Annotated in this window: 52 protein-coding genes, 2 tRNA genes and 1 other RNA gene (1 of these 55 running past the window's edge); 31 read left to right on the top strand and 24 right to left on the bottom strand. The window is 73.0% G+C overall.

The genetic code is table 11. From position 1 onward, the window contains the following. From ACFU5F_RS23330 to ACFU5F_RS23320, 3 genes are all read left to right on the top strand, one after another. On the top strand, window positions 1-2077 hold the 3' portion of the coding sequence (locus ACFU5F_RS23330) for an ArnT family glycosyltransferase (protein WP_383890436.1). It extends 182 nt beyond the left edge of the window; 2077 of the gene's 2259 nt are visible here — the last part of the coding sequence; its start codon lies beyond the left edge, outside the window; it ends in the stop codon at window positions 2075-2077. Between the two features lie 171 nt (window positions 2078-2248). Beyond that, on the top strand, window positions 2249-3775 hold the full coding sequence (locus tag ACFU5F_RS23325; protein WP_383890434.1) for an MFS transporter: 1527 nt from the start codon (window positions 2249-2251) through the stop codon (window positions 3773-3775). Between the two features lie 72 nt (window positions 3776-3847). Further along, window positions 3848-4609 carry a TetR/AcrR family transcriptional regulator gene (locus ACFU5F_RS23320; RefSeq protein WP_383890431.1) on the top strand — a complete coding sequence of 254 codons (762 nt, stop codon included), beginning with the start codon at window positions 3848-3850 and terminating at the stop codon, window positions 4607-4609. Window positions 4610-4698: 89 nt separating this feature from the next. Here the strand turns inward: ACFU5F_RS23320 and ACFU5F_RS23315 are convergent, their stop codons facing one another. The 4 genes from ACFU5F_RS23315 to ACFU5F_RS23300 form a co-directional block, all read right to left on the bottom strand. Beyond that, window positions 4699-5178: a PPOX class F420-dependent oxidoreductase gene (locus ACFU5F_RS23315; RefSeq protein ID WP_383890429.1), complete on the bottom strand. Its 480-nt coding sequence runs from the start codon at window positions 5176-5178 to the stop codon at window positions 4699-4701. Window positions 5179-5260: 82 nt separating this feature from the next. Continuing rightward, window positions 5261-6106 (bottom strand): YceI family protein, encoded by an 846-nt coding sequence (locus ACFU5F_RS23310; RefSeq protein WP_383890427.1) that lies wholly within the window; start codon window positions 6104-6106, stop codon window positions 5261-5263. A gap of 78 nt (window positions 6107-6184) precedes the next feature. Further along, window positions 6185-8692, bottom strand: a complete 2508-nt coding sequence (locus ACFU5F_RS23305) for an MFS transporter (protein WP_383890424.1) — start codon at window positions 8690-8692, stop codon at window positions 6185-6187. A gap of 127 nt (window positions 8693-8819) precedes the next feature. Next, window positions 8820-9266: a MarR family winged helix-turn-helix transcriptional regulator gene (locus ACFU5F_RS23300; RefSeq protein WP_383890422.1), complete on the bottom strand. Its 447-nt coding sequence runs from the start codon at window positions 9264-9266 to the stop codon at window positions 8820-8822. Window positions 9267-9437: 171 nt separating this feature from the next. Here ACFU5F_RS23300 and ACFU5F_RS23295 point away from each other — a divergent pair, with 171 nt between their 5' ends. Beyond that, window positions 9438-9650 carry a hypothetical protein gene (locus ACFU5F_RS23295; protein WP_383890420.1) on the top strand — a complete coding sequence of 71 codons (213 nt, stop codon included), beginning with the start codon at window positions 9438-9440 and terminating at the stop codon, window positions 9648-9650. A gap of 173 nt (window positions 9651-9823) precedes the next feature. Here ACFU5F_RS23295 and ACFU5F_RS23290 read toward each other — a convergent pair whose 3' ends face one another. From ACFU5F_RS23290 to ACFU5F_RS23250, 9 genes are all read right to left on the bottom strand, one after another. Beyond that, window positions 9824-10744, bottom strand: a complete 921-nt coding sequence (locus tag ACFU5F_RS23290; RefSeq protein ID WP_013002373.1) for an RNA polymerase sigma factor SigF — start codon at window positions 10742-10744, stop codon at window positions 9824-9826. Between the two features lie 477 nt (window positions 10745-11221). Further along, window positions 11222-12109, bottom strand: a complete 888-nt coding sequence (locus tag ACFU5F_RS23285) for an RNA polymerase sigma factor SigF (protein WP_383890419.1) — start codon at window positions 12107-12109, stop codon at window positions 11222-11224. Between the two features lie 203 nt (window positions 12110-12312). After that, on the bottom strand, window positions 12313-12606 hold the full coding sequence (locus ACFU5F_RS23280) for a Dabb family protein (protein ID WP_013002375.1): 294 nt from the start codon (window positions 12604-12606) through the stop codon (window positions 12313-12315). Window positions 12607-12664: 58 nt separating this feature from the next. Next, the gene (locus tag ACFU5F_RS23275; RefSeq protein WP_275457479.1) at window positions 12665-12841 is read right to left on the bottom strand and encodes a hypothetical protein; all 177 of its coding nucleotides are present in this window, start codon (window positions 12839-12841) and stop codon (window positions 12665-12667) included. A gap of 199 nt (window positions 12842-13040) precedes the next feature. Continuing rightward, entirely contained in the window at window positions 13041-13523 is a 483-nt protein-coding gene (locus ACFU5F_RS23270; RefSeq protein ID WP_383890416.1) for a hypothetical protein, read from the bottom strand. Between the two features lie 247 nt (window positions 13524-13770). Further along, window positions 13771-13855, bottom strand: a tRNA-Ser gene (locus ACFU5F_RS23265). A 55-nt stretch (window positions 13856-13910) separates the two neighbouring features. Continuing rightward, window positions 13911-14462: a tRNA adenosine(34) deaminase TadA gene (gene tadA / locus ACFU5F_RS23260; protein WP_383890414.1), complete on the bottom strand. Its 552-nt coding sequence runs from the start codon at window positions 14460-14462 to the stop codon at window positions 13911-13913. 22 nt (window positions 14463-14484) lie between these two features. Beyond that, on the bottom strand, window positions 14485-15009 hold the full coding sequence (locus tag ACFU5F_RS23255; RefSeq protein WP_013002378.1) for a hypothetical protein: 525 nt from the start codon (window positions 15007-15009) through the stop codon (window positions 14485-14487). 341 nt (window positions 15010-15350) lie between these two features. Next, window positions 15351-15530, bottom strand: a complete 180-nt coding sequence (locus ACFU5F_RS23250) for a hypothetical protein (RefSeq protein ID WP_059083869.1) — start codon at window positions 15528-15530, stop codon at window positions 15351-15353. 613 nt (window positions 15531-16143) lie between these two features. Here ACFU5F_RS23250 and upp point away from each other — a divergent pair. Next, entirely contained in the window at window positions 16144-16779 is a 636-nt protein-coding gene (upp, locus tag ACFU5F_RS23245; RefSeq protein ID WP_383890409.1) for a uracil phosphoribosyltransferase, read from the top strand. Between the two features lie 17 nt (window positions 16780-16796). On the opposite strand, the gene ACFU5F_RS23240 is transcribed toward upp, so the two are convergent. The 6 genes from ACFU5F_RS23240 to ACFU5F_RS23215 all read right to left on the bottom strand — a co-directional run bounded on the left by ACFU5F_RS23240 (window position 16797) and on the right by ACFU5F_RS23215 (window position 20421). Next, complete coding sequence (locus ACFU5F_RS23240; protein ID WP_383890460.1) at window positions 16797-17441, bottom strand: LytR C-terminal domain-containing protein; 645 nt, start codon at window positions 17439-17441, stop codon at window positions 16797-16799. A 218-nt stretch (window positions 17442-17659) separates the two neighbouring features. Beyond that, window positions 17660-17956 carry a type II toxin-antitoxin system VapB family antitoxin gene (locus ACFU5F_RS23235; RefSeq protein WP_030420160.1) on the bottom strand — a complete coding sequence of 99 codons (297 nt, stop codon included), beginning with the start codon at window positions 17954-17956 and terminating at the stop codon, window positions 17660-17662. 224 nt (window positions 17957-18180) lie between these two features. Continuing rightward, window positions 18181-18339: a hypothetical protein gene (locus tag ACFU5F_RS23230; RefSeq protein WP_383890406.1), complete on the bottom strand. Its 159-nt coding sequence runs from the start codon at window positions 18337-18339 to the stop codon at window positions 18181-18183. A 74-nt stretch (window positions 18340-18413) separates the two neighbouring features. After that, window positions 18414-18770 (bottom strand): hypothetical protein, encoded by a 357-nt coding sequence (locus tag ACFU5F_RS23225; RefSeq protein ID WP_383890403.1) that lies wholly within the window; start codon window positions 18768-18770, stop codon window positions 18414-18416. Window positions 18771-19012: 242 nt separating this feature from the next. Then, on the bottom strand, window positions 19013-19606 hold the full coding sequence (locus ACFU5F_RS23220; RefSeq protein ID WP_383890400.1) for an HhH-GPD-type base excision DNA repair protein: 594 nt from the start codon (window positions 19604-19606) through the stop codon (window positions 19013-19015). A 68-nt stretch (window positions 19607-19674) separates the two neighbouring features. After that, complete coding sequence (locus ACFU5F_RS23215; RefSeq protein ID WP_383890397.1) at window positions 19675-20421, bottom strand: siderophore-interacting protein; 747 nt, start codon at window positions 20419-20421, stop codon at window positions 19675-19677. Between the two features lie 94 nt (window positions 20422-20515). On the opposite strand from ACFU5F_RS23215, the gene ACFU5F_RS23210 reads away from it, so the two are divergent. From ACFU5F_RS23210 to ACFU5F_RS23195, 4 genes are all read left to right on the top strand, one after another. Then, entirely contained in the window at window positions 20516-23089 is a 2574-nt protein-coding gene (locus ACFU5F_RS23210; protein ID WP_383890394.1) for a penicillin acylase family protein, read from the top strand. Beyond that, the gene (locus ACFU5F_RS23205) at window positions 23079-23690 is read left to right on the top strand and encodes a GNAT family N-acetyltransferase (protein WP_383890391.1); all 612 of its coding nucleotides are present in this window, start codon (window positions 23079-23081) and stop codon (window positions 23688-23690) included. The genes ACFU5F_RS23210 and ACFU5F_RS23205 overlap by 11 nt, the downstream gene beginning before the upstream one ends. Window positions 23691-23841: 151 nt before the next feature. After that, complete coding sequence (locus tag ACFU5F_RS23200; RefSeq protein WP_383890388.1) at window positions 23842-24339, top strand: cupin domain-containing protein; 498 nt, start codon at window positions 23842-23844, stop codon at window positions 24337-24339. 125 nt (window positions 24340-24464) lie between these two features. Further along, window positions 24465-26747, top strand: coding sequence for a copper resistance CopC/CopD family protein (locus tag ACFU5F_RS23195; protein ID WP_383890385.1), 2283 nt, complete (start codon window positions 24465-24467; stop codon window positions 26745-26747). Window positions 26748-26766: 19 nt separating this feature from the next. Here the strand turns inward: ACFU5F_RS23195 and ACFU5F_RS23190 are convergent, their stop codons facing one another. Both ACFU5F_RS23190 and ACFU5F_RS23185 read right to left on the bottom strand, forming a co-directional pair. Beyond that, window positions 26767-27633, bottom strand: a complete 867-nt coding sequence (locus ACFU5F_RS23190) for a DUF72 domain-containing protein (protein WP_383890382.1) — start codon at window positions 27631-27633, stop codon at window positions 26767-26769. 98 nt (window positions 27634-27731) lie between these two features. Then, window positions 27732-28772 carry a TauD/TfdA family dioxygenase gene (locus tag ACFU5F_RS23185; RefSeq protein ID WP_383890379.1) on the bottom strand — a complete coding sequence of 347 codons (1041 nt, stop codon included), beginning with the start codon at window positions 28770-28772 and terminating at the stop codon, window positions 27732-27734. A gap of 218 nt (window positions 28773-28990) precedes the next feature. Here ACFU5F_RS23185 and ACFU5F_RS23180 point away from each other — a divergent pair, with 218 nt between their 5' ends. Then, window positions 28991-29947, top strand: coding sequence for an NAD(P)-dependent oxidoreductase (locus ACFU5F_RS23180; RefSeq protein WP_383890376.1), 957 nt, complete (start codon window positions 28991-28993; stop codon window positions 29945-29947). A 44-nt stretch (window positions 29948-29991) separates the two neighbouring features. On the opposite strand, the gene ACFU5F_RS23175 is transcribed toward ACFU5F_RS23180, so the two are convergent. Further along, window positions 29992-30477, bottom strand: a complete 486-nt coding sequence (locus tag ACFU5F_RS23175) for a cation:proton antiporter regulatory subunit (RefSeq protein ID WP_383890374.1) — start codon at window positions 30475-30477, stop codon at window positions 29992-29994. 400 nt (window positions 30478-30877) lie between these two features. On the opposite strand from ACFU5F_RS23175, the gene ACFU5F_RS23170 reads away from it, so the two are divergent. Beyond that, the gene (locus ACFU5F_RS23170) at window positions 30878-31324 is read left to right on the top strand and encodes a hypothetical protein (protein WP_383890371.1); all 447 of its coding nucleotides are present in this window, start codon (window positions 30878-30880) and stop codon (window positions 31322-31324) included. Window positions 31325-31471: 147 nt separating this feature from the next. After that, the gene (locus ACFU5F_RS23165) at window positions 31472-31807 is read left to right on the top strand and encodes a hypothetical protein (protein ID WP_383890369.1); all 336 of its coding nucleotides are present in this window, start codon (window positions 31472-31474) and stop codon (window positions 31805-31807) included. Window positions 31808-31939: 132 nt separating this feature from the next. Here the strand turns inward: ACFU5F_RS23165 and ACFU5F_RS23160 are convergent, their stop codons facing one another. Further along, complete coding sequence (locus ACFU5F_RS23160) at window positions 31940-32959, bottom strand: helix-turn-helix transcriptional regulator (RefSeq protein WP_383890366.1); 1020 nt, start codon at window positions 32957-32959, stop codon at window positions 31940-31942. A gap of 243 nt (window positions 32960-33202) precedes the next feature. On the opposite strand from ACFU5F_RS23160, the gene ACFU5F_RS23155 reads away from it, so the two are divergent. The 13 genes from ACFU5F_RS23155 to ACFU5F_RS23095 all read left to right on the top strand — a co-directional run bounded on the left by ACFU5F_RS23155 (window position 33203) and on the right by ACFU5F_RS23095 (window position 46119). After that, window positions 33203-34213 (top strand): LLM class flavin-dependent oxidoreductase, encoded by a 1011-nt coding sequence (locus ACFU5F_RS23155; protein ID WP_383890363.1) that lies wholly within the window; start codon window positions 33203-33205, stop codon window positions 34211-34213. A 20-nt stretch (window positions 34214-34233) separates the two neighbouring features. Further along, window positions 34234-35289, top strand: coding sequence for a daptide biosynthesis RiPP recognition protein (mpaB, locus tag ACFU5F_RS23150; RefSeq protein WP_383890360.1), 1056 nt, complete (start codon window positions 34234-34236; stop codon window positions 35287-35289). Between the two features lie 20 nt (window positions 35290-35309). After that, window positions 35310-36197, top strand: a complete 888-nt coding sequence (gene mpaM, locus ACFU5F_RS23145; RefSeq protein WP_383890357.1) for a daptide-type RiPP biosynthesis methyltransferase — start codon at window positions 35310-35312, stop codon at window positions 36195-36197. Next, window positions 36194-37480, top strand: a complete 1287-nt coding sequence (gene mpaD / locus ACFU5F_RS23140) for a daptide-type RiPP biosynthesis aminotransferase (RefSeq protein WP_383890354.1) — start codon at window positions 36194-36196, stop codon at window positions 37478-37480. The genes mpaM and mpaD overlap by 4 nt, the downstream gene beginning before the upstream one ends. Beyond that, on the top strand, window positions 37477-38874 hold the full coding sequence (gene mpaC / locus ACFU5F_RS23135; RefSeq protein ID WP_383890351.1) for a daptide-type RiPP biosynthesis dehydogenase: 1398 nt from the start codon (window positions 37477-37479) through the stop codon (window positions 38872-38874). The genes mpaD and mpaC overlap by 4 nt, the downstream gene beginning before the upstream one ends. A gap of 79 nt (window positions 38875-38953) precedes the next feature. Then, window positions 38954-39127, top strand: coding sequence for a daptide-type RiPP (locus tag ACFU5F_RS23130; protein WP_383890348.1), 174 nt, complete (start codon window positions 38954-38956; stop codon window positions 39125-39127). A 76-nt stretch (window positions 39128-39203) separates the two neighbouring features. Then, entirely contained in the window at window positions 39204-39359 is a 156-nt protein-coding gene (locus ACFU5F_RS23125) for a daptide-type RiPP (RefSeq protein ID WP_383890346.1), read from the top strand. A 177-nt stretch (window positions 39360-39536) separates the two neighbouring features. After that, a complete protein-coding gene (locus tag ACFU5F_RS23120) occupies window positions 39537-39734 on the top strand; it encodes a hypothetical protein (RefSeq protein WP_383890343.1) in 198 nt (65 codons plus the stop codon). Beyond that, a complete protein-coding gene (locus ACFU5F_RS23115; protein WP_383890340.1) occupies window positions 39731-40525 on the top strand; it encodes an ABC transporter ATP-binding protein in 795 nt (264 codons plus the stop codon). Before ACFU5F_RS23120 ends, ACFU5F_RS23115 begins: the two co-directional genes overlap by 4 nt. Further along, window positions 40518-41261 (top strand): ABC transporter permease, encoded by a 744-nt coding sequence (locus ACFU5F_RS23110; RefSeq protein ID WP_383890337.1) that lies wholly within the window; start codon window positions 40518-40520, stop codon window positions 41259-41261. The genes ACFU5F_RS23115 and ACFU5F_RS23110 overlap by 8 nt, the downstream gene beginning before the upstream one ends. 268 nt (window positions 41262-41529) lie before the next feature. After that, entirely contained in the window at window positions 41530-43197 is a 1668-nt protein-coding gene (gene mpaP / locus ACFU5F_RS23105; protein WP_383890334.1) for a daptide biosynthesis intramembrane metalloprotease, read from the top strand. A gap of 64 nt (window positions 43198-43261) precedes the next feature. Next, the gene (gene lanKC / locus ACFU5F_RS23100) at window positions 43262-45859 is read left to right on the top strand and encodes a class III lanthionine synthetase LanKC (RefSeq protein WP_383890331.1); all 2598 of its coding nucleotides are present in this window, start codon (window positions 43262-43264) and stop codon (window positions 45857-45859) included. Further along, complete coding sequence (locus ACFU5F_RS23095; RefSeq protein WP_383890328.1) at window positions 45856-46119, top strand: hypothetical protein; 264 nt, start codon at window positions 45856-45858, stop codon at window positions 46117-46119. Before lanKC ends, ACFU5F_RS23095 begins: the two co-directional genes overlap by 4 nt. A 283-nt stretch (window positions 46120-46402) precedes the next feature. On the opposite strand, the gene ACFU5F_RS23090 is transcribed toward ACFU5F_RS23095, so the two are convergent. Further along, a tRNA-Ser gene (locus ACFU5F_RS23090) sits at window positions 46403-46490 on the bottom strand. A 118-nt stretch (window positions 46491-46608) separates the two neighbouring features. Between ACFU5F_RS23090 and ffs the strand changes: the two genes are divergently transcribed. The 6 genes from ffs to ACFU5F_RS23060 all read left to right on the top strand — a co-directional run bounded on the left by ffs (window position 46609) and on the right by ACFU5F_RS23060 (window position 56180). Continuing rightward, window positions 46609-46705, top strand: an RNA gene (gene ffs, locus ACFU5F_RS23085) — signal recognition particle sRNA small type. Window positions 46706-46840: 135 nt separating this feature from the next. Beyond that, window positions 46841-49213 (top strand): DNA polymerase III subunit gamma and tau, encoded by a 2373-nt coding sequence (locus tag ACFU5F_RS23080; protein ID WP_383890325.1) that lies wholly within the window; start codon window positions 46841-46843, stop codon window positions 49211-49213. Between the two features lie 250 nt (window positions 49214-49463). Continuing rightward, complete coding sequence (gene purD / locus ACFU5F_RS23075; RefSeq protein ID WP_383890322.1) at window positions 49464-50717, top strand: phosphoribosylamine--glycine ligase; 1254 nt, start codon at window positions 49464-49466, stop codon at window positions 50715-50717. 462 nt (window positions 50718-51179) lie between these two features. After that, window positions 51180-53456: a hypothetical protein gene (locus tag ACFU5F_RS23070; protein WP_383890458.1), complete on the top strand. Its 2277-nt coding sequence runs from the start codon at window positions 51180-51182 to the stop codon at window positions 53454-53456. 227 nt (window positions 53457-53683) lie between these two features. Beyond that, window positions 53684-55195 carry a N,N-dimethylformamidase beta subunit family domain-containing protein gene (locus ACFU5F_RS23065; RefSeq protein WP_383890320.1) on the top strand — a complete coding sequence of 504 codons (1512 nt, stop codon included), beginning with the start codon at window positions 53684-53686 and terminating at the stop codon, window positions 55193-55195. 85 nt (window positions 55196-55280) lie between these two features. Then, on the top strand, window positions 55281-56180 hold the full coding sequence (locus ACFU5F_RS23060; protein ID WP_383890317.1) for a phosphoribosylaminoimidazolesuccinocarboxamide synthase: 900 nt from the start codon (window positions 55281-55283) through the stop codon (window positions 56178-56180). Window positions 56181-56312 lie beyond the last annotated feature (132 nt).

Genomic DNA, 56312 nt, shown 5'->3' with positions numbered 1-56312 from the left:
CAACCCCTGGATCCGCCCCGGTTTCCTGCTCGCGCTGCTGCTGATCGGCGGCCTCTACACCTGGAACCTCACGGCCTCCGGCTACGCCAACTCCTTCTACTCGGCGGCCGTGCAGGCGGGCAGCCAGTCCTGGAAGGCGTTCTTCTTCGGCTCGCTGGACTCCGGCAACGCCATCACCGTCGACAAGCCCCCCGCCTCGCTCTGGCCGATGGCACTGTCGGTACGGCTGTTCGGCCTGAACTCCTTCGCGATCCTGTTCCCGCAGGTCCTGATGGCCGTAGCCACCGCCGGAGTGCTGTGGGCGGCCGTACGCCGTCGCTTCGGCGCCACGGCCGGCTTCCTCACCATGGCGGTGTTCGCGCTCACGCCGGTCGCCGCGCTGATGTTCCGCTTCAACAACCCGGACGCCGCCCTCGCCCTGCTGATGGCCGCCGCGGTCTACTGCACCCAGCGAGCCATGGAGCAGGCGCGGACGAAGTGGCTGGTCTGGGCAGGCGTCGCCATCGGTCTCGCCTTCCTGGTCAAGACGCTGCAGGCCTTCCTGATCCTGCCGCCCCTGGCGATCGTGTACGTCGTGTTCGCGCCCGCCCCGCTGCGGAAGCGGATCGGCCAGGTGCTGCTCGCCGGGCTCGCGATGGTCGTCGCCGGTGGCTGGTGGGTCGCGATCGTGGAGCTGTGGCCCGCGTCCTCCCGCCCGTACATCGGCGGCTCGCAGAACAACTCCTTCCTCGAACTCACCTTCGGCTACAACGGTCTGGGCCGGCTCAACGGCGAGGAGACCGGCAGCGTCGGCGGTGGTGGCGGCGGTGGTGGCGGCAACTGGGGTGAGACCGGCTGGGACCGGATGTTCGGCTCCTCCATCGGCGGCCAGATCTCCTGGCTGATCCCGGCCGCGCTGATCCTGTTCGGCGCCGCGATCTGGGCCACCCGGAAGCTGAAGCGCACCGACACCACCCGCGCGGCCTTCCTCCTCTGGGGCGGCGCGCTGCTGATCACCATGGTGGTCTTCAGCTTCATGCAGGGAATCTTCCACGAGTACTACACCGTGGCCCTCGCCCCCTACATCGCGCCGCTGACCGGCATGGGCGCGGCACTGCTCTGGGGCCGGCGGGCGGAACTCTGGGCGTCGCTCACGATGGCGGCGGCCATGACGGCCACCGCGGCCTGGGGTTACGTCCTGCTCGACCGCTCCTCCGACTACCTGCCCTGGCTCAAGTGGGTCGTGCTCGTCGGCGGTCTGGCCGCCGCGCTCGGCCTGGTCTTCGCGGCCAGGCTCGGCCGGCAGCTGGCGCTGGCGGTCGTGGGTCTGAGCTTCGTCACCGCGGTGGCGGGGCCGACGGCGTACACGCTCACCACGCTGGGCGAGGGCCACACCGGCTCGATCGTCACGGCCGGGCCGGCCGTCCAGGGCGGCCGGGGCGGCCCCGGCGGCATGGGCGGCGGTCCTGGCGGAGGTATGGGCGGCGGCATGCCGGGCCAGAACAACCAGCAGGGCAACCAGAACCAGCAGGGCGGCCAGAACCAGCAGGGCCAGGGCCAACAAGGCGGCCAGGACGGCAACGGTCAGATGGGCCAGCCCCCGACCGGCGGCGTCGGCGGCGGCCAGAACAACCAGCAGGGTCAGGGCAACGGCCAGCAGCAGGGCCAGGGCAACGGCCGGACCCAGAACGGCGACGGCGGCCGTACGGGCGGTGGCGGTGGCGGTATGGGCGGCCTGCTCAACGGCGCCTCCGTCAGCGACGAGGCCAAGGAGCTGCTGGAGAAGAACGTGGGTGACTACACCTGGGCCGCCGCGGCCATCGGCGCCCAGAACGCGGCGAGTTACCAGCTCTCCACAGGAGACCCGGTCATGGCGATCGGCGGCTTCAACGGCACCGACCCGTCCCCGACCCTCGCGGAGTTCAAGAAGTACGTGGAGGACGGCAGGATCCACTACTTCATCGCCGGCGGCTCCGGCGGCGGTATGGGCGGCGGCAGCGACGGCACCTCCTCTCAGATCAGCTCCTGGGTCCAGGAGAACTTCGAGGCGGTGACGGTCGACGGCACGACGTTCTACGACCTGACGCGGGCGAAGTGACCGTCCGGAAGGTCGGCGTGAGGAGAGAGGCGACGTGAGCGAGGGCGGTGGCCCGGGGGTGCGGATGAACTCCCGGGCCACCGCCCTTCCGTACGCCGCCGGTCGCGTGTCGGCGTCGTACGGGAAACCGCGCGTTGTACGCCGTATAGGAACTGCTCTACGGTGTATGGCATGGCAACCGACGCCCCCGCCCCCACCTCCGCCCCCACGGCCTCCGAAGCCCGGGGCCATCCCCGGCGCTGGCTGATCCTCGGTGTCATCTGTCTCGCTCAGCTCACCGTGCTGCTGGACAACACCGTGCTGAACGTGGCGATCCCCTCCCTCACCGAGGAGCTGGACGCGGCCACCTCGGACATCCAGTGGATGATCAACGCGTACTCGCTGGTGCAGTCGGGACTGCTGCTCACCGCGGGCAGTGCGGCCGACCGCTACGGCCGTAAGAAGATGCTGGTCACCGGGCTGGTGCTGTTCGGCATCGGGTCGCTGGCTGCCGGACTCGCCCAGTCCGCCGGGCAGTTGATCGCCGCGCGGGCCGGGATGGGCGTCGGCGGCGCGCTGCTGCTCACCACGACCCTCGCCGTCGCGATGCAGATCTTCGCCCCGGAGGAGCAGCCCCGGGCGATCGGCGTCTGGGCCGCGGTCAACGCACTCGGCTTCGCCGCCGGGCCCCTCCTGGGCGGCTCGGTGCTCGCCCACTTCTGGTGGGGCGCCATCTTCCTGATCAACCTGCCGGTCGTCGCGCTGGGTGTCGGGGCCGTGATCGCCCTGGTCCCGGAGTCGAGGAACCCGCTGGGGGACCGTCCGGACGTCCTGGGCGCCGTACTGTCGACGGTCGGGACGACCGCTCTCGTCTACGCGATCATCTCGGGTCCCGAGCACGGCTGGACGTCGGCCCTCGTGCTCACCACGGCCGCCGTCGCCGTCCTCGTCCTCGCGGCCTTCGCGTACTGGGAGAGCCGAGTCCCGTACCCCATGCTCGATCCGCACTTCTTCCGCGACCGACGCTTCACGGGTGCCGTCGCCGGGGCGGTCCTGATCACGTTCGGCATGGGCGGCGCGCTCTTCCTCCTCACCCAGCACCTGCAGTTCGTGCTCGGCTACGACGCGTGGGAGGCGGGGCTGCGCACCGCGCCCCTCGCCCTGGTCGTGGTCGCGCTGAACTTCTCCGGACTGTCCGCGAAGTGGACGGCGAAGCTCGGCACGCCGGTGTCGATCCTGCTCGGCATGGTGCTGATGTCCGGCGGACTGGTCTCCATCGCGACGACGGCGTCCGGCGGTTACGCCGGGACTCTGCTCGGGCTGCTGCTGATCGGGGCGGGCTGCGCCGTCGCCAACCCCGCGATGGCGCACGCGATCATGAGCGCGATCCCGCCGGCCAAGGCGGGAGTCGGGGCCGGGATCAACGGCACGCTCGCGGAGTTCGGTACGGGGCTGGGGGTGGCGGTGCTGGGGGCGGTGCTCAACTCCCGGTTCGCGGCGCTCGTCCCGGTGGCGGCGGTGTCACTGCCGACGGCGCTGGGAGCGGCGGACACGGCGGCGGAGCGGGCCCGGGTGATGTCCGCGTTCTCCTCCGGGCTGGAGACGAGTCTGCTGGTGGGCGCGGTGGCCGTGCTGCTCGGGGGGCTGGTGGCGGCGGGATTGCTGCGCCGGGCGGAGAAGGGGGAGGCGGGGGAGGAGGGGCCGGTGGGCGCCTCGTAGGGCCCCCGGGGCGCCGCCCGCCTAGCATCGTCGTCGGTGGGCAAGTGAAAGCCACGTCTCGAAGGGTGCTTCATGGTGAGGGCGGACGGTCGGGCCGAGGGTTCCGCGCGGGCCAGTGTCTGGCTGGAGGGTAGGGCGAGGGCCCGCCGGGGCGGGCAGCCGTCGGGGCTGGACCGTCAACGGATCACCGCGGCGTCCGTACGGCTGCTGGACGCGGAGGGGCTGGGCGGGTTCTCGATGCGCAGGCTGGCCGCCGAGCTGAACGTGACGGCCATGTCGGTCTACTGGTACGTGGACACCAAGGACGATCTGCTCGAACTGGCGCTGGACCAGGCGTTCGGCGAGATGCGACTGCCCCCGGAGGACTCCGACGAGGACTGGCGGGGCCAACTGCGCACGCTGGCCGGGGAGTACCGGGCGGTCCTGGTCCGCCACCCCTGGGCGTCACCCCTCGCCGGCACCTTCCTCAACATCGGCCCGCGCGCACTCGACTTCTCGCTCGCCGTGCAGCGCGTGATCAGCCGTACCGGGCTGCCCCACCGCGGCCAGGCCGGCGCCATCGCCGCGGTCTTCCAGTTCGTCTACGGCTTCGGCACCATCGAGGGCCACTTCGTGCAGCGCTGCGCCGCCGCCGGGCTGACCCAGGAGGAGTACTTCCGCCAGGCCATGAGCGCGGTGTCCGACTCCCCCTCCCCGCACGAGGTCATCCGGCACTCCGCGGACCTCATGGAGGCCCGCGGCGGCGACACCGTCGAGGAGATGCGCGAACGGGACTTCGGCTACGCGCTGGAGACCCTCGTCGCCGGCATCGAGGTGATGGCCGAACGGGGCTGACCGTGCCCCCGGACTACCCGGACGGCCCCGACTACCGGACGGCCCCGACTACCGGACGGCCCCGACTACCCCTCCAACCCGGACTGTTCCTACTGTCCGGACTCCCCGGCCACCAGCCGCGCCGGGAAGCCTCCGGTGGCCACCGGCCCCCACTTCACCGGGGTGACCCGGATGATCGACTTGCCCTGCTTGACCATCGCCTCCCGGTACTCGTCCCAGTCGGGGTGCTCGCCCGAGATGTTGCGGAAGTACTCCACCAGGGGCTCGACCGAGTCCGGCGAGTCCAGGACCTCCGCCGTGCCGTCGATCTGGACCCAGGGGCCGTCCCAGTCGTCGCTCAGCACGACGACGCTCACGCGCTCGTCCCGCTTGGCGTTGCGCGTCTTGGCCCGCTCGGGGTACGTGGAGACCACGATCCGGCCCGAGTCGTCGACGCCACAGGTCAGCGGGGAGGCCTGAGGGCTGCCGTCGGCCCGCCGGGTGAGCAGGAGCGCCCGGTGCCGGGGGCGGACGAAGTCGAGCAGTTCTTCGCGGGAGACCGAGGTGTTGGTCGCGATGTTCCTTGCCATGGCGCCCAGCGTAGGCCGCACCCGCCTCACGAGCCTGTCCCTGGCGTGCGTACCCACGCGCCCGGCCCAGCACCCGCGCCCCTCATCCCCGCGGACGCGTCTCGCCCTGTACGGCCTGGATGTCCAGCTCGACCTTGAGCGTCGTACCGATCGCCGCGATCCCCGCCTGGACCACCTGGTTGTAGTTCATGGCGAAGTCCGCGCGGCGGAGTTCGGTGGTGGCGCGGAAGGCGGCGCGGGTGCCGCCCCACGGGTCCGCGCCCGTGCCCAGGTACGCCAGGTCCAGGTCCACCGGCCGCAGGACCCCGCGCATGCCCAGCTCCCCGTGGACCGTCCAGCGGTCCGGGCCGGCCGGGGCCAGTCCCGTCGAGACGTAGGTGATCTCGGGGTGCCGTTCGGCGTCCAGGAAGTCCGGCGAGCGCAGATGCTGGTCCCGCGTCGCGTTGCCGGTGTCGATCGAGGCGGCCCGGATCACGGCTTCCACCCGGGACTTGGTGCCCTCGTCCGGTGCCGGGGCGACCTCGATCGAGGCCGAGAAGTCGGTGAAGCGGCCGTGGACGCTGGAGATGCCGAGATGCCGGGCCAGGGCGGCGACGGAGGAGTGGGCGGGGTCGACGCTCCAGGGGCCGGGCGGCGGCAGTTCCGCGCCGCCGAGCCGGGCGAGGGTGACCGTGCCGACCTCCGCGCGGCCGCTCGCGGTCACCAGGGCGCCGGCGGCGAAGGGGCTGTAGCCGACCGCCGTGACGATCACCGTGTACGCGCCGGGCGCGAGGGCCGTCGGGTCGTGCACGCGCCCTTCGGCGTCCGCCCCGGCCCGCAGCACCTGCGTGCCGGTCATGTCGGTCACCGTGACGACCGCGTGCGACACGGCCCATCCGTCCCGGGTGCGGATCCTCGCGGTCAGTCCGGTCAGTCCGGTCGGTCCCATGTCCGTCCCACTCCTCAGCAATGCGGCCGGCCGGTGGAGCGGGGGTGGCTCCACCGGCCGGTGGTCCAACTTCTCGAACTACTCGCCGGGGTGGGCGAGTTCGATGTCGTGGCCGTCGACGCCGGGTCCGGCGACCGTCAGGGCCGTGGCCACGGGCGGGTAGCCGGTCGCGATGACCGTGTACTCGCCGCTGTCCAGATCGGTGAAGGCGTACGTCCCGTCCGTGCCGGTGGTGGCCGTGCCGGCCACGTTGCCGGCCGCGTCGACGAGGGTCACGCGGGCGTCGGCCAGCGCTCCGCCCGCCGCCCGGACGACCCCCTGGAGCCGGGCCCCGGTCTCCAGGTCGATCTCGATCCGGGTGACCCCGGTGCCGCCGACCTCGACGGGCAGGGCGCGCGGCCGGAACCCGGGGGCGTTCACCGCGACGGTCACCCCGCCCGGCACCAGCTCGCCGAATCCGAACTCGCCCTGCTCATTGGTGACTCCGCCGGCCAGCACATCGCCGCGCACATCGGTCACCACGACCATGGCGTCCTGGACGGCCGCCCCGGCCCCGGCGGCCCGCACCACACCGCTCAGCCCGCTCGTGCCGCTCAGCAGGATGTCGTACGCGACCGGCTCGCCGCCCACGACCACCGTGGACGCCTGCGGCTGGAAGCCGTCGGCGGCCGCGATCAGGACGTACGACCCGGGGGCGGGCGCGTCCACCGCGTAGGTACCGTCGGCTCCCGCGACCGAACGGCCGAGCTGCCGTCCGCCGAGCGAGATCAGGGTGACGGCGGCCCGCGGCACGGGCGCGCCCTCGGCCCCGCGGACGTGACCCCGTACGGGAGTTCCGCCGGCGCCCGACCCCAGGGCCGGGGCGGTGACCGCCGCCTGGGGCTCGGAGATCGCGGCGGACTCGGCGGACTCGGTGGACACCGCGGCCGGCGTCTCCGCCGGGAGTGCCTCGGTCGTCTGAGCCATCTGGGTCGTCTGGGTCGTCTGGGCCGCTTGGGCGAGTGCCCCGGTGGTCCGCAGCGGGACCTCCTTGATGAAGAGGGAGAAGACCAGCGCGAGGACGGCGAAGGGGGCCGCGTAGAGGAAGACGTCTCCGATGCCCTGGCCGTAGGCGCTCTCGATGACCGTGCGGATCGGCGTGGGCAGTGCGTCCAGGTCGGGGATCTCGCCGTGGCCCGTGGCGGAACCGGACACACCCAGCTTGGCGAGGCCCTCCTCGGCGTAGTGCGAGATCCGGTGGCTCAGCACCGCGCCCAGCGCCGAGACGCCGATCGCGCCGCCGAGGGAGCGGAAGAAGGTGACGACCGAGCTGGCGGCACCGAGGTCGCCGGGGGCCACCTGGTTCTGGGTGCACAGCACCAGGTTCTGCATCATCATGCCGACGCCGAGCCCGAGCAGCGCCATGAAGATCGCCACGTGCCAGTACTCCGTGTCGTACCGGAGCGTGCCCAGCAGGGCGAGGCCCGAGGTCACCAGCACGCCGCCGGCGAGCAGCCAGGCCTTCCAGCGGCCCGTGCGGGTGATGACCTGGCCGGAGACGGTCGAGGAGACGAACAGGCCGGCGATCATCGGGATCGTCATGACACCGGACATGGTCGGCGACTTGTCGCGGGCCAGCTGGAAGTACTGGCTGAAGAAGATCGTGCCCGCGAACATCGCGACACCGACGAAGAGCGAGGCCAGTGACGCCAGTGCGATCGTCCGGTTGCGGAACAGCCGCAACGGCATGATCGGCTCGCTCGCCTTCGACTCGACCAGCAGGAACAGCCCGAGCAGCAGGGCCGTGCCGCCGACCATCGCGTACGTCTGCCACGACACCCAGTCGTACTTGTCACCGGCGAACGTGACCCAGATGAGCAGCAGGCAGACCGCGCCGGTGATGAGGAACGCGCCGGCCCAGTCGACCTTCACCTTGCGCCGGACGACCGGCAGGTGCAGGGTCCGCTGGAGCACGATCAGCGCGATGACGGCGAAGGGCACACCGACGTAGAAGCACCAGCGCCAGCCGAGCCAGCTGGTGTCGGTGATGACACCGCCGACCAGCGGGCCGCCGACCATGGCGGTCGCGAAGGTGGCGCCGAGGTAGCCGTTGTACCGGCCGCGTTCGCGCGGGGAGATCATCGCCGCGAGGATGATCTGGGCCAGGGCGGAGAGCCCGCCCATGCCGACGCCCTGGACCGCGCGGAAGGTGATGAGCATCCCGGCGTTCTGCGACAGACCGGCGGCGGCCGACCCGAGCACGAAGATCACGAGCGCGAGCTGGATCAGCAGCTTCTTGGAGAACAGGTCGGCGAGCTTGCCCCACAGCGGGGTGGAGGCGGTCATCGCGAGGAGCGACGCGGTCACGACCCAGGTGTAGGCGCTCTGTCCGCCGCCGAGGTCCTTGATGATGTCCGGCAGCGCGTTCGACACGATCGTCGACGACAGGATCGCCACGAACATGCCGAGCAGCAGTCCGGTCAGCGCTTCCATGATCTGCCGGTGCGTCATCGGGGCGTGGTCGCCACCGCTGTGGGGAGCACCCTTGGCGGTGCCTCCTCCGTGCTTGGCGTGAGCCCGCACACCGGCTGGTGTGGTCGTTGCCATGGGGCTTCCTTTTCCTACGGGTCTTTGCGGGTGTACGGGTCGGGGTGGACGCCGCTGTACGGGCGTACGCATCGTGGGGCCGCGGTGTGGGGCCGCCGGGCGGGGTCGCGCGTCGTCGCGTCGGCCGCTAGGCGGGGGTACGGGCCGTGGTGGCGTCGAAGCTCTCGCGCAGCCGGGCCAGCAGCCGGGCGAGCTGGGCGATCTCGTCGTCGGGCCAGTCGCTGAGCCGGTCGGCCATCAGCCGGCTGCTGCGCCGGTCCAGCTCCGCGACCACGGCCCGGCCCTCGGGGGTCAGGCGCAGGATGCGTGAGCGTTTGTCCACCGGGTCGGGGAGGCGTTCGATCCAGCCCCGCTCGGCGACGTGGGCGACATGACGGCTGGTCACCGACATGTCCACCGAGAGCAGCTCGGCGAGCCTGCTCATCCGCATCTCGCCGTGCCGGCCGAGCAGGGTCAGGACTCCCGCCGATCCGCCGGGGCATTCGTGCGGCAGCATCCTGGTGAGCTCCCGCTTCACGGCCCCGATGGCACTGAGCTGACGGACCAGCTCCTCGTAGTGCGCCTGCCCGGCCATGGAGTCCCTCCCGTGTTTGTTGCTTAGGGCAACCATAAGACTGGATGGTTGCTGCAGGCAAATGAAATGGGGTCCGTGCGGCCCAAGTCTTGGCAAAGGAGAACGTTGCGCGGTCGGGGGCGGGCAACCCCGCTTGGGCGCGTCCTCCGCGATTCGCTAAGGTCTCGGGCCATGGCCGACAACCAGAACCCCCACACCCAGGGCAACTACGACCCCGCGGGAAGCACGCAGATGTTCCGCGCCTTCGTCGACGAGACGCCTTCGGGGGGCCGCCAGGCCGCCTCGGCCGCGGCGGGGAGTTCCGGGCCGCGGGTCGGTGTGATCGTCGGTGTTCTCGCGGCGGTGGCTGTGGTGGCCGCGGTGGTGTGGCTGGCGCTGGCGTAGCCCGCCCGGGGTGCGTGGCGCGCCCACTCGTCTGCCGGCGCCTGTGATCTTGCGGGCCCGGGTGCGTCGTGGTTGCTCGCACCCGACAACGCACCCGCACACACGCCTACCGCCGGGGTGCCGTGGAACCGGCCCCCCGGCGGATCAGGTGTCAACGCGTGGCTGACGCCGCCTCAGTCGGAGATCAGGCCCTCACGGAGCTGGGCCAGGGTCCGGGTGAGGAGGCGGGAGACGTGCATCTGGGAGATGCCCACCTCCTCGCCGATCTGGGACTGCGTCATGTTCGCGAAGAACCGGAGCATGATGATCCGGCGCTCACGCGGCGGCAGCTTGGCCAGCAGCGGCTTGAGGGACTCGCGGTACTCCACGCCCTCCAGTGCCGTGTCCTCGTAGCCGAGACGGTCCGCGAGGGAGCCCTCGCCGCCGTCGTCCTCGGGGGCCGGCGAGTCCAGCGACGACGCCGTGTAGGCGTTGCCGACCGCGAGGCCGTCGACGACGTCCTCCTCCGACACGCCCAGGACGGCGGCGAGTTCGGTGACCGTCGGGGAGCGGTCGAGCTTCTGTGACAGCTCGTCGCTGGCCTTGGTGAGGGCCAGCCGCAGCTCCTGCAGCCGGCGCGGAACCCGCACCGACCACGAGGTGTCGCGGAAGAACCGCTTGATCTCGCCCACGACCGTCGGCATCGCGAACGTCGGGAACTCCACGCCCCGTTCGCAGTCGAAGCGGTCGATCGCCTTGATCAGGCCGATCGTGCCGACCTGGACGATGTCCTCCATCGGCTCGTTGCGCGACCGGAAACGGGCGGCGGCGTAACGCACCAGCGGGAGGTTGAGCTCGATGAGGGTGTCCCGGACGTAGGCGCGCTCGGGGCTGTTCTCGTCGAGTGCGGCCAGCCGCAGGAACAGGGAGCGGGACAGGGTGCGGGTGTCGATGTTCGCCGAGGCCGACACGGCCGGAAGGTCAGTCACCGGCGGAGCCTGGGGACCGGGAAGGTCCTCAAGCGCCTGAAGGTCCTGAGGGGCCTGGATAGCGTCGGGCGCGGTTTCGCTCTTGTCGAGCGTGAGCACCTTCGAGCTGCCCTGGTCTGCGGACATGCCACCCCCTTTGGGTCGCGGACGGTCGCGGCGGACGCTCCGTCGTAAGGAACGCAGCCTCCACCTGAATACCGGCGGCGAGGCCACGGCAAACGCGCTGGGGAGAGAATGTCACACGTCGGCAACGCGATGTAGTGACATGTCGACATGGAGAGGGTGAATAGGCCCTGGAAAATGGCGGTCTGACAGTATTTCAGCGCAGTTGGGCCAGAAAAAGCTTCCATGAGCGATTCGCTCTCTCCGGTGACCCATCGACAGCGCATTCGGTCACGCCCATGGCCTGCACACGCGCACCGCTGGCCGATTCTGTGCGCCCCGCCTGCCCTCGTGCGCCCCGCGTGCCCCACGGTCCATCCGGGAATGCGCGGAGGATTTCCGGTTACCTACGGTCACCCGGCCCGGCCCCGGGTCCGGCGCCCGACCGGCAGGGACCCGGCCGGCGGACGGGCATCCGGCGTCCCCCGCGGAGCGGAGTGCCTACGCCTCGATCCGGTTGGCCGAGCGCAGCCGCGCGAAGCTCCGCGCCAGCAGCCGCGACACGTGCATCTGGGAGACCCCCAGCTCGGCGCTGATCTGCGACTGCGTCAGGTTGCTGTAGTAGCGCAGCAGCAGGATCCGCTGCTCGCGTTCGGGCAGTTGGACGAGGAGATGCCGTACGAGGTCGCGGTGTTCGACGCCGTCCAGCTCGGGGTCCTCGTAGCCGAGGCGGTCGAGCAGCCCTGGCATTCCGTCGCCCTCTTGGGCGGCCTCCAGCGAGGTCGCGTGGTAGGAGCGGCCCGCCTCGATGCAGGACAGCACCTCCTCCTCGCTGATGCGCAGCCGTTCGGCGATCTCGGCGGTGGAGGGGGTGCGTCCGAACGCGGTGGTGAGGTCCTCGGTCGCGCTGTTCACCTGGACCCACAGCTCGTGCAGCCGGCGCGGGACGTGGACCGTGCGGACGTTGTCGCGGAAGTACCGCTTGATCTCCCCGATGACGGTCGGCATCGCGAAGGTCGGGAACTGCACACCGCGGTCCGGGTCGAACCGGTCGATGGCGTTGATCAGCCCGATGGTCCCGACCTGGACCACGTCCTCCATGGGCTCGTTGCGGGAGCGGAAACGGGCGGCCGCGTAGCGCACGAGCGGGAGGTTCGCCTCGATGAGCGCCCCCCGCACGCGGTTGTGCTCCGGGGTGCCCGGCGCCAGATGCTTCAGCTCACCGAACAGCACCTGGGTGAGGGCCCGGGTGTCGGCGCCGCGGCGCTTCTCCGGGGCGGGTGCGGTGGCCTGGGCGGTGACCTGGGCCGAGGCGGGCTCGGGAGCCGGGACTTCTTCCTGGGGAGGCGCAGTACTGGCCGACACGGTCAACGCCACCTCTTCATCCATCAACTCAACCGTCAAAAGCGGTCATAGCATCACAAGACATGTGCACTGTGATCAAGCACCGCATAGCGCCGTGTTGAACAAGAAGTGGAGAAAGGGAGGGGCAATTGGGTGTAAAAAGGCCCCGCACTGTTCGAGTGCGGGGCAGGAGGGGCGTGCGTACGGACGACTGCTACGGCTGCTACGACCGCTGCGGCTGTTGCGGCTCAGAACTCGTAGTCGGCGACGACCCAGGTGGCGAACTCGCGCCACAGCGCCACGCCCGCCTGGTGGTCCGGGTGCTCGGCGTAGGCGCGCAGGCCGTCCAGGTCGTCGAACGCGGAGTTGATCGCGAAGTCGTAGGCGATGGGGCGGTCGCTGAGGTTCCAGCCCAGCTCCCAGGAGCGGATCTCCGCGATGGTGCCGTCCAGCGCGCGGAAGGCGCTCTCGCCCCGTACGACCCGCGGGTCGTCGCGCTCGACGCCTTCGTTGAGCTTGAAGAGGACCAGGTGGCGGATCATGGGCGCTCCGGAAGGGTCGTGCGGGGGAGGGGGTGCCGGCCGAGGTGCGGCGTGGGGGCTACTGAGCCCCGTCGGCGAGCCAGGTGAAGAAGTCACCGATGGACTTGGCCGCGTTGGAAATGCCCTCGAACCCTATCTGGACGTAGCTGGCGGCGTTTTCCGGGTCCGTGATGATCACATAGGCCACGAAGACCACGAGCACGTACACCGCGATCTTCTTCCCCTGCACCGCCACCGCGGCCTCCCCGGCCTCTTGCGCCCCTTGGGCCCTGTCGGTCCCTCTTTGTCGGCGGCGAGTGTAACCCGATCATGCGTTCGCAGGAGAGGTGCCGGACCCTGGGCTCTCGGGGTCTGTGCGCGTGGTCGGCGGTGCGGCGCACCGCGCTCCGGCATCCACGGATGCCGGAGCGCGGAGGTGGACCAGGGGGTCTGGCCTACCACCAGTCCGTGCACTGCACCGCCTGGCCGCCACCGCCGCCGCAGGCACGGAACCGGTAGTTCGGGCTGTTGTCCGTCACCTTCGCGGCACTGGTCAGCACCTGGCCGTCCCGGCTTGCCCGGAAGGGGCCGCACTGGATGTGGACATCGTTGCCGTTGAGCGTCCAGTCCATCCAGATCTCGTCTCCCGCACGCGAGGCCGAGAGTGCGGCGAATCCGTGGACCCGGCCGTCGATGGTGGCAGCCCGCAGACTGATGCGCCCGGACAGCCCCTGCGGGTCGGAGCGCAGCGTTTTGTCCCTCGGGCCGGCAGGGACACCGACCAGACTGTCGGAGATGTCGCGGAAGCCGTTTGCTCCGCGCTCGCACTGGGACCGGTCCGCCAGTGCCGTACCCGGCGCGGCGACGACGACTCCGCCTGCCAGCAGCAGGCTGGCGGCGGCGGTGCAGGCCGCTCTGGCCAGTGGACGACTGATCATGACAAGACTTCCCCTCAGGTGACGGACGGCGAGTACGGCTCAACCGTGGGCGCCGCGTACCGAACCTGGGCGGCGCCGCCTCAAGACAAGCACGGGGGACGGAGATCGCTGTTCTGTCGATTCCCGGGTTGTGCCGGCGCGAGGGATGTGCATGCCGCGTGCTCATGAGCGGGGAGGAATGAGACGGGAACCGGGACGGAGCAGCACGAAGGGCCCGGTCCATCGGACCGGGCCCTTCGTCTACCTGCGGTAGCGGAGGGATTTGAACCCTCGGTGACTTGCGCCACACTCGCTTTCGAGGCGAGCTCCTTCGGCCGCTCGGACACGCTACCGAGGGAGACCTTACAGCAAGGTGGGGCGTGCTTTGAAATCGGTATCGCCGGGGTCTCAGCGGGTGCGGAAGAACTCCGTGAGGAGCCTGGCGCAGTCGTCGGCGAGGACGCCTTCGACGACCTCGGGACGGTGGTTGAGGCGCCGGTCGCGGACGACGTCCCAGAGGGAGCCGGTGGCGCCGGCCTTCTCGTCGCGGGCGCCGTAGACGACCCGGTCGATCCGGGACTGCACGAGGGCGCCCGCGCACATCGTGCAGGGTTCCAGGGTCACGACCAGCGTGCAGCCGGTCAGCCGCCACTCGCCCGCCCGCCGCCCGTCTTCCTCGGCGCAGGCGCCGCGTTCCGCCGCATCCCGCAGCGCGGCGGCCGCCCGGCGGAGGGCCAGTACCTCGGCGTGGGCGGTCGGGTCGCCGGTGGCCTCGCGTTCGTTGTGCCCGGTGGCCAGCACGGTCGTGCCGTCCGCGGACAGGACGACCGCGCCTACGGGGACGTCACCGCCCTCGGCGGCCCGCCCCGCCTCGGCCAGGGCGAGTCGCATCGCGGCCCGCCAGGGGTCACGTACGGGATCGGGCCCGCCCGGTGCCGGCGCGTCGGTCGCGTCGGTCACCGGGGGACCTCAGCCGAGGGAGTCAGCGGACCGTCTCCAGGACCTCCGACGCCCCGAGGGCCTCGGCGATCGAGCCGAGGGCGTCGTCGGCGTCGAGAGCGCGCAGCTCCTTCTCCCCCACCCCCAGGTCGTCGAGGATCTCGGTGTCGCCCACGGGGCTGTGCGGCACGGCCTCGGCGGACGTGTCGTCATCGTCGTCGTCGGACTCGCCGTCCTCGGTGCCGTCGAGGTCGAGGGACTCCAGGTCGGCGGCGTCGTCGCCGGGCTCCCTTCCGAGCAGTTCGTCGGTGAGCAGGATCTCGCCGTAGCTGCTGCGGGCAGCGGCGGCGGCGTCCGACACGTAGATACGAGGGTCGTCCTCGCCATCGATGCGGACGACGCCGAACCAGGCGTCCTCCTGCTCGATGAGCACCAGCACCGTGTCGTCGCCGGGCGAGGCTTCACGGGCCAGGTCGGCCAGATCCGACAGGGTTTCCACATCGTCGAGCTCTGTGTCGCTCGCTTCCCACCCGTCTTCGGTGCGCGCGAGCAGTGCGGCGAAGTACACCGTGACTCTCCCACTGTCATAGGTGTGCCGGTTGGGGGTCCCCCCGGCGGAGGCTGTGGGTGGGGAGGCTTGCGGTCCGAGCCCCACCCACTCGGAATCGTGGCAGAAACAGAGCGCTCAGGGGACGTCTTCGGCTCCCTGTGTCCGGCTCTTTTGATCGCCGGTGGGTCCGCCGTTCACCTGCGCACCTGTTGCCGCCACCAGCGGATCGTACGCGGAGATCCCGGCAGCATATGCACGGCCACCCCGGGAACGCCCCCACATCGCCCACGAACACGGCACATGGCCCTCGCGGAGTGGGAGGGAGAGGAAGTAAGAGGAGAGGGGAGGGGCGTGTCAGGTCACCAGCGGAAGGTGCGCATGCGCATGGCGTGGCGCAGCCGGGCGGCCTTGGCACGGCGCGGCTGGACCCGGTCGCGCAGCTCTCGCGCCTCGGTCAGCTCCCGCAGGAACTGCGCCCGCCGTCGTCGGCGCGCGGCCTCGTTCTCCCGCCCGCTTCCCTGCGCCGCCCCATCAGCCATGCTTGCCACCTCTTCGGCCCCTCGCACCGCCGCCCGCACCCCTTCCACGGCTTCCCGGGCCGCGCCGTCGGCGCCCCGGGCCGTTCCTCCGGTTGCTCCGGTTCCGCGTGCCGTCCCGCCCCGTCGCCGCGTCCCGCGGTCGGCCGTCCCGGCAGGTGCCCGCGGCGCTCGACGGTTCTGTCGCTCGGCTCCGTCGGCCTTGTGTGTCGTGCGCGTGGCTCTGTCGGCTCTACGCGCCGTGCGTGTTTCTTCGTCGGCCGTGCGCGTCGCTCCCTCGGGCGTCCGCGTCGCACCGCCGGCCGTAGTGGTCGCACCGCGGGCCGTACCGGTCGCACCGCGGGTCGTCCGGCCCGGCTGTCCTGTCCGCCGTGTCTGCCGGGCGGGTGCGGTCCGCCGCTCGGCCCGGTCGGGCCTCTCGCGGGTGTCCCGGGGGCGTGGGGAAACGTTGTTCGGGTCTGGCATGGGCTCACCACCGTCAGGCGTCGGTCGTTCCGTCGCCGCTCCGTTCATCCCACTTTCCCTCCGATGGCGGGTTTGATGCCATCGGAGGTCGCGGTGGCCGGGGGACGGTGCGGGGGCGCTCGGAGGTGTGGCCCCGGTTACTGTTGTGGACATGCGTCTCCACGTCGTCGACCACCCTCTGGTCGCCCACAAGCTCACCACGCTGCGCGACCGGCGCACCGACTCCCCGACCTTCCGTCGCCTCGCCGACGAGCTGGTCACCCTGCTCGCCTATGAGGCCACGCGGGACGTGCGCACCGAGCTGGTCGACATCACGACGCCGGTGGCCGCGACCACGGGCGTCAAGCTCTCCCACCCGCGCCCGCTCGTCGTGCCGATCCTCCGGGCCGGCCTCGGCATGCTCGACGGCATGGTCCGGCTGCTGCCGACCGCCGAGGTGGGCTTCCTGGGCATGATCCGCAACGAGGAGACGCTCGAGGCCTCCACGTACGCCACCCGCATGCCGGAGGACCTCTCCGGGCGTCAGGTGTACGTCCTCGACCCCATGCTCGCCACCGGGGGCACCCTGGTCGCCGCGATCCGCGAGCTGATCGCCCGCGGCGCCGACGACGTGACCGCCGTGGTGCTCCTCGCCGCCCCCGAGGGCGTCGAGATCATGGAGCGGGAGCTCGCGGGCTCACCCGTGACGGTCGTGACCGCCGCCGTCGACGAGCGCCTCAACGAGCACGGCTACATCGTGCCGGGCCTGGGAGACGCGGGCGACCGCCTCTACGGCGCCGCCGAGTAGCTCCCCGGACCCGTACGTCAGCAGGGTTTCGCGGCGGAGGGCGTCGGCTCGGGCCTGGTCAGAGCGGCCAGGGCCTTGGCGGCGTCCTTCTGCTTGCTGAGGGCCTTGAAGCCGGTGCCGATGACGAGGTCCACCTCGGTGGCCTTCTTCCGGCCGTCGATCTTCAGCCGTGCGCCGGCGAGCTGGGTGTTGAGTACGGGGAGCGCCGCGCTCTCGGCGGCCTTCGCGCCGAGCAGTATCGCGGTGCCCTTGACCTTCTTGTCGTACTCCTCGGTCGCGTTGCCCACGTTCCCGATGCGGAAGCCGCGTTTCTTCAGCGCGGCGGCGGTCTCCTTGGCGAGACCGGCGCGGGGGGTGGCGTTGAGGACGTTGACGGTGATCCTGCCGGGCGCGGGATAGCCCTTCGCGGGCGCCGCGGACGTCCCGGCCGGTCCGCTCCTCTTCTGGGACGGGCTCACCCGGGACGCGCAGTCCGCCTTGGGGCCGGCCGCGGCGGCCTGGTCCCCGTCGCCGGTGAAGACGTCGATGAGCTGCAGGGTTCCCCAGCCGACGAGGCCCAGCGCGGTCACGGACGCGGCGACCGCGAGGACCAGCCTGCGACGCCTCCTGGGCCGACGCAGCTTCGGGTACTTGTCCCCCGTGATCCGGTACTGGCCGCCCATGCCGGGAGGCGTCAGCATGCTCATGGGCGCAGCGTAGTGCCGTTGGACGGCGATGCCTACTAGATGATCATTCACCGCGCTGCAGTCCAACCCGAAAGGGCCAACCGGCTACGCGCACGGGCATGCCGAGGAGCCGCCTACGGCAACGGCCCGACCGGGTGGCCCGGGACGAACGGCCGGCCGGGGGCGACCCGCCTGTGCGGCGGACGCGGTGCGGGTCAGTCCAGTTCGAGGACGCGGGCGTGGAGCACCTGGCGTTGCTGGAGGGCCGCGCGCACGGCGCGGTGGAGGCCGTCCTCCAGGTACAGATCGCCCTGCCACTTCACCACGTGCGCGAAGAGGTCGCCGTAGAACGTGGAGTCCTCGGCGAGGAGGGTCTCCAGGTCCAGCTGCCCCTTGGTCGTCACGAGCTGATCGAGGCGGATCGGGCGCGGCGCGACGTCCGCCCACTGCCGGGTGCTTTCCCGGCCGTGGTCGGGGTACGGCCGGCCGTTTCCGATGCGCTTGAAGATCACACGGAAAGCCTACCGGGCGAGACGTTCCGGGCGCAGCCATGGCGGCGGAGTGCGGGCGTGGAAAGGAGGAGCGAAGTGGGGCAAAGCGGTGATTCTGTGAGGGGCCGGTGGTGGTCATCGGTGCCCGGCGGGGTGCTTTCGCGCAGGGCGTGGCTCCGGGGCGGGTGACGGCGAACGCCCCGGAGGCGGGGCTCCAGGGCGTTCGTGGTGGGGGTGGGCGGGGGTCAGTTGGGGGGCTGGCGGTGCGAGGGGTGCTGGTCCGTGAGGGGGGTCTCAGGGTCCGCGGGGGCTTGCTCACCCGGCCGTTCCTTCGGCTTGGGGGTGCTGCGCAGGGCCTCGGCCTGGAGGAGTGCGCGGAGGACCGTATAGGGGTCAGCGGGCATGGGGGTGTCCGTCCTGTCCTGTGCTGTGAGTGGTTCTGAAGTACTGAGGGGGTGGGTGAGTGAGCGGGGCTCTCTCAGCAGCGCAGGACCACGGAGCGCAGGGTGTGCAGGGCGTACGGGGGGTGGGGCGGGGATGAGGCGAGCGGGGGGCGGGGGCTCCGGTGGGTCGCGAGGGAGGGGTGTGGGGACGCGGACAGGGCCGGGCGGGACGGGGGCGCGGGCCGTGCGGTGGGGCGGGGGGCGCTTTCGAGGGGGTCGTACTCGGAGGCCGGAAGCTCGCTCGACAGGGCGGGCGGGAGCGAGGGGGCTGTGGTGGCCGTGGTGGCGGCGACCAGGAGGGCGATGGTCAGGATGAGCCCCCTCAGCCGGGCTCCGCGCCCGGCTGTCTTCCTCGCTCGGGCACGGAGGGCTTCCGTGAGGGTGGGGTGCACGGGGGAAAGATTCCCGAGGGAGGGGTGGGCACATCGGGTGGGGCGGGGGATCCGCTCGCTCGGCGTACGGGCATGGGGGGTGCGGCGGGCGGTGCGGCGGGCGGCCGTACGGGCATGGGGGTGCGCCGGCGTAGGGGCGTGAGCGGGCGTACGGCCAGGTGGGTGGGTGTGAGGGCGGTGGTGCGCGTGTTTCGCCGGGGGAGGACGAGCCCGGTGCGGTGCCGGGAGTGGCCCGGTGTCGGTTACTTGCCGGCGGCCTTGGCCGCCTTGGCCGCTGCCTTCATCTCCTGTTTGTGGGCGCGGACCTTGGCCAGGGAGTCGGGGCCCTTGATGTCGGCCACGGAGCGGAAGGAGTCGGGGTCGCCGTAGGAGCCGGCGGCTTCGCGCCAGCCGGTGGGGTGGACGCCGAGCTGTTTGCCGAGGAGGGCCAGGAAGATCTGGGCCTTCTGACGGCCGAAGCCGGGGAGGGATTCGAGGCGGGAGAGCAGTTCCTCGCCGGTCGCCGCGTCCTGCCAGACCGCGCTCGCGTCGCCGTCGTAGTGGTCGACGAGGTACTGGCACAGCTGCTGGATCCGCTTCGCCATGGAGCCGGGGTAACGGTGTACCGCCGGCTTGGCCGACAGCAGCGCGACGAACGACTCCGGGTCGGCCGCCGCGATCTCGTGGGCGTCCAGGTCGTCCGCGTCGAGCCGCTGGGCGATGGTCCACGGGCCCTTGAACGCCCACTCCATCGGCACCTGCTGGTCCAGCAGCATGCCGACCAGCGCGGCGAGCGGACTGCGCCCGAGAAGCTCGTCCGCCTCGGGGTCCTGGGCGAGGTGCAGGGTCACGTTCATGCCCCGATGATCGCCCGCCGGGCCGGCCGCCGCAGCCCGGCCCCGGGCGGGCGGCGCTCCCGGATCCCCTACGGGCGCCAGTAGCCCAGCGCGTGGATCCGCTGCTTCGGTACGCCCAGTTCCTTGCGGAAGTACGCCGTCAGGGAGCGGGTCGTCGCGGTGTCGCAGGCGATCCAGACGTACGGCGTGGGGGTGTCCGCCAGGAGGGCGGGGGCCTCGGCCCGGACCTGGGTGAGGAGACGGGCGCCGGCGTCCTCGCGGGGGACCGGGCGGAAGTCGTGGCGGCCGGGATCGAGGCGGACCGGGAGCCCGCCCGCGTCGGGGGCGGGCTCCCCGAACTCCTTCGCCATCTCGAACCAGATCGTCGCCGGGGCCGACGGGAGCGCGCGGAGGAGGGAGTTGACGGCCGGGAGGGAGGCCGGGTCGCCGATGGCGAGGATGCGGGACGGGGCGGGGTCGGGGTCGGTGAAGGCGGTGCCCTGGACCGTGGCCTCGATGGTGTCGCCGGGCTTCGCGGCGCGGGCCCAGTCGCCGGCGTGGCCGTCGTGCAGGGCGAACTCCAGGCTGAGGGTGCCGGCGGCCGGGTCGGGGTCGACCAGGGTGTACGCCCGCTGGTGCGGTTTGCCGGCGGCGTCGAACCACAGCCGCACCCACATCGTCGGGTGGACACCGGTCGCCGCGAGCATGCCGCCGTCGGTGAGGTGGACCCGGTGGTAGTGCTCGGTGACCTGTTCCGCACCGGTCACCGTGAGGACGAAGTCCTTCCCGCGGAGCAGTTTGAGGACCGCTCCCTCCCAACCGTGCCCCTGACCCATGGCTTCTGCACCCTTCCCGTACGCTTTGATCACTGAATGATTAGGTGAGGCTAACCTAAATCACAGCTGCGGTGAGGCTGGGGAGGGCGAGGGGATGCGGGACGTCGGCGGGCAGGGGCCGGCCCGAGGGAACATTTCGAGCCAGGGATCGCATGGATCCCCGGGCGGTCGGGGGCCGGGCGGGACACGTGGGACCGGCGAGCCATCCGCGCCACACGGGACCGATGAGCCGTCCGCGCCATACGGGACCTGCGAGCCGTCCGGGACGTACGGGACCGGCGAGCCGTACCGGACGAATTGCGGCACGTATCGCGATGACTGGGGCATTCCGCATCTCCGCGCCGCCGACGTCCGCGCTCTGGCCCACGCGCAGGGCCGGGTCACCGCCCTCGACCGGGCCTGGCAGCTGGAGGTCGAACGTCACCGCGTCCAGGGCACCTCCGCCGCCTTCCTCGGGGCCGGTTCCCTCGGGTGGGACCGGTTCGCGCGACGGGCGCGCCTCGCCGACACGGCCCGAAGATGCTTCGACCGGCTGGAGGGAACGGACCCGGAGACCGCCGACTGGGTCCGGGCGTACGTCGAGGGCGTGAACGACGGGCTGGCCGAGGGCGGGCGGCGCGCACCCGAGTTCGAGCGCGTCGGGCTCGCGCCGGGGCGCTGGGAGGTCTGGCACCCGCTCGGCGTGTGGCTCGCCACGCACATCCTGTTCGCCGGGTTCCCCGCCAAGCTCTGGCGGGAGGAGGCCGTACGGCATCTCGGTGCCGACGCGGTCGGGCTGTTCGCCACCGACGGGCCCGCCACCTCCGGCAGCAACGGGTGGCTCGTCGACGGCTCCCGTACGGCCACCGGGCTGGCCGTCATCGCCGGGGATCCGCACCGGTTCATCGAGGAACCCGGTGTCTACCAGCAGATCCACCTCGCCTGCCCCGAGTTCGACGTCGTCGGTCTCGCCGTCCCCGGCATGCCCGGCATCGCCCACTTCGGCCATACCGGCGAGGTTGCCTGGGCCATCACCAACGCCATGGCCGACTACCAGGACCTGTACCGGGAGCGGCTGCGGCACGCCGACGGGGACGGCGGGGGCGACGGGGACGCGGACGGGCAGGGGGAGGGCGGCGTGGAGGCCCTCGATCCCGACGGGGTGTGGCGGCCCGTGCACCGGCATGTGGAGGTCATCGAGGTCGCGGGCGGGGAGCCCGTGGAGGTGGAGGTGATCGAGACCGCCCGGGGGCCGGTCGTCGTCGGTGGCCTTGATCCCCGTGCGCCCGATGGTTCCGGTGGGCCCGACGATCCCCGTGCGCCCGATGGTTCCGGTGGGCCCGACGATCCCCGTGCGCCGGACGACCCGGGTACCCCGGACGACGCGGGTGCCCCGGACGCGGTCGGTCCGCTCAGCCTCCGCTACCCGCCGCGTGTCACCGGGGACCTCGGGCTGAGTGCCCTGCTTCCCCTGCTCCGGGCGCGGGAGGTCGCCGATGTGGACCGGGCGTTCGACGCGTGGGCCGAGCCGGTGAACGTCGTACAGGCGGCGGACACGCGGGGCGGGGTGCTGCACCGGGTGGCGGGGCGGGTGCCGGTGCGGAGCCGGGAGAACCGGACCCGGGTGGTCGCGGCCTGGGAGCCGGGGCACGAGTGGCGCGGATGGCACGAGACGCCGTACGGCACCTTCGAGGACGGTGTGGCGGTGATGGCCAACCAGCGGGGGCCGGCGACCCCGCTGGGCGTGGAGTTCGCGCCGCCGCACCGGGCCGACCGTATCCGGGCGATGCTGGACGAGCGGCGGGTGTGGTCCGCCGCGGAGATGCCCGCGCTCCACATGGACACCCATCTGTCCTCTGCCGGACCCCTGTTGGACCGTCTGGCCGCCCTCGTCGGACCCGCCCCCGGTTCGCCGGCGGGCGAGGACGGGCCCGGGCCGGCCGCGGGGCCCACCCCGGCCGCGGCCGCGCTCCGTGACCGGCTGCTGCGCTGGGACCGGCGGATGGAGGCCGACAGCGTCGACGCGGCGGCGTACGCGGCGCTGCGCGGAGCGGTCGTACGGCGGCTCGCGGCGGAGCCCGCGTTCGCGGCGCTGGCGGTGCCGCCGACGTACCCCGAGGTCTTCCGGCCGTGGCTGTCGCTCACCGTCCGGATCGGGTTCGCGCTCGAACATCTGCTCAGGGCGGAGGAGCTGTACGGGATCGACCGGGCCGAGCTGGTGCGGCAGGCGCTGGAGGAGGTCGCGGGCGCCGGCGAGGGCGCGGGTGCCGGGCGCTGGGGCGACAGCCACCGGCTCGTGCCGTGGCGCGCGCTCCCGGACGAGGACCCGGACGACGGCCAGGACCAGGGCCCGGACGTCCCCGACGGGCCGGGGCTCGCCGGGGACCACGACTGCGTCCTGTGCACCAGCGCCGTCCCCGGCATCACCGACCTCAGCGCGCGCGGCCCCGCCGCCCGCTACGTCTGGGACCTGGCCCGGCGTGAGGACAGCCTCTGGGTGGTGCCGTTCGGGGCGTCCGGGGTGAGCGGGTCGGCCCACCACCGCGACCAGCTCCCCCTGTGGCTCAGGGGGGAGCTCGTTCCGGTCGTCACCGACTGGGACCGCCTCACCCGGGAGGACGGGGACGACTCGGCACCCGGCGAGAACAGTGATGAACGGAACGGCGAGGAGAAGCGCGATGAGCGTTGAGGCGTACGGCGGCCGTGTGGCCGTGCACGAACAGGTGGTCGAGGGATTCGGGACCGTGCGGCTGCTGCCGTTGGACGCGAAGACCGACGCCGGGGTGGTCCATGCCTGGGTGAGTGAGCCGAGGGCCGAGTTCTGGGGCATGAACGGGCTCACCGAGGAGCAGGTCCGGGAGGTGTACGAGGGCCTGGAGGCGTTCGACACCCACCACGCCTACCTCGCGGTGCGCGACGGCGAGCCGGTCGGGCTGCTGCAGACGTACGAGCCGGAGGCCGACCGGGTCGGTGAGTGCTACGAGGTCGAGCCCGGGGACATCGGCGTCCACGTACTGCTGGCGCCCGCCGGGGACGGCGGAGGGCGGCCGGGGTGGTCGTCCTCGGTGCTGGCCGTCTTCGCGTCGTACGTGCTGGTCGTGCTGGACCGGCCCCGGGTCGTCGTCGATCCGGACGAGCGGAACGAGCGGGCGATCGCGCGGTTCGCCCGGCAGGGGTTCGAACCCGGGCCGGTCGTCGTCCTGCCGGAGGTCGATCTGCCGGAGGTGCATCTGCCCGAGAAGCGGGCCCGGCTGGCGTTCCTGCGGAGGGAGAGCGTGTTCGGGCGGTAGGTGCGGAGGGGGCCCGAGGGCGGCGGGTCCCGAGGGCGGTGAGCCCCGAGGGCCGTGGGCCCCGGGCGGTGTCCTCGGCCGGTGTCCTCGCCGGTGGGGCGGAGGAGCGTTGTCGGCCGGTGGGCAGGTCGGCGGGCGTAGCCTCGGGCGGATGACTCCCGAAGACCTCATCGCACACTACGAGTTGCAGCCCATCCCGCGTGAGGGCGGCCGTTTCCGGCAGACGTGGGCGGGGCCCGAGCGGGACGACGGGCGGCCGGAGGGGACCGCGATCGTCGCCCTGCTCACCACCGAACCCGGCGACTACTCCGCGCTGCACCGGCTGTCCGGTGACGAGATCTGGCACTACCACCTCGGTGACCCGCTCCGGATGCTGCTCCTCGCCCCGGACGGCTCCTCGCGGGTCGTCGTCCTCGGGCCGAGGGTGCTCGACGGGCAGCACGTGCAGTACGTCGTGCCCGCGGGGACCTGGATGGGGGCGAGGGTCCTGGACGCCGGTGGGGACGGTGGCGGCGAGGGCTGGACGCTGTTCGGGTGCACGATGGCGCCGGGCTTCACCTTCGAGGGGTACGAGCACGGGGACGCGTCGGAGCTGGCGCTGCTGTACCCGGACCGGGCCGCCGAGATCGGGGAGCTGGGGCGGGCGTAGGTTGAGGGCGGCGGGCGGCCCAGGGGTGGGCCGGGCCGGTGCGGAGCGCGTTGAACGCGGCGTTCGTGGCGTCCGTACCTGTTCGAGGAGTCCGACAGCCGGCGACCGTGGATCCGGAGCACTACGTGGACCGACGCAGGTACAGCGACCCCGTCGAGGACGGGGCCGGCAACAGCGGCAGGGGCGGAGACCGGGGTACCGGGCGACCGGGCGGCGTCGGCGGCGTCGGCGGCTCCGGCGGTTCCGGCGACATCGGCGGACGCCGAAGCCGGTCCGGCCCCCGGGGCGGACACCAATCCGTGAACCAGGCCGTGACCCGGTCCGTGAACCAGGCCGTGAACCGGGCCGTGCACCGCAGTGGTGGCCTGAGCCGGGGCGTGCGACGTCTGGTGCTCCTGGGGACCGCGCTGGTCCTGCTCCTCCTCGCAGGCTCGGGCACCGCGTCCGCGCACGCCGCCCTCAAGGGGAGCGATCCCGTCGACGGCAGCGTCCTCGACGCCGCTCCCCGGGACATCACCCTCCGCTTCACCGAGTCCGTGAGCCTGCTGGAGGACTCCATCCGCGTCGTCGACCCGGAGAACCGGGCGGTCGACACGGGCAAGCCGGGGCGCGCGGGCGGCCGGTCGGACACGGCCGCCGTCACCCTGCCCGCCGGCCTCGACGACGGCACGTACACGATCGCGTGGCGGGTGGTCTCGGCCGACAGCCACCCCATCTCGGGTGCCCTCCTCTTCTCGGTCGGCGAACCCTCCGCGTCCACCGCGGCCCTCCCCGCCGACCTCACCGAGGACCCGCTCACCTCCTCCCTCTACGACATCACCCGCTACTTCGCGTACGGCGCCCTCGCCCTGCTCATCGGCGTGACCTTCTTCCTCGCGGTCGTGCTCAGGGGCCCCGGCGAGGCGCTGCGCAGGCTGCTTCCGGCCGGCTGGCTGGCACTGCTGCTCGCCTCGGCCCTCCTGCTGCTGCTCCGCGGACCGTACGAGCGGGGTACCGGAGTCGAGGACGCCCTCGACCTCTCCGTCCTGCGCGAGACGCTGGTGAGCCGGCCGGGGCTCGCCCTGCTGGCCCGGCTGGCGCTGCTCGCGGCGGCGGCCCTCCTCCTCGTCCGCGTACGCCGGCAGGGGAACACCTGGGGCAGGGGCGCGCTGGCCGGCGGTGCGCTGCTGTCCGTGGGCCTCGCCGGGACCTGGGCGGCCGCCGAGCACGCCTCCGCCGGTATCCAGGTGCCGGTCGCGATGACCTCCTCGATGCTGCACCTGCTCGCCATGGCCGTCTGGCTGGGCGGGCTGACCGCACTGCTCACCGTGTTGTACCGGGCGCCCGAGACGTTGTCCGCCGCTGTGGTCAACCGTTTCTCCAGGCTCGCCTTCGTCTCGGTGATCGTCCTCGTTGTCACCGGCGTCTACCAGTCCTGGCGCGGCCTGGGCTCCTGGTCCGCCTTCAGGTCCACGGCGTACGGGGAGGTCCTGGTCGCCAAGCTGGTGGCCGTGCTGCTCCTGCTGGTGGCGGCGGCGTTCTCACGACGCTGGACGGGGCGGCTGGGGGAGGCTCCGGAGGAGGTTCCTGAGCCGGTGAGCGCCGGGGAGCCGGTGCAGGCCGTCGATCGGGCCGAGGCCACCGGCGAGGTTCCCGAGCGGGCGGCCGTGGCGGTGGCGGCACGCGTGTTCGAGCGCGTCGGGGCCGTCGGCAGCGAGGTTTCGGACAAGGGCGCCGAGGTGCCCTCCGGGGGAGCAGCCTCCGCCGACACACCCTCCCGTGACCAGGGAGCCGATGAACGACGCGACGGCGGTCAGGGTGACGGCGGTCGACGTGACACCGCTGGAAGTGACGACGGTCGACGTGGCACCGCTGGAAGTGACGGCGGTCGAAGCGACGGTGGAGGTCAGTCGGCCGAGGATTCACCGGCGGGGGACGCGCCGCGGCGGCGTCTTCGGCGGTCCGTGCTCGCGGAGTTCACCGTCGCGGTCGTCGTGCTCGTGATCACGACCGTGCTGACGGGCACCCTCCCGGGCCGGGCGGCGGCGGAGATCGCGCAGGAGAGCGCGAACGAGGCGGCCGGTGGGGTCACGGCCTCCTCGACGACGATCCCCTTCGACGTCGGCACCCCGAACGGGCACGGCAAGGTCCAGATCGACCTCGGCCCCGGGCGCGTGGGCAAGAACTCCGTGCAGGCCGTGGTCTTCGGCCCCGACGGCGGCATCGCCACCGTCCCCGAACTACGGCTCACCTTCACCCTCAAGGCTCAGAAGATCGGCCCGATCGACGCGAAGATCACCGACCGCGGCGGCTACTGGGTCACCGACGAGCTCCAGCTCCCCCTGCCGGGCAGGTGGACGATGAGGCTCACGGTCCGTACGACGGAGATCGACCAGGTCACCGTGGAGAAGTCGGTCCGGGTGGGCTAGGGCCCTTCTGCGGCGGGGCTCACCGGGTGTCCAGTATCCGCCGCATCGTCTCCGCCGCCCGTACCGCCGCGTCGGCGCAGCAGTTGTTGAAGAGGACGTGCAGTTCGTCGACCCGTGCGGCGGCGAACCGCAACCGGGGTGCCCAGGCGGCGAGTTCGGGCGCGGAGTAGGCGTACCGGAAACGGTCCTCCTTGCTGCCGGTGCCCCAGGCGGGGCTGCGGCCGTGGAACCGTACGACGGCCAGCTCGGGCGAGGTGACGGGGACGAGCGGTGGCAGGGAGGTCTCCAGGCCCTGGACCGTGTCGACTCCCACGGCGGCCAGACCGAGCCGGGACAGCGACTCCGCCGTGCGGCCGGCCTGTTCGCCCTGCCACCACGCGGGGTGCCGGAACTCGACCGAGACGGGCCAGCCGGCCGTACGCCCCGCGCACTCCTCCAGCGACTCCTGCGCCCGCCGCCCCGGCGCGAACCACGGCGGGAACTGGAACAGCACCGCGCCCAGCCGTCCGGCCTCCCGCAGCGGTTCGACGGCATGGGCGAACCGCTCCCAGACCCGGTCCAGTACGGCGGGCGTCCCGTGGCGCGCACCTTGCCCGAGTAATTCCCGGAGGTCCTCGGGGAGGGCCGCCGGGCGGGTCGGGTGGCCGGTGAGGAGGGAGAACGCCTTGATGTCGAAGCGGAATTCCGGGGGAGTCCGCTCCGCCCAGAGGAGGCTGTTGCGGCGGCTGGGCAGCGCGTAGTAGCTGGAGTCGACCTCGACGACCGGGAACCGCTCGGCGTAGTAACGGAGTCGGGGCCCGGCGTCGCGGTGTCCGCGTGGGTACCAGCCGCTGGCCAGCAGCGCCCGGTCCGTCCACGAGCAGGTCCCGACGAGTACGTCACCCATGGGGTGCCGGTTACCCGGAATCGGCGACCTGGCCACCCGCCTTGCGCCACCCGCCTTGCCCCACCCGCCTTGCGCCCCCCGCGCCGCCGCCGGTGCCGCTACTCGCTCCGCTCGTGCAGCGGCCCGCCGCAGAGCGACTTCGAGGGGGTGCCGTCGACGCCGACGGGCCGGTCCCCGGCGATCATCACGCGGTGCATGATGCGCGGAAAGTCCAGGTGGGCGGCGTCACTCGGGGCCAGATGGACGGTGGCCCGGTTGTCCCAGAGGGCCACGGAACCCGGCTCCCAGCGGAAGCGGACCGTGTACTCGGGACGCGTGATCTGCTCGACGAACATCTCCAGGAGGAGCCGGCTCTCGGCCCGGGTGACGTCGACGATGTGCTCGACGTAGTACGGGTTGACGTACAGGGCCCGTTCGCCGGTCTCGGGGTGGACGCGGACGACCGGGTGGACGGACGCGACCTGGTGGTCCTGGAGGTGGCGGAGGTACGGGTCGGGGCCCGACCGGGCGAGATAGCCGACGCCCAGACGGTGTTCGGCGCGCAGCCCGTCGGCGAACCGGCGCACCGGCTCCGACAGGCCCGCGTAGGCGGTGGCGAGGTTGGCCCAGGTGGTGTCGCCGCCGTACGGGGGCACGCGCTCGGCGCGGAGCAGGGTCAGGGCGGGCGGGTCGATGCGCGCGGTGTGGTCGGCGTGCCAGCCGCGGAGGGTGGAGTGGCGGCGGCGCTCCAGCCACTCGGCCTGGTCCATCCCGTGCTTGCGGCCCAGCTCCTGACGGTCGGCCGTCGTCTCGATCTCGGGGTACGCGGCCGGTGAGACCGAGCCCCGGGAACGCAGGCGGACCGGCTCCCCGAAGCGGCGCGCGACCGCGATCTGGCCGGCGTGGTCGAGCCGCTGCCCCCGGAAGAACACGACCTTCCAGCGGAGCAGCGCGGCCCGGATTTCGGCGACGGTGGTCTCGTCGAGCGGGCCGGCGAGGTCCACGCCGTGGATGTCGGCGCCGATGTGTCCGGAGGCGGGGCGCACGTCGAGACCATCCGGGGGGCCGTCATGCGCCGCAGGTCCGTTCGGCCCCTCCGGTCCCTCCGGTCCGTTCGGTCCCTCCGGTCCGTCGGGGGACGGGTTCGTGTCGGTGCTCATGGCTCGTTCGCTCGCCCTTCGGGTGCCGGTCGTAGGCCCGGTCTTCCCCCGGCGCCGCCCGTGCATGCGGTGCGGCCGGGAAACTGTTCTGATCGGACGGCTGCCAGCCGGGTGCGGTGAGGCCGCCAACCGGGTCCGCGCCCGGTGTCGTACCGCCCCCGGGCCCGCCCCTGACTGCGAAACTGCCAACGCACTGTACGCGGCAGGAAGTTGATGTCATGACCGACAAGCTCACCGTAAGCGTCCTGGGTACCGGCATCATGGGCGCCGCGATGGCCCGCAGCCTCCTCCGCGCGGGGCACACCGTACGGGCGTGGAACCGGACCCGGGAGAAGGCCGAGCCGCTGACCGCCGACGGAGCGCGGGTCGTCGACAGCCCGGCCGAGGCCGTACGCGGGGCCGATGTGGTGCTCACCATCCTGTACGACGGGGCCGCGACCCTGGACGTCATGCGCGCGGCGGCGCCCGCGCTGAACCCGGGCACGGCCTGGGTCCAGTCCACGACCGCCGGGGTGGAGGGTGTCGCCGAACTGGCCGCGCTGGCCGGTGAGCTCGGACTGGTCTTCTACGATGCCCCGGTCCTCGGCACCCGGCAGCCCGCGGAGGCGGGACAGCTGACGGTGCTGGCCGCGGGCCCGGCCGAGGGGCGGACGACGGTGACCCCCGTCTTCGACGCCGTGGGAGCCCGTACGGTCTGGACCGGCGAGGACGGCGCGGCGGGTACCGCGACGCGGCTCAAGCTGGTGGCCAACAGCTGGGTGCTCGCCGCGACCAACGCGGCCGGGGAGGTGCTGGCCCTGTCCCAGGCCCTCGGCGTCGACCCGCGGTCCTTCTTCGAGATCATCGAGGGCGGCCCGCTCGACATGGGCTATCTGCACGCCAAGTCCGCGCTCGTCCTCGACGGCCGCCTCTCCCCGGCCTCCTTCGCCGTCTCGACCGCCGCGAAGGACGCCCGTCTGATCGTCGAGGCCGGCCGGCGACACGGCGTGCGCCTCGACATCGCCGCCGCCGGCGCCGCCCGCTTCACCCGCGCCGCAGCCCAGGGGCACGCCGACGAGGACATGGCGGCCGCGTACTTCGCCAGCTTCGACGAAAGGGAAAGGGAAGGGGAAGTGGAAGGAGAAGAAGGGGCAGGGGAGGGGGAGGAGAAGGCGGCGGGGGAGAACGAGCGCTAGGGCCGACGAGGGACGTCACTCCCGCCCCGGGACCGCGCGGGACGTCATTCCCGCCCGAGGATCGCGGCGGCCGTCTCCACACCCTCGCGGGTGCCGATCACGATGAGCGTGTCCCCGCCGGCCAGCCGGAAGTCCGGTGCCGGCGACGGGATCGCCTCGGCCCGGCGCAGTACGGCCACGATGGACGCGCCCGTCTCGGTCCGTATCCGGGTGTCGCCCAGCACCCGCCCGTTCCAGTGGGACGTCGAGGCCAGCTCGATCCGCTCCGCGACCAGCCCCAGCTCCGTGGTGGACAGCAGGTTCGGGCTGTGGTGGTCCGGCATCAGCGCGTCGATGAGGGCGGTCGCCTCCCCCGACGACAGCCGCATCGACAGCGCGCACGCGTCCGGATCGTCCTGCCGGTACGCGCTGAGCGTCCGTGCCCCGTCCCTGTGGGCGACCACCGAGATCCGCCGCTGCTCCCTGGTCGTGAGGTCGTAGCGGACCCCGATCCCCGGCAACGGCGTACTGCTGAGTCGCGGAACACCCACGGCTGGCCCCCTGTCTGGTTCGGATATGTCATCGGACAACCGTCGGTGCCACCCTAACGAGACCCGGAAAACCGGCCGTCGGCTCAGGGACCGGCTCCCCGGTGGAACAATCCCCCCTCAACCCCGGACCGCCCCCGGCTCGGCCCCGGGGGCTGACCGAAAGGAACCCCGCCATGATCGTCACGGGTGCCCCCACAACCCACGCGGCGGCCGCCCACCAGCCCCGCGCGTCGGGCGCCCCGGTGACCGGCGGAACGATCACGGACGGCCCCACGACCCGAGGCGCGGACCTTCTCCTTCCCTATGCGGAGGGGATACCCATCCCCCCCGGAAACCCCGGAAACCCTGCCGCCCCCGCCGCCTTCGGAGTACGTGCCCCGGCGACCTGCGGAGCGTGCCCGTGATCCAGTGGGTGTCCCTGGGGACCGGCCCCCGCCCCGTCCCCCAGCCCGTGGCGACCCCGCTCGTGTGGGCCACGGCCTTCGGGGGCGCGATGGCACTGGTGGCGCTCCTGAACGCGCTGGTCGGCACGGATCAGCCCGGTCTGGCCCTGGCCGCGCTGTCGTTGCTCTCCGCGCTCCTCGGCGGATACGCCCGCTTCACGGCGGCCCCGGGCACCGCCGCCCTGTGCTGGCTGTTCCTCAACGGGTTCGCCATCCCGCCCGCCGGTGTTCTGACCTGGACCAACCCGCGCGACACCTTCTGGCTGGTCTGTCTCCTCACCGCGGCCCTCACCGGCACGGCCCTCGCCCGTCTGCTCCAGGCCCGCGCCGCCTACCGCCGCCTCACCACGGCCCAGCCGCCCCCACCGACGCCCGAACCCCGGGACCGGCCCCCGGCCCGCTGAACGGGCGTGGCATGAAGTTGAGCGAGCGCGTGCAGCAAGCTGACACTAATCGCCGTCCTGCCTGCGGTTTTCCGTTGGCAGAGTGGGAGTCACCGCGGGGGCACGACCGGCCCGGAACGCGCGGGGGACAACAAACGGGGGTACGTCGTGGGGTTCAAGGGATTCACCGGGTTCAAGAAGGCCGCGGTCGTGGCGGGTGCGGCGCTCGCGCTCGCCGTGGTGGATGGTCAGGGCGCGGCCCAGGCCCAGGGACAGACTGAAGCCCAGGGTCGCGTGCAGACGCAGACGCAGGTTCAGGTTCAGGCGAAGGCCCAGCCGCAGACGCAGGTTCAGGCGAAGGCCGTCCTCGGACCCGTCGTCGATCCGATCGTCGAGCGGGTCTGCGCCACCCCGCTGCCCATCCGGCTGCCGCTCTGCGGCGAGCAGGGCGGCGGCACCCACAAGCTCGTCAACGGCTGGCAGATCGAGAAGCCGAAGCAGTAACCGTACGGCCGGCCGTACCGCCCTGACAGGAGTGCGGCGGTACGGCAGCACACAGGGGGTGCCCCCGGCGACTGATCGCCGAGGGCACCCCCTTCGGCGTCCTGCTCCCCCGCGTCCAGGGCGCCCCCGGCCTCACACCCAGCCGCGCTCCCGCGCGAGGAGCGCCGCGTGCGCCCTGCTGCTCGCGCCCAGGATGCGCAAGACGTCGGCGACATGGCGGCGGTACGTCCGCACCGACACACCCAGCGAGCGCGCCCCCGATTCGTCCTTGCCGACGTGGCACATCGCTTCCAGGACCTGCTGCTCCATCTCCGTGAGCCCGCCGTCCGCCGAGCCCGCCCCCTCGTCGATGAGCACGGTGAGGTCGGTGGCCTGGTCCCAGATCTTCTCGAACAGCGCCAGGATGTTCGCGACCAGCCCCGCCTCCCGGGCGAGCAGTGCGCCGCGCCGGGTGTCGGCGGGGTCGACCGGGACGAGGGCCGTGCGGCGGTCGTAGACGAGGAGCCGTTCCGCGATGGTGTCCGCGACCCGGATCTGCGCACCGAGCGAGGTGAGGTCCCGCAGGTAGCCCACGGTGGGGGCGTGGTCCAAGGCCTCGCGCAGGACGACGTTGCGTATCCGTACCCCGCGCCGCAGGCAGCGGGTGTCGAGCGGCCGGGCGTGCGCGATGTTCGCCGGGGTCAGTTCGGTGTACGGCTCGACCGACAGGATCTCCTCGCGGGCGAAGAACGCCAGGTCGTCGATCCGGCCCCGGATCTGGCCGAGATCCTCCAGGCGCTCGATCCTCCCGGAGTCGGGCTGTTCCTTCACACTCTGCTCGGCGCGCAGGCCGGCGATCAGGTGCCGGGACTGGGTGACCTGCTGGAGTTGCTGGTGGAGTTCGCGCAGCCGCAGGTCGGTGAGCCGGTCCACGGCGGTCTCGGGATCGGCGGCGGAGATCACCTCGGGCCCGCCGTCCGCTCCGGTTCCGGTGCCTTCCGCGCCGTGCAGCAGGCCGAGTTCGGTCAGACGCTCCAGCGCTCCCGCGATCTCGTCCAGCGGGACGTGCAGCAGCAGCTGGATGTCCTCGGCGGTGGTGCCGGGGTTCCGCAGAAAGTGCCGGTAGATGCCCTCTTCCGTATCGGTGAGTCCGAGTACGGACAATTCCCCCATGGTGCCTCCGTTTGATCACCGATGAGAGTACCTGCAACAAGCTGCACGGTCACTGGCAGCAAGTAGCGCTCCGGAACTGCCCGATGGGGTGTGCCGGTTTGGCATTGTTCTCTGTGTCGGAACGAACGAACGCCGACAGAGGAAAAGAAGAAAAAGAAGGAAAAGTAAAGCAGCGCAAGCGCACGCGATGTCGAGCGGCATCGACGAAATGACGACGAGAGACGAGAAACGGGGGACAAGGGCGTGACTTCATATTCCGTACTCCTGCCTTTTCTTCCGCGCCGGCCGGAGCAGATCCTTCCGTACGCCGGACTGGTGCACTGGAGCAACGCGAGCCGCCTCTGGCAGGGGCAGTCCGTGATGATCGAGCCGCATCAGGGCTTCGTCGCGGCGGCCGGAGCGGGGTTCCGCGTACCGACCGGACTCGGCGTCACGCTCATGCCGCTCCGCCACCCCTACGAGGCCGCTCTCCAGGCCCGCTCGCTGGCGATGGCCACCGGGCAGCCGGTGATCGCGGGATTCGGGCCCGGCGGCCGGCCGTTGCAGCGGTCGCTGCTCGGCGAGCCGTACCGCAGCCCGCTCACGGCGGCGCGCGAGTACCTCTCGATCGTCCGCGGCCTGCTGGCGGGGGAGAGCGTCGACGTCCGGGGCGAGTACTTCAGCTGCCGGGCCGAGATGCCGCGGTACCCGGCGCCGGGTGTGGAGATCGGGCTCGGTGTGCTGCGGCCCGGTATGGCACGGCTCGCGGGGGAGGTCGCCGATGTGGCCGTGACCTGGCTGACTCCGGCGCACTACCTGCGGGACATCGTGCTCCCGGCGATGCGCGAGGGCGCGGCGAACGCACCCGACTCCCGGGGCGTGAAGCAAGGCGTACGCGGCGCGGGAGGCAAGGGGCGCAGAACCCCGAGGCTCACCGCCATCGTGCCGCTCGCCCTCGCCCGGCCCGACCGCGAACCCGCCGAACTGGCGCTCGCGAGCAACGCCGCCCATCTCCAGGGCGCCCACTACATCGACATGCTGCGCCGGTCCGGCACCGATGTCGCCGGTGACGACCCGGCGGCGAACGCCAAGGCGCTCGTCGACGGCGGGGCGTTCCTCAGCGGGGACCCGGACGAACTCGTCGCGAAACTGGGCGCGTTCCGGGATGCCGGGGTGGACGAGGTCGTCCTGAACCTGACCGGTGTCTGCAATCTGTACGGCCCACAAGCGGCCCTGGACGAAACGAAGCGAATTCTGGCCGCCCTGGCCGCCTGACCGTGGGGGAAGACAAGACAATGGCTGATCTGAAAGAGCGGCTCATTCGCTGGGGAACCGGTGCGTCCGGTGTCCGGGCCGGCACCGAAGCGGAAAGCGGGCGCGGTTTCTCGTACGACGGTGTGGAAACCGTCGTGCTGGAAAACCGGGAGCATCTCTCGGCGGTACTGCGTTCCGGAGTTGTCGGAGCGGACACGCTGGTCCTGGTGCCGGGCACACCCGGCGAGGAGCCGGCGGCGGACGGCCACCGTGTCGTCGGGTACGAGGGGTCGCTGGCCGGGGCCGGCGGGGAATTCTCCCCGGGCGCGGGCTTCTACCTCCAGATCCAGGGCTACGGCATCAGCGAGTACATGTCCGTCGCCGGGCCGACCCTCGTGCGGATCGCCGACGACACGGACTTCGACGTCTTCCTCGCCGACGCCGACCGGGCCCTGCTCGACGGCACCTTCCCCGACTTCCTCACCCATCCCGCCATCCAGCTCGCCGACCTCCCCGGCCTCGGCGCCGGCCGCACACCGGCCGCCGGCCCCCGGCACCGGCTGTACGTCGACGCGGACGGCGCGGTCTCCACCGCGCCGGGCGGGACCCGTCTCGGCACGGCGGGCGACGGACCCGACCTCCTCGACGCGCGGTGGCAGCGGCTCAACAGCGACACCCGGACGACCTGCGGGGTGTGTCTGGGCGCGGTCGTGGACCCCGGCCCGCGGGAGACCGCCCTGGCCGCCCGGCCCTGGCTCGGGCGCTACCTGGCCGCCCTCGACGCGATCCGCTCCCTGCGGGCCCGGGGCGTGGACGGTGACATCCGGGTCTCCGGCTTCGGCGGGCGGATCACCGAGACGCTGGCCGCCGGGGCCGACGCCGACCTGCGGGACGCGGAAGCGCCGCTCCTGCTCTGGACCGACCGGGACGTGTACGTGCACGCCCCTGCCCCCGGCCGCACCTTCAGCGTGGAACGGGCGGCGGCCACGCCGGTCGAGGCGCTGCTGGCCTGCGGCTCGGCCGAGGCGGCGGCGGAGTACGCCGACCCGGACCACACCGTACGCATCGAGCGGTTCCTCGCCCGGGCCGGAGCGTGACCACCCCCATGACCACCCCCATGACCACCCCCATGACCACCGCCCTGGCGACGACCACGGCGGCACCGACGACGACCACGGCCGCACCGACGACCACCACCGCCCTGACGACAGCCGTCCCCGGGCGGGCCGGGGAACTGCTCGCCCGGCTCGGCTCCCGCGCCGTCACCGGCGACCTCTACGCCGAAGCGGGTGCGCAGGTCTACCACGACGTGGCCGGCCGCAGCACCCACGAGGTACGGGAACTGACCGGTCTCGTACGGAGCCTGCCCGGCGACGTCCTCGACCTGGCGGCCGGCTCCGGGCGGCTGACCATGCCACTGCTCGCGCTGGGCCGCCGGGTCACCGCCCTCGACCTCTCCCCGTACATGCTGCGGCTCCTGGAGGACCGGCTGGCGGCCGCGCCCGCCGCCCTGCGCGAGCGCTGCACGGTGGTCGAGGCCGACATGAGCGACTTCGCGCTGCACCGCGCCTTCCCGGTGATCGTCCTCGGCACCACCTCCGTCTCGCTCCTCGACGAGCGCGGCCGGGCCGGTCTCTACCGGGCCGTACGCCGCCATCTGGCGCCCGGCGGACGGTTCCTGCTGTCGACCGTCGGCATGGACACGGACTCCGGCGAGCCCGCCGAGGCCGAGCTGGTGGTGGAGGCCGAGGGCGGCCGCGCCTACCGGATGTACGAGCACTGGGCGGTCGGCGACAGCGCCCGCACCGTCACCGTCTTCCCCGCACTGATCCCGGACGACGACAGTCCCGTCCAGGTCACCACGACCAGCGTCGGCGTCCTGCCCGCCGCCCTCCTCGAAGCCGAGCTGGGAGCCGCCGGATTCGCCGTCCGCGCCCGGCACCCGCTGCCGGCCGTCGGCTCCCGCCACCACGACGTACTGCTCGAAACGGAGGTCACCCCATGAGTCCCGGCACCACGAAGAACGCGCTGTGGCCGTCCCTGCTGGCCCCCGCCCTGCACGGCTCGGACGCGCTCTGCGCGGTCTCCGCGCACGGGGTACGGGTCCGGTACGCCGACGGCAGCGAACTCCTCGACGCCTCCAGCGGGTTGTGGAACACCAACATCGGCTACGGCAACGAGGCCATCGCCCGGGCCACCGCCGACGCGCTCCGCGACGCCTCCTACCTGAGCGTCTTCCGCTACGAGAACACCTACGCCCGGGCCGCGGCCACCGCCCTCGTCGAGCTGTGCGGCACCGACACCTACGGCCGGGTCCTCTTCTCGACCTCCGGTGGCGCCGCCAACGACCTCGTCATGAAGCTCGCCCGCCACTACCACGCCCTGCGCGGCGAGGACCGCCGCAAACTCGTGGTCGGGCTGCGCGGCAGCTACCACGGTCTGACGTACGGCAGTTTCGCGCTGACCGGCGAGGACCTCGGACAGCAGGTGTACGGCGTCGACCAGCGGCTCATCCGCCACGTCGACCCCAACGACCCCGTCGGCATCCGCACCTTGATGGAACGTCAGGGCGCGATGATCGCCGCCGTCGTCGTCGAGCCGGTGCTCGGCTCGGGGGCGGTGCCGCTCACCGGGGAGTACGTCGACGAACTGCTGCGGCTGCGCGAGGAGTACGGCTTCCTGCTGGTCGCCGACGAAGTGGCCACCGGCTTCGGCCGGACCGGCGACTTCTTCGCCTCCCAGCGCTGGCCCGCCCGGCCCGACCTCCTGGTGACCTCCAAGGGGCTCACCAACGGTACGGCCGCGGCCGCCGCCGTCATCGCCTCGCACACGGTCGCGGACGCCTTCGACTCGGCGGGCGCCATGCTGACCCACGGCGAGACCCAGGCCGGCACCCCTGCCACCTGCGCCGCCATCCTGGCCACCCTCGACGAGATGCGCCGCCTGGACGCGGTCGCCCTCGGCCGGACCCTCGGCGAACGACTGGGCACGGAGCTGTCCCGGCTGGTCGCCGACCACCCCTGGGTGACGGGCACCACCGGCGTGGGCTGTTTCCGCTCGCTGCGGCTGACCACCCCGGACGGGGAACCGCTGCCGCAGGCCCGCGTCCCGGAGCTGGTCGCCGCGATCCGTACGGCGGGCGCCATCGTGCACCCCGGCGTCCACGGCATCCAGCTCTTTCCCGCGCTGACCTTCACCGACGCGGACCTGACCGAGCTGATGGACCGCATCCGCGCCGGACTGGCCCTGTTCACCCGTCGGCCGATACCGGCGGAGGTGCCGGCATGAGCTATGGCCGGGGCGGACCGACCCGGGCGCTGATCGGTCCCGACGCCCTCACGGCATGGCTCCCCGACGGGGCGGGCCGTACGGCCGCCCTCCTCGTGGACACCGCTGTCGCGACGGCGGGGATCACGGCCCTGGTACGCGACCGTCTCGGCCGCGCCCACTGGCGGACGGCACAGACCGCGCTGACCGCGGGCCCCGATGATCTCGCCGCGGCCTCCGCCCTCGCCGGCGGTCTGGCCGACGAGTCGGCCGGCGTCGGACTGGTGGTGGCCGTCGGCGGCGGATCGGTGCTCGACCTGGCGAAGATCGCGGCTCTGCTGCGGGCCAACCCGGTCGCGCACACCCGGCTCACCGTGCCCCAGCGCGGCGGCCTGATGGGCCTGCCGGGCGAGGTCACCCGTACCGTCCCGCTGCTCGCCGTACCGACCACGCTCGGCACCGGCAGCGAGCTGAGCGCGGTCGCCTGCCTGGCGTACCCGCAGGGCAAGCGGCTGATCCTCGGCGGCGTACTGCGGCCGGAGGCGGCCCTGCTCGATCCGTCGGCCACCGCCACACTGCCCCGCGAACTGGTCGTGGAGGGCGTCCTGGAGGCGCTGTTCCGGGCGGTCAGTCCGTACGCCGGCGACCACCGGGACGACCACCGCACCGAGGACCGGCTGACGGAGACGGTCGCCCGGCGGCTCGTCCAGCTGGGGTACGAGGCGGTACGGGGGGAGGAGCCGGGCGACGCGCTCCGCCTCGACATCGCGAAGCTCAGCGGGCTCACGCACGGCGAATGGCTGCACCAGGGCCGTGACCCGTACGCGGTCAAGGGCTGGCTCATCGCCAACGAGATGTCGTCGGCCCTCGGCGTACGGAAGATGACCGCCGTCGCCGCGCTGCTGCCGCACCTGTGGCGGGCCGTGCTCGACGGGGAGCCCCGGCTGGGCTCCGCTCCGCGGCTGCGCCGGATGTGGGCCGGACTGCGCGACGCCGCGCCGCCGGACCGGGCGCGGGCCCTGCCCACGGACCCGGCCGACGGGATCGCCGCGCTGATGGACGACTGGCGGGTGGGCCGGCGGCTCACCGCCGACGGCCCGGGGCGGATCGAGGCCCTGGCCGAGCGGACGGTACGGGCCTGGGGTGCCGGGCTGCCGATGCTCGGCGGCCTCCGGGCGGAGGACGTACGCCGCCTGCTGGACGCGGCGCTGAGCGCGGACAACGCGCAGACCTCGGCCACCGAGACCGCCTCGGCCACCGAGACCGCCTCGGCCACCGAGACCGCCTCGGCCACCGAGACCGCCTCGGCCACCGAGACCGCCTCGGCCACCGAGACCGCCCCGGCCACCGAGACCGCCTCGGCCATGGTGACCACCGCGGCCATGGTGACCACTGCGCACCCCGCGCACATCTGAGACTTCCGCTCCCGGTCCCGGGAGCGGGCGAAAGAGAGAGCGACAGCTCTCGACACCCATGAGAAAAGGGGGAGTTCCCATGCAGGAGAACTTCGAGAACGACAACTTCACCTCCGCCCTGGAGCTCGGCATGCAGGAGCTCGAGGCGATGGAGGCCCCGGGCTGGTGGACCGCCGGTGGCGTCGTCGTCGGTGCGACGGTCGTGTCGGCCGTCGGTGTCTCGACGGGCGTCGCCGTCTCGATCATCACCTGATTCACTCGACGGCATCGGCACCGCTCGACTGCCACTCGACTTGATCCGGTCTCAACTCAACGGGAGGGAAACAGATATGAAGGACAACGTCACGCAGGAGCCCAACGGCTTCGACGCGTCGCTGGAGCTGGGCATGCAGGAGCTGGAGGCCATGGAGGCCCCGGGCTTCTGGAGCGGCTTCAAGACCGGCGTCGTGATCAGCACCGTCGCCAGCGCGGTCATCGCCACCTGATCAGGCACCTCTGCCTGATCCGGCCGACCAGCCGGCAGCGGTAGCCGAACCGCATACGGATTTCCGCGGCGGCGTCCCTGGCCCGCAGAGGGCCCCGGGCCGCCACCGCGGAATCCGCGCTTCACCTCCCCTCCCTCCCCCCACCCAGTCCCACCCCGTCCGACCAAGGAGTCCAGCATGGCCAACAGCCGAGACAAGGCAGCGGCCGAGAACAAGAACCTCGCCTTCGCCTGCGCCCTCATCCCGCTCGGCATGGCGGTCGCCACCTCGCAACTGACGGGCGGTCTGGAGATCTTCGCCATGGCCGGCCTCGGTGCTCTCATGCTGAGCTGCCTGGTCCGGATCGGCACCAACCTCCGTAAGGAACGCCGTTGAGCACCGCGAACGCGTCGGGCACCGCCGGCGCCCCCGTCGTCGCCCTGCGCGGCCTGACCAAACGCTTCGGCGAGGTCACGGCGGTCGACGACCTGACGTACGAGGTCCGGCCCGGCCGCGTCGTCGGCCTCCTCGGCCGCAACGGAGCCGGCAAGACCACCTCGCTGCGGATGCTCCTCGGCCTGTGCCGGCCGACCTCCGGCGAGGCGACCGTCTTCGGCCGTCCGTACGCCGAACTGCCCCACGCCGCCCGCCGGGTGGGCGTCAGCATGGACGCCGTGGGACCACTGCCCGGAGCGAGCGCCCGACGCGAACTCACCATCTGGGCCCGGACCCTGGGCCTGCCCAGACAGCGTGTCGAGGAGGTCCTCGACCTGGTCGGCCTGTCCGACGGCAACGCGGCCTCCCGCCCCGTCAAGGGCTACTCGACCGGCATGAAACAGCGCCTCGCGCTCGCCACGGCCCTGCTCCCCGACCCCGAACTCCTCGTCCTGGACGAGCCCGCCAACGGCCTCGACCCGGACGGCATCCGCTGGCTGCGCGGCCTGCTGCGCGGCCTGGCCGACGAGGGCCGGACCGTCCTGGTCTCCAGCCATCTGCTCGCCGAGGTGGAGCAGACCGTGGACGACGTGGTGATCATCCAGAGCTCGCTGCGGTACGCCGGTCCGCTCGACGGACTGGTCGGCGCGGGCGAGGGGGAACGCCTCGAAGACCGTTTCTTCGCCCTGGTCGACCCGCTGACGACCGCGTCGGCCGCCTCATCCGCTGTCGGAGGACAGAACCATGCGTAACCTGCTCGCCGGTGAATGGACCAAGGCGTGGACCGGCCGCGGTTGGCTGATCCTGGCCGGGTGCGGCGTCCTGATGTCCGTGCTCGGTTCTCTCGGTTACGCCTCCGAGGGGGCCACGGCCATCGAGGAGGGCACCCTGGGCCGGGCCGCCGTCACCGACGACATCGTCCGCTCCTGGTTCATGATGTCGCTGTTCACCTCCCTCTTCGGCGCGGTCTTCGTGTCCCGCGAGTACACCTCGGGTGCCATCGGCCGCTCCGTCCTGATGAGCGGCGGCCGTACCCGCCTGCTGGCCGCCAAGGTGCTGACCGCCACCGCCGTGGGCGCCCTCGCCGCGCTGCTCACCGCCGGGCTGTCCCTCGCCTCCGCCTGGGGGGCGCTCGCGGCCAACGGGACCGAGCCCGCGTGGCACGGCGAGACCTGGCTGATCCTGCTGGGCGTCTTCGCCGTCAACACGCTCGCCGCTCCCTGGGGCGCGCTCGTCGGCTGGATCGTCCGGCACCAGGTGGGAGCCGTCGTGACCGTCGTCGCGCTGACCCTGGTCGTCGATCCGGCGCTCCAGAGGCTGGTGCCGGAGGCCGGCAAGTACCTGATGACGATCGCCCAGAGTTCCGTCTACCGGGACCCGAAGCCCGACCTGCTGTCCACGCCGCTCGCGCTGTTGGTGATCACGGGCTGGCTGGCCGCCGCCGCACTTCTCGCCCGGAAGCTGTTCACCAGCCGCGACGTCGTCTGACGACCCCGCGAGCCGTCGTCACACGACGGTCATCACCCGTCTCACCTCACCCACCCCCCCCCACTGCGCCCCACCCATCTCGCCTCACCCCCGTCCGACGTCGCGTCAGACACCACCGCGATGTCGCCCGGCGGCATGCCCCGAGACCGGCTGTCGCGGATCCGCCGACATCGCCCGCCGCCCCCCCCGCCCGCGCCCCACCCCGCTACCCCGCCGTCCCGCCACTCCGCCGTCCCGCCGTCCCGCCGTCCCGAGGAGAGAACCAGGCATGTCCAGCACACCCGCCGGTGCCGTACTACTGGCCCCCGAGCGGCTGGCCCGTCCCCGCCTCGCCCCCGACGTGGTGGTCCATGAGCCGGCCGAGCCGGGCGCGCCCTGGGTGGTGCAGCGCGGCAGCCACCAGTACTTCCGCCTCCAGGAGGACCTGGCCCGCCTCGTCCGGGCCGTCGACGGCGTACGCGACCACGACGACCTGGCCGACGCCCTGGGCGCGCCCTGGACCCAGGCCGACGTCGGCTCGGCGGTGCGGACGCTCGCCGGGGCGAAGGTGCTGGACGACGGCGTACCGAAGAAGGACCGCAGTTCCTGGTTCCGGTTCGTGCCGCCGCTCACCCTGCAGTTCACCCTCCTCAAGCCGGACCGGATGCTGGCCCGCCTCGCCCCGCTGGTGGCGGCCGCCGCGAACCGCGGGGCCGCCGTGGCCGCCGCGGCCGTCACGATCGGCGGACTGCTCGCCCTCGCCTTCCGCGCGGCCGACCTCCAGGGCGCGTTGGGGCGCCCCTTCGAGCCCCTGCTCTACCTGTGCGTGATCGGCGCGGTGCTCGCCACCACCGCCGTCCACGAGATCGGCCACGGCGCGGTCCTCACGTACTACGGCGGACGGCCGACCCGGATGGGCATGATGCTCTTCTACATGTCGCCGGCCTTCTTCTGCGACGTGTCCGACGGCTGGCGGCTGCCGCGCAGGGAACAGCGGGTACGGGTCGCCCTCGCCGGCATCGCCACCCAGACCGTCATCGCCGGCGCCGCCGCCCTCGCCACCCTCTTCATGGCCGACTCGGCGGCGCGCGACGGGATCCTCGTGTACGCCGTCGTCACCTATCTCTCCGGCGTCCTCAACCTCCTGCCGTTCGTGAAGCTGGACGGCTACATCGCGCTGATGAGCCACCTCGACCTCCCGCACCTGCGCGACCGGGCGATGACCGACGCCCGCCGGTGGCTGGCCCGTCTGCTGGCCGGCGGCACCGGCTACCGCCGTGAACTGCCCGGCGTGCGCTGGGCGGTCCCCTTCGGCCTGCTCTGCATGACCTTCCCGCTCTACATCGTGGCGGGCGCGATCACCCTCTGGTCGGACAGCCTCCAGCGCCTCGGCGCCCTGGGCGCGCTCCTCGTCCTGTGCGGCATCGGCTACTTCCTCCACCACCTGGTGCGAGGCGTACGCCGCTTCGCCCGCGAGGCCCGTACGGCGGGCGGCCGCCCCCTGCGCCTCGGCGCGGTGCTCACCCTCGCCGCGGCCGCCGTCGCCGTCCTCGGGCAGCTGGTCCAGGTCCCGTACACCGTCAACGGCGGCTACACGACGGCCGAGGACGGCCGGATCACGCTGCTCCTGCCCCTGTCGACCGACCGTGCGCTGATCACGTCCGGTGCCCCGGTACGCCTCTACCGCGCGGGCATCGCGACCCGCGCGCAGACCGGTTCCGCGACGGTCGCCGTCGACGGGGCGGGCGGCACGGACGCGATGGCCCCGCTGTCGGCGCTGATCCCGGTCCGCAGCGAGGCCCTGCCGACCCCGGCGCTCGGCCTTCCGCTGGAGATACGCGCCGGGCGGGACCGGGCCCCGGCCGACAGCTCGGGCACGGCTCAGCTGGACGCGGGCAGCCGGCCGGGCTGGGAGTGGCTCTACACCAAGTACGTCGCACCGGCCTGGCGCTGGTGACCGCCGACCGGGAAGCCGGTCGTCCGAGCAGCCGAGACGAAGAGGGAGAGGGAGACCGACGACCATGGATCTCCGGTACGTGACCTACTGCCAGGCGGGCACCGCGTTCTACGAGGACCCGGCCATCACCGCCGCCACCACCGAGCCCGCCGACGCCGTGGCGGAACCGCCCGCCGGCTGGACCCGGACCGTCAACGGCGACTGGGTGGTGCTGACCCCGCCGGACACCGAACTGCCCGGCCAGGGCTGGAAGATCCACGTCTCGGCGACCCGGGACAACGCCGACCGCGTCCTCGACGCCGTACGCGCCTACTGCGTGCGCGAGACGCTCACCTTCAAGTACATCCGCAGTGCCGAGGTCCTGAACCGGCGCAACAGCAAGTACGGCGACCGCGGCGCGAGCGGCAAGTTCATCACCCTCTACCCGCTGGACGAGGCGCACCTGGAGCGGGTGCTCGTCGCGCTGGACGCCGAGATGGGCGGCGAGCCCGGCCCGTACATCCTCAGCGACCTGCGCTGGCGCTCGGGCCCGCTCTACGTCCGCTACGGCGGGTTCGTCGCCCGGCTCGGCCGGGACGCGAAGGGCGACCCGGTGCACTGCATCGAGGACCCCGAGGGCCGTCTCGTCCCCGACGTACGGGGCCCCGGCTTCCGGCCCCCCGCGTGGGTGACGCTGCCCGACTGCCTCGCCGAGTCCCTCGCGGCCCGCAACGCGAGCACGATGGGCGACTTCCCGTTCCGCGCGGTCAGGGCGCTGCACTTCTCCAACGGGGGCGGCGTCTACGAGGCCCGGGACCTGCGCCCGGGCGCAGGTGGCGACGCCACCGTGCTCCTCAAGGAGGCCCGCCCGCTGGCCGGCCTCGACGAGGAGGGCGAGGACGCGGTGGCCCGGCTGGAGCGGGAGCGCTGGGCGCTGGAGCGGTTGGCGGGACTGGACTGCGTACCGCCGCTGATCGACTACCGCAAGGGTCGCGAACACTACTTCCTGGCAAGGGAGTTCGTGCCCGGAGCCTCGCTCCACACCCGCATCCACGAGGCCAACCCGCTGCTGAACCCGGATGCCGACGCCTCCCCCGAGTCCTTCGCGGCGTACACCTCCTGGGCCCTGTCCGTCCTCGACCAGATCGACGCGGGCGTGCGGGACCTGCACGCCCGGGGCGTGGTCTTCGGCGATCTGCACCCCAACAACGTCATGGTCCGGCCGGACGACTCGATCGCCTTCATCGACCTGGAGACGGCGACCCCGGTCGGGGCCGCGGCCTCGCAGGCGATCGGCGCGCCCGGCTTCCGCGCCCCGGCGGGCTGCACGGGCCCGGCGGTCGACCGGTACGCCCTCGGCTGCCTGCGCCTCGCGGTGTTCCTGCCGCTGACGGTGGTGCTGGGCTGGGGCCCGGAGAAGACCCGGCAACTGATCACCCTGGTGACGGAGAACTTCCCGGTACCGGCGGACTTCGCGGCGCGAGTGGAAGCGGATCTCACGGCCGGGAATCCGGCGGCCGCGAAGCCGGACGCGCCCACGGGGGCCGTCGCGGGCGTGGACCCCCCCGCCGCCGACGAACCGGCAGCAGCAGCCTCGGTCTGGCCCGGAGCCGAGCACCTCACCCCCACCGAGTGGCCCGCCCTGCGCGACGCGCTCGCGGCCGGAATCCTGTCCACCGCGACCCCGGACCGCGACGACCGCCTCTTCCCCGGCGACATCGCCCAGTTCACCACCCCCGGCGGCGGTCTCACTCTCGCCCACGGCGCCGCCGGCGTCCTGTGGGCACTCGGCGGCGCCGGTACGGAGATCCAGTCGGCGCACGTGGACTGGCTGACCGAGCGCGTACGCCGCTGGACCGAACCCCGCCCCGGCTTCTACGACGGCCTGCACGGCATCGCGTACGCCCTCGACGCCCTGGGCCGCACCGCCGAGGCGCGCGACGTCCTGGACCGGGCCCTCGCCCTGCCCCTGGACGACGTCGACGGCTCCCTCCTTGCCGGCCTCCCCGGCATCGGCCTCTCCCTGCTCCACTTCGGCCACCTCGACGCGGCCGAACGCCTGGCGGCACTGGTCGCGGACCGCACCCCGGGCGGCTACGCGACCCGCCCCCGGCCGGGCCTGCTCCACGGCGCGACGGGCGCGGCACTGTTCCTGCTGCGGCTGTACGAGGAGACGGGCGACCGGAAACTGCCGCACGTGGCGGCGGAGGCCCTGCGCCACGACCTCGCCGAGCTGTCGAACGGGCCGGGCATCAGCCGGATGCCGTACCTGGCGGTGGGCGGGGCGGGAACGGCGATGGTCATCAGCGACCTGCTCCCGCACCTGGCCTCCCCCGAGCCGGACCTCACCGGTTCCCTCCCCCTCCTCCGCACCTCGCTGGCATCCCTCTACCAGGCCCAGACGGGCCTCTTCCAGGGCCGAGCGGGAGCCGCACTGGCCCTGCGCCACCTGCGCGACACGACTCCGGACCCGGAGACGGACGCCGCGGTCGGCCGTCACCTGGCGGCGTTCGGCTGGCACGCCGTCCCGCACGGGGGCCACCCCGCCTTCCTGGGCGACCAGACGCTACGCCTGTCGACGGACCTCGCGACCGGCACGGCCGGTGTCCTGCTCGCCCTGGACGAGGCACTCGGCACGGGCCAGGGCCTGCCGTTCCTCCCGACCTCCCGCCGCCCGTCATGAAGGGCGGCCACGTGGTCCTGATCGAGCCCCGCCCCACCGCGAGCGCCGGCGCCCCCGCACTGGCGGCCGTACGGTTCCTGGCCCTGCTCCCGGAGGACTGGCACTACGAACCGGATCTCGGGGACGACCACTTCACGGTCCGTCTGGCTCCCCCTGCCGCAACGACCCCCACCCCTGCCCTGACCCACACCCTGGACGACATCTTCACGGACCCGTCCTTACGGTCCTGGCACTGGACGGACATCACCCACCGCGCCTGAACAGCGCCGGCGCGACCCCTCATGCATGGTGGGCCGCATGGACGACGCCGCCGACCCCCGCAACCCCGCGGGCATCCGCGTGGGAGACCTCTACGAGGAGCGTTCCTTCCACCCGGTCCTGTGCACAGAGATCGACGACGACGGCGGGGCCGTCCCGCAGGGTGACAGAGCCCCCGGCCGTGACGGACCCCACTGTCGAGCACACGCCGTCCACGCCGAGGACAACGACGAAGGGCCCCACCGCAAGCGGTGGGGCCCTTCGACATCGTGCCCGGTGAGGCACTGGCGGAGGATACGAGATTCGAACTCGTGAGGGGTTGCCCCCAACACGCTTTCCAAGCGTGCGCCCTAGGCCTCTAGGCGAATCCTCCGCCGGGAACATTACATGACGTCGGAGGGTGGTTGCGAACTCGTTCGGGGGCGGGTGATCGACGCGGAGGGAGGGGCGGGGAGGCGGGGCGGCGGCCGCCGGGGATCGGGTAGGGTGGGGGCAGCCCCTCACGCGGCGCTATCTGACTGAACTCCCCCAGGGCCGGAAGGCAGCAAGGGTAGGTTGGCTCTGGCGGGTGCGTGAGGGGTCTTGTGCGTCCGGGCCTGCGCTCCAAGCACCCGTGCGTCCTCGTCCGCGCCCCGAGCACCCGTGACGCCCGCCCCGCCCGAGGGCGAATGACCGGCCGTCCGCCGGTCCGGGTTGTCAGTGGGCGCCTATAACCTCGTATGCGTGTCGTCTCTCGCGCTGTACCGCCGCTATCGCCCGGAGTCGTTCGCCGAGGTCATCGGGCAGGAGCATGTCACCGACCCGCTGCAGCAGGCGCTGCGGAACAACCGGGTCAATCACGCGTACCTGTTCAGCGGGCCGCGCGGCTGCGGGAAGACGACCAGTGCGCGGATCCTCGCCCGCTGTCTGAACTGCGAGCAGGGGCCCACCCCGACACCGTGCGGAGAGTGTCAGTCCTGCCAGGACCTGGCGCGGAACGGACCGGGCTCGATCGACGTCATCGAGATCGACGCGGCCTCGCACGGTGGTGTGGACGACGCCCGTGAGCTGCGCGAGAAGGCGTTCTTCGGCCCCGCGAGCAGCCGGTACAAGATCTACATCATCGACGAGGCCCACATGGTCACGTCGGCCGGGTTCAACGCGCTGCTGAAGGTCGTCGAGGAGCCGCCGGAGCACCTCAAGTTCATCTTCGCGACCACCGAGCCCGAGAAGGTCATCGGCACGATCCGTTCGCGTACGCACCACTATCCGTTCCGGCTGGTGCCGCCCGGCACGCTCCGCGAGTACCTCGCGGAGGTCTGCGGCCAGGAGAAGATCCCGGTCGACGAGGCGGTCCTCCCGCTCGTCGTGCGCGCCGGGGCCGGGTCCGTGCGTGACTCGATGTCCGTCATGGACCAGCTGCTGGCGGGCGCGACGGACGACGGCGTGACGTACGCCATGGCCACGTCGCTCCTCGGATACACGGACGGCTCGTTGCTCGACGCGGTCGTCGAGGCCTTCGCCGCCGGGGACGGGGCCGCGGCCTTCGACGTCGTCGACCACGTCATCGAGGGGGGCAACGATCCGCGGCGGTTCGTCGCCGACCTGCTGGAGCGGCTGCGCGACCTGGTGATCCTGGCCGCCGTGCCGGACGCCGTCGAGAAGGGGCTCATCGACGCCCCCGTCGAGGTCCTGGAGCGGATGCAGGCCCAGGCCGGCGTCTTCGGCGCCGCCGAGCTCAGCCGCGCCGCCGACCTCGTCAACGAAGGTCTCACCGAGATGCGCGGCGCGAACTCGCCCCGCCTCCAGCTCGAACTGATCTGTGCCCGCGTGCTCCTCCCGGCCACCTACGGCGACGAACGCTCCGTCATGGCCCGCCTGGACCGGCTGGAGCGCGGGGTCAACTTCTCGGGCGGCGCCGCCGGGCCCGCCCTGGGCTACGTGCCCGGCCCCGAGGCACACGGGGGAGCGGCGGCCCCGCCCCTGGGTATGACTCCGCAGCCCGGACCGGCCCCCCACGCTCCGCAGGCCGCCCAGGTCCCGCCCGGTGGCGGGCCCGCGGCCGCCCGTGCCGCGGTCCGCGGCGGCACAGGGGCCGGGGACGCCGGGGCAGGCGCGCCGGGCTCCGACGCCTACGGGGCCCCGGCTCCTGCGGGCGGACAGGCGGCCCCAGGCGCGGCGGCTCCACCGGCCCCCCAGGAGGCCCCGCCGACCGCCCCGGCCGCCGCGACGGCACCTCCGCCCACCACCCCCGCCCACGCACCGGCCTCCGCCCCCGGCTCCTGGCCCACCCCCGCCTCGGCGGGAGGCGGCCGCCGTCCCGGCGGCTGGCCGACGGCCGCTCCCGCCGGTGGGGGCCCCGCGCCCGGAGCCCCGGCCGCGCCGCCCGCCCCGGGCCCGCCCGCCGCGTACGCCCAGCCCAGCGCCCCGGCGGCCCCCCAGGCCCCCGCCGCCTACCACCCGGCCCCCGGCGGCCCCGACCCCCGCACGCTCTGGCCGAACATTCTGGAGACGGTGAAGAACCGCCGCCGCTTCACCTGGATCCTGCTCAGCCAGAACGCGCACGTCGCCGGGTTCGACGGCACGACCCTGCAGATCGGCTTCGTCAACGCGGGCGCCCGGGACAACTTCGCGAGCAGCGGCAGCGAGGACGTTCTGCGTGCGGCCCTGGCCGAGCAGTTCAACGTGCACTGGAAGATCGAGGCGGTCATCGACACCTCGGGCGGCTCCGCGACCCCGGCAGCCCCTGGCGGCTACGGCTCTCCGGCGCCGGCCGCCGGTGGCTACGGCGGTGGCGGCACGGGCGGCGGCTACGGCGGTGGCGGCGCCGGTGGTGGTTACGGCGGCTCCCCGGCCACCGCGTCACGCCCCACCGCGCCCCCGCCCCCGGCGGCCTCCCGCCCGGCCTCCCCGGGCCCGGCCGCGCCCCATCAGTCGGCCTCGGCCGCCCCGCCCGTAGCGGCTCCGCCCCCACCGCCCGAGCCCCCGCCCGTCTCCCCCGAGGACGACACCCCCGAGGACGACGACCCCGACCTCGACGAGTCCGCCCTCTCCGGCCACGACCTCATCGTGCGCGAACTGGGGGCGACCGTGGTGGAGGAGATCACCAACGAGTAGCAGGCGGGCACTGACGGGAGGGGCGGATCAGGGAGCGGGCGTACCGTCAGGGACGCACGGGCGAAGCCGCCCTGGCCGGACCGGGCGAGGACGGGCCGGACCGGGCGAGGCGGGCCGTACGGGCCAGGGCCGGCCAGCCGGGTACGGCCGATCCGACCCCCACCCTTGGTGTGATCCCACGAACCCACGCCGTCCCACTCCTCGGAAGCCCCCACAAAGCCGCCCGCCCCCTCCGGCTAGGCTGGGCACCGTGAAGGTCCTCGTCATTGGTAGCGGTGCCCGTGAGCACGCGCTGTGCCGTTCGCTGTCCCTCGATTCCGATGTCACCGCACTCCACTGCGCACCCGGCAACGCGGGCACGGCGGAGGTGGCCGAGTCGCACCCGGTCGACGCGCTGGACGGCGCCGCCGTGACCGCGCTGGCCACCCGGCTGGAGGCCGACCTGGTGGTCGTCGGTCCGGAGGCACCGCTGGTCGCGGGCGTCGCCGACGCCGTGCGCGAGGCGGGCATCCCGGTGTTCGGCCCGTCCGGCGAGGCCGCCCAGCTGGAGGGCTCCAAGGCCTTCGCGAAGGAGATCATGGCCGGAGCCGGCGTGCCGACCGCGCGGTCGTACGTCTGCACCACCGCCGAGGAGATCGACGAGGCACTGGACGCCTTCGGCGCGCCGTACGTCGTCAAGGACGACGGGCTGGCGGCCGGCAAGGGTGTCGTCGTGACGGCGGACCTCGCCCAGGCCCGTGAGCACGCGCTCGCCTGCGGCCGGGTCGTCATCGAGGAGTTCCTGGACGGCCCCGAGGTCTCCCTCTTCGCCGTCACCGACGGCGTGACCGTCGTCCCGCTCCAGCCCGCGCAGGACTTCAAGCGCGCGCTCGACGGCGACGAGGGCCCGAACACCGGTGGCATGGGCGCGTACTCCCCGCTCCCGTGGGCCGACCCGAAGCTGGTCGACGAGGTGCTGCAGACGGTGCTGCAGCCGACGGTCGACGAGATGCGCCGCCGCGGCACCCCCTTCTCCGGCCTCCTCTACGCCGGCCTGGCGATCACCGGCCGAGGCGTACGGGTGATCGAGTTCAACGCGCGGTTCGGTGACCCGGAGACCCAGGTCGTCCTCGCCCGCCTCAAGACCCCGCTGGCCGGCGTGCTGCTCGCCGCCGCCAACGGCACCCTCGGCGACCTCGAACCCCTGCGCTGGAGCGCCGACGCGGCCGTCACGGTGGTCGTCGCCTCGCACAACTACCCCGGCTCACCGCGCACCGGCGACCCCGTCACCGGCCTCGACGAGGTCGCCGCCCTGGATGCCCCGCACGCATACGTGCTGCACGCCGGCACCAAGCGCGCCGGTGACGAGGTCGTCAGCGCCGGCGGTCGCGTCCTCTCCGTCACGGCCACCGGTGAGAACCTCACCCAGGCCCGCGACCGCGCCTACACCGCCGTGGCCCGCATCGGCCTCGACGGCTCCCAGCACCGGGCGGACATCGCGGCGAAGGCGGCGGCCGAGGCGTGACCGGCTGACGGTCACCGACCCCGCTCACCCCCCACGCCCCTCACGCCCCTGCACATCCCCACGCATCCATCCCCTTCGCGACATCCGCATGCGAAGCACCGCCAAGGGGTACGAACCCCTGGCCCCGGAATCCCTCGCAGACCCCAGGAACCCCTGGGAAAACCGCCGGAATCCGGGGCCCGATCCTTGCCCGGCGTCCTTCACCTTTCCCCAAAGCCATTCCATCGAGTGAGCGATGGCCCATCCGGCTGACGACGGCCGGGGCCCCAACTAGGGTGCGGCGCAAGCGTTCCGGCACTTGGCCCACCGGCATTGCGATGTCGGTGGTCGGTGCCACAGTGGGGGAGTGAGCAACGTCAGGGCATTCGGCGGCGACCACGGTGACGAGCAGTCGTCGCGGTGGCGGTCGTGGCGGGGTGCGCCGTACGGGACAGCAGGGGGTGACGTCGGGTCGTGACCGGTATGGCAGGTGGTGAGGAGGCGGGCGCGCAGGCCGCGCGCGCCCGGGCCCTCGCCGTGCTGCGGGTCCGCAGCAGGGCGCTGGCCGTGGCGGTGCTGCCCGCGGCCGTCGCCGTCGTGCTGCTGGTCGGCGGGGCGACGGGCCGTCTGACCGGCCCCGGCTGGTCCCTGGCGAGCCGGGTCGTGTCCGGCCTCGCCCTCGTCGTGCTCCTCGCCGCCGCGGGCATCGCCCTCGTCGTCGCCCGTGCCCGGCCCGCCGTGAGCCCCACGGTCGCGGTCGCCGAGGAGGCCGCGCCCGATCTCTACCGCCTGGTCCGGGACCTGGCGGACCGCCTCGACGTCCCGCCCCCCTCCGCGATAGCGCTCACCCCGGACTGCGACAGCTGGCTGGAGGACCGCACCCACTCGTCCCACCGGCCGCCCGCCGGGCCCCGCCGCTCCTCGACCGACGGGGCCGAGGGGGCCGAGGGGAGCGACACGGTCGACGTGGTCGGCGGAGGGGCCGCCGCGGGCGGTGGCCGCGGCGGGCAGCGGGCCGACGAGATGGCGGATGCGCGCGGCTCGTCGTCCGGCCTGCCCTCCCACCGGCGGCACCGCCCGCCCACCGCTCCGGTGCTCGTCATCGGCTCGCCGTTCCTGTGGTGGATGCGGGTCGGAGAGCTACGAGCGGTGCTCGCGCCGGTCGTCGCGGGCACGGGACCGTCGGCGCACCCGGACATAGCCTCGGCGCGCCGTTTCGTCCGGGGGCTCGACGCCGCCGTGGCCGTCGCCTCGGCCCCGTCACGCGGTGCGCCGGCCCGTACGGCGCTGGCCGGGGTCGGCTGGGTGACCCGGCTGCTCCTGCGCGGCTGCCGGGGGCACGCGGCCGAGATGGAGCGCGGGGTCGCCGCCGCGGCGGCCGAGCGTGCACAGGCTGTGGACTACGGTCTGCGGATCGTCGCCCAGGAGCAGGTCGGCCTCGCCTACGCGGGCTGGGACCGTCTCCTCACCCGGGTCGCGCTGCCCGCGTGGCGGATGGGCCGGTGGCCGTCCCGGCTGGACGCGGGTGTCGTCGCCGCGCTCACGGAGCTGTCGCGCCGAGACCGGCTCGCCGAGGGCTTCGCCTCCCGGCTGGGTGAGCGCCCCGCCTGCGACCTGCTCGAGGAGCCCGGCACGGTCGACGAGGCCGCGTCCCTCCTCGCCGCCCGCCTCTTCCACGGCGGCCCCGCCGCGTCCGGCCCCGACTGGTCCCCGGTCGACTGGCACGAGTACCCGGACGAGGTCGTCGACCGGAAGTGGCGCACCGACGCGGCCCGCCTCCACCGCGTCCTCGACGCCCTGGGCGCACGCCACCCGGCGAGCGACCCGACCACCGACCCCACCGGCCCGGCCCCCGGCGGCCCCACCCTCTCCCGCGTCCTGACCCACCTGACCACCCTCACGGCCGACGGCCCGCACCCGTCGGCCACCGGGACCCCCGACCCGGGCGCCGCCCCGACGACGACCACGCCGTACGACCGACCGTCCCCCCACCCCGTGACCGGCCACGCACCGCACCCCGGGCCCGCCGGGCCCGAGGGGGACTCCGAAGCCGCCGTACGCCGATCACAGCCCGAGCCCACCCCGGACGAGGCTCCGCACCCCGAGCCCCCCGGGCACGCCTCGAACCCCGGAGCCGCCGGACGCGACCCACTCGCCGCCCTCACCGCCGAGGACGAGCTCCTCCCCCGCGCACCCGCACCCCACGACCGCGAACACGAGCACAACCCCGGACTGGAACCGGACAGCCTCCACATATCCCCGCCCCACACCGGCACCGGCCCCGATGCCCGGCCCGACCAGGACCCCGACCCGGACCCCGACCTCGACCCCGACGACGAACCCGGCCTGGCCAACGCCCGATCCGCCGCCCTCGCCGCCGCCCTGACCGCCGAGCTGGCGCGGGAGGAGGCCGCGGTCCCGGCCGGCGGGCACGCCGGCGCGGTCGAGGCGCCGGGGCCGGACCGGGCGCTGTGGGACGACGGGCTGCTGCCGCTGTTCCCGATGCAGCCGCCCCGCACGGGCCGCGAGCTGCTCACGGAGCACGTGGCCGCGATGGTGTGCTGCGCGGCGATGGACACGGCGGGCGCGACCCCGGGCCTGGACTGGCTGGACGGGCCCTCCCTCCTCGTCGACGGCGTACGGGCGGCCGATCTCGCCCCCCGTGTCCTGACGCTCGTGGAGGACGGGGACCCCGCCCCCCTCCGCGACTGGCTCCGCCGCCTCGGTGTCCGTCCGGAGAAGCCGGTCCGTCTGGTCTGAACGCGAGGCGAGCGGGGAGGCCGGACGCGCGGTGACCGAGGAGGGCCCGAGGGTGTTGTGGCCGGTCGTGGAGGGGAGGACAACTCCCCATCCGGACCCGGCTGTTCCACTCACACCGATTAGCGACGAACGGTGACGAACCGCGTGCGTCATGTGATGTGCTGGAACCGATCGTGTACCGAGCACGTGCCGGCGACAGCTCACGGGGGCGAGGGAGGGGAGAACTCATGGGCTCGGAGCACCACCACATCCGCCGCTGGGAATCGGGCGCCCTCGCCCACGCCGTGACGGACCCCTTCGGCCAGGGCCCGGTCCCCTGGCTCCGGGGCAATGTGACGTACTTCGACGACACCGGCCACGTGGTCCCCTGGTACGTGGAGCCGGGCCCGCCCGAGCCCCCCGCGTCCGCCCAGGGCACCCGCGCCCGTCTGCCCGCCCCCCGCACCCCGCCGGGGCCCCGCTCCGCCGACGACGTGGGCCGGCAGATCAAGGGGTTCACGGCGACCGGCGCCGCCGCCCCGGGCCAGTCCATCGACTTCCACGTCACGGTGGACCCGCCCCAGGAATTCGGCGTCGACATCTACCGCATCGGCCACTACAGCGGCGACGGCGCGGCGAAGATCACCACCAGTCCCCGTCTCTCCGGCATCGTCCAGCCCCCGCCCCTGGCCGCCGACCGTACGGTCTCCTGCCACCACTGGTGGCTCTCGTGGCGGCTGCAGATCCCCAGCTACTGGAACGTCGGCGCGTACGTGGCGGTCCTGACCACCGCCGACGGCTACCGCTCCCACGTCCCGTTCACCGTCCGCGACGACCGCCAGGCCGACCTGCTGCTCCTGCTCCCGGACATCACCTGGCAGGCGTACAACCTGTATCCGGAGGACGGCCGCACCGGCGCCAGCCTCTACCACGCCTGGGACGAGGACGGGCGGCTGCTCGGCGAGTCCGACGCCGCGACGACCGTCTCCTTCGACCGCCCGTACGCCGGCGCCGGCCTTCCCCTCCACGTGGGCCACGCCTACGACTTCATCCGCTGGGCCGAGCGCTACGGCTACGACCTCGCCTACGCCGACGCCCGCGACCTGCACTCCGGACGCGTCGACCCCAGCCGCTACCGGGGACTGGTCTTCCCCGGCCACGACGAGTACTGGTCGCCGCAGATGCGCCGCACCACCGAACTCGCCCGGGACAGCGGCACCTCGCTGGTCTTCCTCTCCTCCAACACCATGTACTGGCAGGTGGAGCTGAGCCCGTCCCCGTCCGGGGCCCCCGACCGCCTGCTCACCTGCCGAAAACGCCGGGGCCCCGGCAAGCCCGCCCTGTGGCGTGAAATCGACCGCCCCGAGCAGCAGTTGATGGGCATCCAGTACGAGGGCCGGGTCCCCGAACCGCACCCCCTGGTCGTGCGCAACGCCGACCACTGGCTCTGGGACGCGACCGGCGCCCACGAGAACGACGAGCTGGCGGGCATGGTCGCCGGCGAGGCCGACCGCTACTTCCCGCGCACCCCGCTCCCCGAGCACCAGGGCCGCATCCTCCTCGCCCACTCCCCGTACCGGGACGCCCACGACGTCGTCCGCCACCAGGAGACCTCCCTCTACCGGGCCCCCTCCGGCGCCTGGGTCTTCGCGTCCGGAACGTTCGCGTGGTCCCCGGCCCTGGACCGTCCGGGCCACGTCGACACCCGGGTCCAGCGCGCCACGGCGAACCTCCTGGACCGCATCTGCAAACGCGACTGACCGTACCGAGGACAACCCCTGGCCAAGATCGGTCGCCCGCGTACGGGAGAATCGAGCCACTTGGACATCACCACGGGGAGGAACCGTGTCCGGATTCGTAGAAAAGCCCGAGCCGATCCAGGTTCCGGGCCTGGTGCACCTGCACACCGGCAAGGTGCGCGAGCTGTACCAGAACGAGGCGGGCGACCTCGTGATGGTCGCCAGCGACCGAACGTCCGCGTTCGACTGGGTGCTGCCGACGGAGATCCCCGACAAGGGGCGCGTCCTGACCCAGCTGTCGCTCTGGTGGTTCGACCAGCTCGCCGACCTGGTCCCGAACCATGTCCTGAGCACCGAACTCCCGCCGGGCGCCCCCGCCGACTGGGCGGGCCGCACGCTCGTCTGCAAGTCGCTGCGGATGGTCCCGGTGGAGGCGGTGGCCCGCGGCTACCTCACCGGCTCGGGCCTGCTGGAGTACAACGACTCCCGCACGGTCTGCGGCCTCGCCCTCCCCGAGGGCCTGGTCGACGGCTCGGAGCTGCCGGCGCCGATCTTCACCCCGGCCACCAAGGCCGCCGTCGGCGAGCACGACGAGAACGTGTCGTACGAGGAGGTCGCCCGCCAGGTCGGCGCCGAGACCGCCGCCCAGCTGCGCCAGACGACCCTCGCCGTGTACGGCCGCGCCCGGGACATCGCCCGGGACCGGGGCATCATCCTGGCCGACACCAAGTTCGAGTTCGGCTACGAGGACGACACCCTCGTCCTCGCCGACGAGGTCCTCACCCCGGACTCGTCCCGCTTCTGGCCGGCCGACCTGTGGGAGCCGGGCCACGCCCAGCCGTCCTTCGACAAGCAGTTCGTCCGCGACTGGCTGACCTCGGACGCCTCCGGCTGGGACCGCAAGAGTGAGCGGCCCCCGCCGCCGCTGCCCGAGGAGATCGTCGCCGCGACGCGCGCCAAGTACGTCGAGGCGTACGAGCGGCTGACGGGCGTCGCCTGGAGCTGACGCCGGAGGCCGAGGCCACCCGCCTCGGCCTCGCCCACGGCACGGGCGGAACGAAGAAGGCCCCGGTCCACTGGACCGGGGGCGTCTTCGTTGTATGTCACGAGGGGACGAGCCGGTGGGAACTGGCGACCT

This window comes from Streptomyces sp. NPDC057438, from assembly GCF_042802995.1.
In the GTDB taxonomy this organism is placed as follows: Bacteria; Actinomycetota; Actinomycetes; order Streptomycetales; family Streptomycetaceae; genus Streptomyces.
Note: the sequence above shows the minus strand (reverse complement) of the source record. Positions and strands in the feature narration are given on the sequence as shown.

Coding starts and splice junctions, on each gene's coding strand:
- lanKC (WP_383890331.1), top strand. CDS start 43,262: ATGGATCTCCGGTACGTGACCTACTGCCAGGCGGGCACCGCGTTCTAC.
- ACFU5F_RS23325 (WP_383890434.1), top strand. CDS start 2,249: ATGGCAACCGACGCCCCCGCCCCCACCTCCGCCCCCACGGCCTCCGAA.
- ACFU5F_RS23290 (WP_013002373.1), bottom strand. CDS start 10,744: ATGTCCGCAGACCAGGGCAGCTCGAAGGTGCTCACGCTCGACAAGAGC.
- ACFU5F_RS23280 (WP_013002375.1), bottom strand. CDS start 12,606: ATGATCCGCCACCTGGTCCTCTTCAAGCTCAACGAAGGCGTCGAGCGC.
- ACFU5F_RS23190 (WP_383890382.1), bottom strand. CDS start 27,633: ATGGGTGACGTACTCGTCGGGACCTGCTCGTGGACGGACCGGGCGCTG.
- ACFU5F_RS23065 (WP_383890320.1), top strand. CDS start 53,684: ATGGGCTCGGAGCACCACCACATCCGCCGCTGGGAATCGGGCGCCCTC.
- ACFU5F_RS23120 (WP_383890343.1), top strand. CDS start 39,537: ATGGCCAACAGCCGAGACAAGGCAGCGGCCGAGAACAAGAACCTCGCC.
- ACFU5F_RS23185 (WP_383890379.1), bottom strand. CDS start 28,772: ATGAGCACCGACACGAACCCGTCCCCCGACGGACCGGAGGGACCGAAC.
- ACFU5F_RS23215 (WP_383890397.1), bottom strand. CDS start 20,421: ATGGGTCAGGGGCACGGTTGGGAGGGAGCGGTCCTCAAACTGCTCCGC.
- ACFU5F_RS23285 (WP_383890419.1), bottom strand. CDS start 12,109: ATGGATGAAGAGGTGGCGTTGACCGTGTCGGCCAGTACTGCGCCTCCC.
- ACFU5F_RS23160 (WP_383890366.1), bottom strand. CDS start 32,959: ATGGGGGAATTGTCCGTACTCGGACTCACCGATACGGAAGAGGGCATC.
- ACFU5F_RS23220 (WP_383890400.1), bottom strand. CDS start 19,606: ATGAACGTGACCCTGCACCTCGCCCAGGACCCCGAGGCGGACGAGCTT.
- ACFU5F_RS23305 (WP_383890424.1), bottom strand. CDS start 8,692: ATGGCAACGACCACACCAGCCGGTGTGCGGGCTCACGCCAAGCACGGA.
- ACFU5F_RS23130 (WP_383890348.1), top strand. CDS start 38,954: ATGCAGGAGAACTTCGAGAACGACAACTTCACCTCCGCCCTGGAGCTC.
- ACFU5F_RS23070 (WP_383890458.1), top strand. CDS start 51,180: ATGGCAGGTGGTGAGGAGGCGGGCGCGCAGGCCGCGCGCGCCCGGGCC.
- ACFU5F_RS23110 (WP_383890337.1), top strand. CDS start 40,518: ATGCGTAACCTGCTCGCCGGTGAATGGACCAAGGCGTGGACCGGCCGC.
- ACFU5F_RS23210 (WP_383890394.1), top strand. CDS start 20,516: ATGCGGGACGTCGGCGGGCAGGGGCCGGCCCGAGGGAACATTTCGAGC.
- ACFU5F_RS23095 (WP_383890328.1), top strand. CDS start 45,856: ATGAAGGGCGGCCACGTGGTCCTGATCGAGCCCCGCCCCACCGCGAGC.
- ACFU5F_RS23315 (WP_383890429.1), bottom strand. CDS start 5,178: ATGGCAAGGAACATCGCGACCAACACCTCGGTCTCCCGCGAAGAACTG.
- mpaC (WP_383890351.1), top strand. CDS start 37,477: ATGAGCTATGGCCGGGGCGGACCGACCCGGGCGCTGATCGGTCCCGAC.
- ACFU5F_RS23230 (WP_383890406.1), bottom strand. CDS start 18,339: ATGCCCGCTGACCCCTATACGGTCCTCCGCGCACTCCTCCAGGCCGAG.
- ACFU5F_RS23200 (WP_383890388.1), top strand. CDS start 23,842: ATGACTCCCGAAGACCTCATCGCACACTACGAGTTGCAGCCCATCCCG.
- ACFU5F_RS23320 (WP_383890431.1), top strand. CDS start 3,848: ATGGTGAGGGCGGACGGTCGGGCCGAGGGTTCCGCGCGGGCCAGTGTC.
- ACFU5F_RS23205 (WP_383890391.1), top strand. CDS start 23,079: ATGAGCGTTGAGGCGTACGGCGGCCGTGTGGCCGTGCACGAACAGGTG.
- mpaM (WP_383890357.1), top strand. CDS start 35,310: ATGACCACCCCCATGACCACCGCCCTGGCGACGACCACGGCGGCACCG.
- ACFU5F_RS23125 (WP_383890346.1), top strand. CDS start 39,204: ATGAAGGACAACGTCACGCAGGAGCCCAACGGCTTCGACGCGTCGCTG.
- mpaD (WP_383890354.1), top strand. CDS start 36,194: ATGAGTCCCGGCACCACGAAGAACGCGCTGTGGCCGTCCCTGCTGGCC.
- mpaB (WP_383890360.1), top strand. CDS start 34,234: ATGGCTGATCTGAAAGAGCGGCTCATTCGCTGGGGAACCGGTGCGTCC.
- ACFU5F_RS23300 (WP_383890422.1), bottom strand. CDS start 9,266: ATGGCCGGGCAGGCGCACTACGAGGAGCTGGTCCGTCAGCTCAGTGCC.
- ACFU5F_RS23295 (WP_383890420.1), top strand. CDS start 9,438: ATGGCCGACAACCAGAACCCCCACACCCAGGGCAACTACGACCCCGCG.
- ACFU5F_RS23270 (WP_383890416.1), bottom strand. CDS start 13,523: ATGATCAGTCGTCCACTGGCCAGAGCGGCCTGCACCGCCGCCGCCAGC.
- upp (WP_383890409.1), top strand. CDS start 16,144: ATGCGTCTCCACGTCGTCGACCACCCTCTGGTCGCCCACAAGCTCACC.
- ACFU5F_RS23310 (WP_383890427.1), bottom strand. CDS start 6,106: ATGGGACCGACCGGACTGACCGGACTGACCGCGAGGATCCGCACCCGG.
- ACFU5F_RS23240 (WP_383890460.1), bottom strand. CDS start 17,441: ATGGGCGGCCAGTACCGGATCACGGGGGACAAGTACCCGAAGCTGCGT.
- mpaP (WP_383890334.1), top strand. CDS start 41,530: ATGTCCAGCACACCCGCCGGTGCCGTACTACTGGCCCCCGAGCGGCTG.
- ACFU5F_RS23250 (WP_059083869.1), bottom strand. CDS start 15,530: ATGGCTGATGGGGCGGCGCAGGGAAGCGGGCGGGAGAACGAGGCCGCG.
- ACFU5F_RS23180 (WP_383890376.1), top strand. CDS start 28,991: ATGACCGACAAGCTCACCGTAAGCGTCCTGGGTACCGGCATCATGGGC.